This window comes from Pedobacter aquatilis (genome assembly GCF_032678405.1).
In the GTDB taxonomy this organism is placed as follows: domain Bacteria; phylum Bacteroidota; class Bacteroidia; order Sphingobacteriales; family Sphingobacteriaceae; genus Pedobacter; species Pedobacter aquatilis_A.
The window spans coordinates 1-57,671 of sequence record NZ_JAVTSJ010000003.1 but is presented as its reverse complement, the minus strand read 5'-3'; the positions used below and the strand labels follow the sequence as shown (position 1 = coordinate 57,671).

Here is a 57,671-nt window from a genome sequence, read left to right as displayed (position 1 = left end):
TGGCGATCTTTTTCAAAGCAGGGCTAAATTAATTAAGCCTATACAGGATAAAGTTGCTGATGTAATTAAACAAATTGCTAAAGCTAAATATCTTGATTTCATCTTTGATAAAAGCAGCGAAGCTACAATGATGATTTATGCAAGCAGCAGTTACGATGTTAGTAATGATGTGATTGTAAAATTAGGTTATAAACCGGGGACTGTAAATAATTAGTATATTCGCCCGGCATTGAGGAAAAACAATTAAAAAAATAAAAAGTAAAATTAAACATGAGAAAGTTAATTAACGTATTTGTAGTAGCAGCAGGGCTATTGTTTACAGCAAATATGGCAAATGCACAGCAAAAGATTGGTCACGTAAATTCAGAAGATGTATTTGCAAATTTACCAGAATCAAAAACAGCGCAAACTACTTTAGAGAACCTAAGTAAATCTAAACAAGGTGAAATTGATGTGATGATTAAAGAATATCAAACAAAAATGACCGCTGCGCAGAATAAAGCTAAAACCCGTAGTGAGGCTAATAAAGATGCGATTGATAAAGAATTACAAGCTGCTGAAACTGAATTACAGGATTTAGAAAAACGTATTGGTGACGCAAGAACTAAAGCTCAACAAGATTTAGGTACTAAACAAGGTGAGTTATTTCAGCCAATCCAGACTAAAGTTGCTACTGCTATTTCTTCTATTGCAAAAGAAAAAGGTTTAGCTTATGTATTCGATGTAGCTAACGGGCAAGGTGGAAACAATTTAGTGTTCTGGGATGGTGGTGAAGATATCACTGCTGCGGTTAAAACTAAATTAGGTATTTCTGCAACTGCAGCAAAACCAACTACAGCACCTAAAAAATAATTAAATACCAGGTTTAAATACCGGTTATTGGCGGAATTAAGTCTAACTTAATTCCGCTTTTTTGTTTTCAGGGAGTTACCTGGCCCGTTAACGTGGTGGAGAAATGTTGTAAAGTTGAAAAAAACATTGTAACGTTGCAAGGTTTAACAGCGCCCATGCAACATTCATCACCCATAGGTATTTTCGACTCTGGCTACGGAGGCTTAACTGTATTTCGCGCTATAGCAGAGAAGCTTCCGCAGTACGATTATATTTACCTGGGCGATAATGCCCGTTCGCCCTATGGCGACCATTCTTTTGAAACGATTTACCAGTACACCTTAGAATGCGTAGAATGGCTTTTTAGTAAGGGTTGTAACCTTGTTATCCTGGCCTGCAATACGGCTTCGGCAAAAGCTTTAAGAACGATACAGCAAAGAGATTTACCATCGAAATATCCTGACCGAAGGGTACTTGGTGTAATCAGGCCTACGGCAGAAGTGATAGGCAGTTACACCGGCACGCGTAATGTTGGGGTAATGGGTACCCGGGGCACGGTGAATTCTAAATCGTACCTGCTTGAAATCAACAAATTTTTCCCTGATGTTAAGGTTCATCAGCAAGCCTGCCCGATGTGGGTGCCACTGATTGAGAATAATGAACATTTGCAATCGGGCGCCGATTTCTTTGTGGAGGAATATTGTAACCAGCTGATGGCACAATCTGATGCTATTGACTGTGTGCTTTTGGCCTGTACGCATTATCCTTTACTGTTACCAAAACTTAAAAAGATATTTCCCGATTATATCAGCCTTTTAACACAGGGTGAAATTGTGGCCGATAGTTTGGCTGAATACCTGAAAAGGCATCCTGAAATTGAATCGCAACTCGGGAAAAACATGCAGAAATCTTTTTATACCAGCGGTGATCCGCTTGTATTCGATGAGCGAGCTTCAATATTTTTTAATGAAGCCTTAACTTCACAAAGGATGTAATTGCTATGCATGCAGTATATATGCCTTAAAATGCAACTATCATGCCTTAGGACATGGCTTATCTATGGATATGCATGCCTTATCAGTGCCTGCTGTTTGTCATGTTAAATAACCAATTGCTACTATTTACCAGACATAACGATAATTACTATTGAGGCAGTTTTTCTACCCTTATGAGTACCGTTGGCGAGGTTAAGGCATCAAGAAAAGAAACAACTGCGTCTTTTTCTGCATTACTTAGTTTTAAGCCACGTAACAGCTTATCGTTTTTAGGTAGTAAAGGATCATTAATCTGCTCTGGCCGAACACGCTGGTTGGGCATGCCTACATTATACATATTCATGACCCCATTCATGTCGGGAAATAAACCATTATGAAACCATGGCGCTGTTTTCATTACATTTCGCAAGCCTGGTGTTTTGAATTTACCTACGTCTTCAGGTTTCTTTGTCACATTGTAAAGCCCTAAATCTTCATACTTACGGCCATAATAGGTTAAACCATCGTTGTGGAATTCGTTATCGGTAAAGAGTGGTCCGTTATGGCAATTTATACAACGGGCCTTTGTGCGGAATAAGTGTAAGCCTACAATTTGCTGATCGGTAAGGGCTTTTTTATCCTGTGCCAAAAACCTGTCGAAAGGTGTTCTACGGCTCACAATGCTTCGCTGAAATGTGGCAAGGCTTTCGAATATTTTTTTGTTGGTGATCTGGGGAGAGCCAAAGGCATCGGTAAAGTAAGGTTTGTAGCCTTTAATTTTACTTAACTTTTTAGCCAGTGCTTTCATGTCCTGGTGCATTTCGTTATGTGCAGCCACCGGACTTTCTCCCTGTTCTTCGAGGCTGTTTGCTCTTCCATCCCAAAATAGTTTTTTATAAAACCAAACGTTTTCTAAGGAAGGTGCATTGCGGATATTGGCCAAATGATCGTGGCCGATGGAAACCTGCCGGCCATCTGTCCAATGTAAATCGGGTGCATGACAGCTTGAGCATGAAATCTGGTTTGAACCTGAAAGACGGGGATCGAAAAAAAGAATTTTACCCAGTTCGACTACTTTTTTAACAGAATCATTTTTTAAATTGATGGGTGAGGGTGGAAGTTCTCCTAATTCTTCGAATACCGCTTCTTTATCAACCGTAGGTTTGGGCCACTCGCTTGTTGGTTTTGAATAAACTTTACGTAAGCTATCAATACTTAACTCATCATCGTTGTTAAAATCGGTTGATTGAAAAGAAAAAAGAACTAATCCGGAAAGGATTAGGGCAAGCGTAATGAAAACTTTATTCATGGGTTAAAAATACAGGTTTAGCGATAGATTGATATCAAGGTAACTTTTGCCGGGAATAAATGTAGCATCCAAATTGGATGCAGGTGTACCTAGATTTCTAAAGTAGGATGATTTAAATGTTATGCCAGTACGGAATTTATTTAATAGTTTATTTGTGGTATAGTTAGCCAAAAACTGTAGTTCACCCATAGTACTGCTCCAATATAAATAATCAGGATAAGCTACTCCTCGTGTAAAGATATTTACCTGAGTCCCAGGAACCACTAAATCAGAATTTAAGGGTAACCGTGATCCCGCAGTGATTTCAGTAGTTAACAAATCTTTGTTTAATACTTTCCAATATATGGTACTTCCAATATTTGTTTTTATATAACTGTACTTTAAGGTATGATTGGCTGCAGCATCACGCTGATAAAAATCTTTCAGGTTGGCATTAATAAACCATTCAATGTTTTTCGTGCCTGCATTTGATTTTAAATGCGCATAGTTTAAATTAATTTCAGAAGAATTTAATGTGTAGTTCCTGGCTTTTAAACTAACCAGATTATCATCACCTGTATTTTTTGAAGCTTGTATTGAAAGCTGATGGTTGATCTGACCTACTTTTTTATTTAAGATGATATCAGCTTTGTATGTTTCTAACTGAAATGTACCGAAAGTTTCGTCGTTTAATGCCATTTCCTTAACAATCTGGTTCACTTCTTTTGATACAAGATAATTTAATCTCCCACGAATTTCCCAATTATTAAATTTTCCTGCATAATTTAACTTTAAACCGGTGTAGGTGTTTCTTCTAATGAAGTTAGTGGTGTTGATTTGAATATACCCATAGCCATAGTTTAGGTAAGATATCCGATCTGGGTAAAGAAGTGATCCTCCAAAATTTGAATTTACATATCCAACTTCAACTTTTTCATCACCATAACCTGCAATTATACCCAAACCAACGGTATTCTGTTTAAATCTAAAAGCCAGTTCAGGACTAAAAACTATCTTATAGGTGGTTACTAAAGATCTTGGATCGACAGAGCGAGCGGAAGAATTATAAAGATAATCGACACCTGTTCCGAGATAGAGCTTTTCTTTTAATAATTCGTAAGACACTAATCCACCGCCTAAATACTTTTGCCGTTCAAATGTACCCGCTTTGCCAGCTATAAAGTAATAGGGTGTATAAGCATCTTCAATACCTTTTTGACTCAATTTGAGGCTATCTTGCCATGTTTTTGAAAAAGAGAAATAGCCATATAGCTTAAACCGGTCAATTGTACTTATTCCTTCACTTGTTAATGATGCATTTGTTGTTTTTTCCGCTTGTTGCGCCTGCCTGAAACTACCTGATTGATAATTATAGTTCAAACCAAAAGATGAAGCTTTATTAAGCTCAGTATTGTGCAGCTGGGTAATACCCCATTTTAAAGACTGAAAGTTGAGGTTTGCCTGCTGATACAGGAAAGTACTATCAGCAGTTGTTTGTGCCTTTGCACAAACAGCTGCTGATAAAATTACTGAAAAACTGATCTTTAGTAAAAATTTCACGATTTTTATTTAAATACTGTTTTTGTAGGGTCAGCAATAGTTAGATAGTCGAAATCTGCTGTTGAATTATTGGTGTCTTTTAATATTCTTCTGCCTCCTAAGGTGGTTGAGGTTTTTCTTATTACTGATTGCGAAGAGTATGAGCCTCCAGGAGTAAATGTAAATCCGGCGTCAGCTGCATCAGGAATTCTTTTTGCAGCTCTGCTAGAGGCTGTAGTATGCGCAATGTCAACTGCATCTATAATACTCGTAACTGGAAGTTGCTTATAGAGTGTTGTAGCACTTGTAATTGTTTTAACATCTGGCGAAGCATATCCTGTTAAGCTCAGTGGACTCTCTTTCATTTTAAAAATCACGATGGCTTCGTATCCATTTGCGTTCAAAATCATATCCCTGTCGCCGTCGGTTATTAATGAAACTGTGTTTGGTACAAGAGGGTTGTCTACATCAGAAGCCAGTGGATTAATCCCAGCTACATTACCGTGATAGGTTTCGAAATCAGCTGTGCTTAAATCTATGGTTAATGCCGGGTTTTTAACAGAATATGCTGTTCCCGTTGGACCAACGTAGGATGCTTTATGATTTAATGCATTTTGGGCGATAATTATACTTGCGCCTGGTTGTACCGGATATGTTTTTCCTGTTCCTGGAATCATTTCCAAAGTCCGAAGGTATACATAATCGGTATTTGGATTGGTTGATTTCATGTCTATCGCATTTGCCCAGTTAAACTGACCGTTCGATTGAAAAGCAGCTTGTGTGATATCGACACCCGATACTTTAGTGTTTTTACCATAAATCTGTGATATATACAAACTATCAGCATATAGTACTTCATTCGAGTTGTTAAAAATCTCGATAAACTGATCTCTGAAAACTGCTCCATCTGTAGTGCTTGAACCACCATAATAAACTTGCTTAATAACCCAATTACCTAATGTTCCCGATTTTAAAGTGATCGCTAGTGCGCCATTTGTCGCTGAAACATTGGTTTCTAAGCTTCCGTTGAAAATAATATCCTGAGCAATGTATGTTCCTGTTAATGTTGTGTAATCGGCAGCTTTAACAGTTAAGCTAGCTACAGCACTGTAATTACCGGGAGCAATGCTGGCAAAAACAACTTTACCATTAATATCTGCTTTAGCCTTATTAATGGTTCCATCCATTTTATTTGTCAAAGTAATTTCTGTATTTGTAAGCGCTAAGCCGAGGTCTTTTGTAGCGGCATCAAAGCTTAACTGGAATGTTGCCTGTACAGGTTGCACCTCATCAAGCGAATTTTTTTTACATGCAGCGAGAAAGACAATCAGGCAAGCGAATAAAGGAAGTAGTGATTTTTTCATGTTTTTTAAAATTTAATTGATAGCTCTGCACCAACACTTGTTGGGTAAGAATAAGTAGTTACTACATTCGTTTCCGGATTGTAGTACCTATATCTGATATTTAGAAAATTATATGCATTAACTGATAACCTAAGATTTTGCTTTATTTCTTTAGATATGCGAATAGACATATTGGCGTAGGCGAAAGGAAGCTTTGTTTTACTGTTTGCCTCTGAGGATAAATTCAGATAACCGTACTCAGTATTGTTTCGGTCAAAATCAGGAATCTCGTGCCTTATCATATTTATATCATAATAGGCGATTGGTAGGTAGCTATTGGCCAGGGTTTTAGTTACGGTTTGCCATGATATATCGGCAAGTAAATTAACTACAAAACCTAATCGTGGTATGTGTGTAGTGGCGCTGAGCTTGCTCATCAGATTCCAGTTGTAATATTCATTTACTGGATAAATACCAAACCAAGCAACCTTTCCTGCGTCGATATTGGTCTGACTCGTTGGAATTACTCTTTCAGCCGAGTTGCGATATCTGCTATAACTGAATGATGTATTGACACTAAGAATAGTTTGAATTGATTCAATTTTTTTGAATGATAATCCCCATTCTAAACCGTAGTTTTTTGAATCGAGATCGTTACCAACGGTATTAATTCCCACATATTTTCTTGTGTAGTTCCCATTTTGTGTAACTATTGGTTTAGCACCCTGAACATAGGTGTAATCGTATTGTGGTAACAGATAAGTCTTGTAAACCGTATTATTACTGAAACCATTAAAATCATGTTTGAAGTAACCAAATAATGAAGTGTTGAATAAGGGCTTAGTCATTTTAAATCCAAACTCAAATTGGTTCGATTGGCTTGATTTTAAGTTACTGTTATCTGCAATGATCCGATCTGTGTAAACAAGAAAAATACTTTCGTTTACATATCCGGTATATTTATTAAGAAGTATAAGATCTAAATAAGTCGGTGCGGGATAGCGATGGGCCAATGTGGGACCTTTCGTAGAAATACCATATGAACCGTTAATTTCAATATCTTTTGAAAGCTTGTAGCTTGTGCTTAGCCTTGGTTGAACGTTGCCCTGCCCATTCTGCACATCGTATCTTAATCCCAGATTGAAATTAAGGTATTTATCAAAGAATTTGAATTTAAAGTTATCCTGAACGTAGGCACCATAATTAACGATGTCCGGTAAACTTTCGAAACTATAAGGTCTGTCATTTTGATATGCTGTATTTGCCCATCTAGGTTTTGTTGGGTCGATAATTACACCCATGCCTGCATTTCTGGAGTAATATGCATTTGCTCCAATTGTTAGCTGATGTAATAAATTTCCAGTATATATTTCATTTGATAAACCGATATTTCCGTTAAAATTTAAAGGTTTACCCGCTATGTTTTCAACTGCCAAGTAATTACCTGGGATATAATAGCCCTCGTATATTTCCCCAGAGGTATCTTTATCAGATATTCCTTTAACGGCACCGTTAATATATCTCTGGTTATATGTTTCCTGATATCCTGAACTATAGCCCAAACTAACATTTAACGATTTTATAATAGAATGGTTAATGTTAAGCGAGGTACGGTTGCTAATACTTAAATTTCTTGCTTTTGAGTATGTTCTGATTTCGTAACCATCATCAGGATCTATTTTAACATTATCTATTTTGAAATTATAATCAATAGAAATGGTGTTCTTTAAGCCTTTAAGCAGGTAGCTGGTCCACATTAAATTACCGCTATATCGATCATAGACTTTTGTCTTATCGCTTGGGTCTTCATTTGAATTGAGGTAATTTATTCCAAAATTTAATGCTCCCCATTTTTTATTGAGTTTAAATCCCTTAGAAAGTGAAAAATTTGTTGATGCACCATTGATACGTGTGATGAATTGAAAAGGTGTTTTTCCTGCCTGTCTGTTTATAATAACGGCACCATCGGTTAAATCGCCGTATTTCGCAGGTGCCACGCCTTGAATAACCTCAATACTTTCTATATTGTCTGTTGGAATGTCTCTGATATCCAGACCACTGAACGGCGTGTCAAAACTTCCGTGCGTTGCATTGCTGATCGCTGAACCAACACCCCACTTGCTTACGCTTTTATTTTGCATATTAGCATTGTTCGATTGCTGTATATCGTCGATAATTATAGCTACGCCTAGGGAGTTACTTAATGATTGAATGCCAGTTGCCTCACTTCTTAGGGTAATTGTATTTGGATTTTGTAAATCGGGTGCGACTAATTTTTTCCCCGGTAAATTGTTTAGCACATCGGCTAAGCTAAATGCCTGTAATTGTTCAATAGCTTCTCTGTCGAAAACAATAGATGAATTGGAGTTTTGAGCAATACGTTTTTGATTGATTTCAACATCCTGAAGTGTTAAGCTCAAATCATACATTTTAAAAATCAAAACCTTATTAAATTCTGAAGATGAGATTGTTTTCAGAATCGATTGTTTTCCAACAGTTGTAATCTTTAGCGTTACGCTGTTTAATTTTGTTTTTTGATCTAAACTGAAACTAAAATTTCCATTACCATCTGTATAGGTTGTTCTTTGAAGATCCACCAAAGTAATAATAGCGTAGGGTAATGGTTTATTTTCTTCATCGATAACATTGCCTCTTAGGTAACTATTTTGTGCACTGGCAGTACCAGGAATACCAAAATACGCAAGAAGTATAAATGTTAAGTAAAGTGCTCTCAAATCCGTATTATTAATTAGATTAATTCTAAATATTGCGCAAAGGTGTGATTTTTACACGAAGTAAGCAAGCTATTTAGATTAATTCCAAATAATTTAACATTTCAGGATTTTAAAGGATTGATTAACACCGCAATTCAAATTAACTCCTTTGTGACAAAAGAAAACACTTTTGTTTAGGTTGTGATGGTTTAAAAGGATAACTTTGCGGCTTCAAACCCACACAATGAGTGATCAGATAAAACACGAATGCGGAATCGCTTTCATTCGCCTGTTAAAACCACTTTCTTACTACCAGCAAAAGTACGGTACAGCACTTTACGGCCTTAACAAATTATACCTTTTAATGGAGAAACAGCATAACCGGGGCCAGGATGGCGCAGGTATTGCAACCATTAAACTGGATATGAAGCCAGGAAGCAGGTACATTAGCCGATACCGGAGCATGGCTTCGAACGCGGTAGCAGATATCTTCGAATATGTTCAGAACAAGTTCGTAGATATACAGGAAAACACGCCTGAACTGATGCAGGATACAGAGTGGCTCAAAAACAACGTAAGCTTTATTGGCGAGGTGTTATTGGGCCATTTGCGTTATGGTACGCATGGTAAAAACAGCATCGAGAATTGCCATCCATTTTTAAGGCAAAATAACTGGATGACGCGTAACCTTGTAATTGCCGGTAACTTTAACATGACCAATGTTGATGAATTACTTGAGCAGTTATACGAGTTAGGGCAGCACCCAAAAGAAAAGGCAGATACGGTAACGGTGCTGGAAAAAATCGGTCACTTCCTGGATGATGAAAACCAGGATCTTTTTGATCAGTACAAAAAAGAAGGTCACGATAACGTAGCCATCACACATAAAATTTCTGATAACCTTGATATCGCGAATATCCTTCGCCGCTCGGCTAAAACCTGGGATGGTGGTTATTCTATTTGTGGTATGGTTGGTAATGGCGATTCTTTCATTATGAGAGATCCTGCTGGTATCCGTCCGGCATATTACTATTATGATGATGAAATTGTTGTAGCTGCATCGGAGCGTCCGGCTTTACAAACGGCGTTCAACATTCAGTTTAAAGATGTTAAGGAAATTGATCCGGGACATGCTTTAATCATCAAGAAAAATGGTGAGGTTAGCATGGAGCAGTTCCGCGAACCTACTGAAAGGTTATCCTGCTCTTTTGAGCGAATTTACTTCTCAAAAGGAAGCGATGTAGAAATTTACCGCGAACGTAAACAACTTGGTCGTTTGTTAAGCGATAAAATTCTTCAGGCCGTTAACTACGATTTAAAAAACACCGTATTTTCTTTCATACCAAACACAGCAGAAGTTGCCTTTTTTGGTATGGTAGATGGCGTTCAGCAATATGTTCGCAGGCACCAGAAGGATATTCTTTTGCATAAGAAAGAAGAATTATCAGATGAACAGCTTGAAGAATTATTGTCATTAGCACCAAGGGTTGAAAAGCTTGCAGTTAAAGATGTAAAGCTTCGTACGTTTATTACGCAAGATGCGGATAGAAGCGAAATGGTTGCTCACGTTTATGATACTACTTACGGTATTATTAATAACCATAAGGATACACTTGTTGCCTTAGATGATTCTATTGTTCGGGGTACTACTTTAAAGCAAAGTATTATCAAGATTGTCGATCGTCTGCATCCAAAGAAAATTATTATTGTTTCTTCGGCTCCGCAAATCCGTTACCCTGATTGTTATGGTATCGATATGAGCAGGATGGGGCAGTTTGTGGCCTTCGATGCGGCTATACAATTGTTAACCGAGCGTGGTATGTGGCAGGTTATTGAAGATGTTTATACGAAATGTAAAGCTTCATTATTATTGCCGAAAGAGGAAATCGTAAATCATGTAAAGGATATTTATAAACCTTTTACGCCGGAGGAAATTTCTGCAAAGATTGCACAGATTATTACGCCGAAAGGTACAGTTGCCGAGGTTGAGGTAATTTATCAAAGCCTTGAAAACCTTCATGAGGCTTGTCCGAAGAATAAGGGTGACTGGTATTTCTCAGGAAATTACCCTACGCCAGGTGGAAACAAGGTGGTAAATAAAGCTTTTGTTAACTGGAAAGAAGGTAATAACCAGCGAGCATATTAAGCTTTGGTTTAGGAATAAGGATTATATAGCCCGCCTCGTGCGGGCTTTTTTGTTTCCAGTTATAAGTATTTGCCACGGAAACACGGATGACACGGAAAAAATTAAAGCCTTATTAGACCATAGCGGAGAAATCTTTGGATTTAATTTTGGATCTAAGGGGTGCTGAAGTAAATGCAGCATGGGGTAGGAAGAGGTTGCTTCGTGCCTCGCAATGACGGTTTTTTTATTTCTCCCGCAGAAAACGCAGATCTAAGGGGATTTTTTGGCGTCATTTCGACCGTAGCGGAGAAATCTTTGAATAGGTGTAAATATTTGCCACGGAAACAAGGAAGACACGGAAGAAATTAAAGTCGTTATTTCTTCTGTAGCGGGGAATTATTTGGAATTACTTTTGGATCTAAGGGGTGCTGAAGTAAATGCAGCATGGGTAGGAAGAGGTTGCTTCGTGCCTCGCAATGACGGTTTTTTTTATTTCTCCCGCAGAAAACGCTGATCTAAAGGGATTTTTTTGTCGTCATTTCGACCGTAGCGGAGAAATCTTTGAATAGGTGTAAATATTTGCCACGGAAACACTGAAGGCACGGAAGAAATTAAAGTTTTCATTCCTTCAGTAGCGGAGAAATCTTTGGAATTACTTTTGGATCTAAGGGGTGCTGAAGTAAATGCAGCATGGGTAGGAAGAGATTGCTTCGTGCCTCGCAATGACGGTTTTTTTATTTCTCCCGCGAAAAACGCAGATCTAAAGGGATTTTTTGGCAGGGAAATTTATTGAAATTTGCCACGGAAGCACGGAAAGCACGGAAAAAATTAAAGCTTTATAGACCGTAGCGGAGAAATCTTTGAATAGGTATAAATATTTGCCACGGAAACACGGAAGGCACGGAAAAAAATTAAAGTCGTCATTTCGCGTTTGGCAGGGAAATTTATTGAAAGGTGTAAATATTTGCCACGGAAACACGGAAAGCACGGAAAAAATTAAAGTCTTTTGGTAGGCAGTAAAGGAGAGAACTTTTCAGTTACATTCCGGCGTAAAACTTGAGATAAGTTTTAATAACCAGCCAAAATGCAAAGAAAATGATGATGACACCGGCTATTTTATTGAGTTTTCGCAAGGCATCTTCTTTTATGCGATACCGTAATTTGCTGGAGTAGAAACTTTTGGCGCCGTCTATACTTAACTGGGTGGCCATGGCAATAAAGAAACAGACGAGTTTCTCGTTTAGCATGTTATTTAGCTTAACGGAAATAATTCCGCTAACTATAATCCAGAACATTAGTGTAGAAGGCGTAAGGATACACATCAAAAAACCTTTTAAAACATAACCACGTTTACTCACTTTCTGAAGTGTCGAACTATCGTAGTGTACGGAGATTTTTGAAACGAGGTAGTAGATCCCAACGGCGAGTAAAAAGATTCCGCCAATGAGGCCGACATATTTATCGAAATCGGCTTTGTAATCGAAAAACTGGCTGCCGAAAAGTACAATACTGATTAAAATAACATCACTTATAATAACACCGATTGCCAAAGAAAAACCAGCTTTGAAGCCCTTTTCGATACTGGTTTTTATCATTGCGAAAAATACCGGACCTGTTAAAAACGACGAAATAATCCCTGCCCCTATACCTAATAATATGGCTTCAAACATGCATTGTGTTATTTATGAATATGCGAATATGCGATTTAAAGCTAAACATATCAACTTTATTTTTGTTGTACAGCACCTTAAAAGTTACCGTTTTTTAATTTTTTTTTATTTAAGTTTAGCCCCACTAAAACTAAATTTAAAAAATGAGCAAAGAACAAGAACAAACCAAGTGGGGGCAGTTTATTCCCTTAGTTACCGTTTTCTTTTTCTGGGGCTTTGTAGCTGCCAGTAACGACATCCTGATACCTGTATTTAAAAAAGCATTTGATTTATCGCAGGCTGAAAGTCAGCTGGTATCACTCGCTTTTTATATTGCTTATACTGTAGGGGCTTTAATTTATAATGGTATTTCTGTTGTAATGGGGCAGGATATTGTAAACAAACTCGGCTATAAAAATTCATTAGCCCTTGGTTTGGTTATTTCTGCCTTAGGAACCTTATTGTTTTACCCGGCAGCGAATCTTCATTCGTTTCCTTTAATGCTTTCAGGCTTGTTCATCGTTGCCCTGGGTTTCTCCTTACAGCAAACCGTTGCCAATCCGCTGGCCATTGCTTTGGGGCCAATTAAAACAGGTTCTCAGCGTTTAACTCTAGCAGGCGGTATCAATAACTTTGGTACTACTATTGGTCCACTTATCGTTAGCTTTGCTATTTTCGGGTCAGCTGCAAATGCATCAACAAGTATTAGTATAGAAAGTGTTAAAATTCCTTACCTTGTTCTTGGAGTAGCATTTATCGCAGTTGCGGTTTTCCTTAAATTATCTTCATTGCCTGATCGTCCGGCATTAGCAGAATCTCATCTTGAAGATGATAAAAATGTTAATGGTTCGGCTTTAAAATTTCCTCAGCTGGTATTGGGAATGATTGCGATCTTCGTTTACGTGGGTGTGGAGGTATCAACAGCAAGTAACTTACCTGCTTATATGGAAAAAGATCTTGGTTTTGCCATTCATGATATTGCTCCTTACATTTCACTTTACTGGGCAAGTATGATGATCGGACGCTGGACAGGTGCCGTTGAAGCCTTTACCGATAACGTAAATACACAGAAAATATTAAGATTTGTGGCACCTTACTTAGCCTTTGGAATTTTCCTTGCTGTTAATGCCATTGCTGATCATGATTTAGCTCCATTTTATGTTTATGGATTAATTATCCTAGTATTAATTGTTGCTGATATGGCGAGTAAAGGAAATCCGGCACGGATGTTATTGATTTTCTCCGGAATTGGAATCACTGCCTTATTAATTGGTATGTTTACCACAGGTATGGTAAGTGTTTATGCCATCACAAGTGTTGGTTTATTTTGTAGTACCCTATGGCCATGTATCTTTACTTTAGCGGTTAGTGGTTTAGGTAAACACACCAGTCAGGGTTCTTCATTCTTAATCATGATGATTATGGGTGGTGGTATCATCAGCTGGTTACAAGGTGCAATATCAGAGTTTACCGGCATTCAGTACAGCTATATTGTTGGTATTATCTGCTTTGCATATCTTGCTTTTTATGCGTGGAGAGTTAGTGGTATCTTAAAATCGCAGGGAATTAGTTTTGATAAAAAACTTTCTGGCGGACATTAAGATTTAATAAAGTATTTTTACAGCCACAGAAGCATTTATTGTTTCTGTGGCTTTTTTAATTTTATAATGACTGACAAACCTAGCTTCGATAGTATTTTCATGAACCTGGCAACCGAACTGGCTACGCGTTCGCATTGTGTTCGTGCCCATGTGGGTGCCGTTCTAACCAAAGATACACGCATTATTTCTATAGGCTATAATGGCCCGCCTGCCGGAACACATAATTGCGATGAAGAATGGCCAGAGCATGGTTGTGCAAGAGACAGTAAGGGAAGTTGTTCGTTAGCGCTCCATGCTGAAGAAAATGCAATTCTTTATGCCTCCAAAAATGGTGCAAAAATAGAAGGTTGTACTTTATACACTACCTTATCGCCATGCATTGCCTGTGCAAGGTTAATTTTATCGTCGGGGATTAAGCTGGTTTATTACGCAAAATCATATGCTGCCTATAAAGGTTTACCGAGTGATGAGGGGGTGGATTTCTTAAGGAAATTCGGTGTGGAAGTGAAGCTGATCGAATAGTTAGCTGCATCTTGACAACTTGACAAGTTTTGTTTATATTTGATTATCAAATTTTTAATTATGAAAACAATGTCGGTTGGGGAATTCAAAGCTCATTTTTCGGAAGTATTGGAAGATATTAAGGCTGGCATTGGTATAGCTGTAACTTTTGGGAGAAAAAAAGAAGTTATTGGGTACTTTGTGCCTGACCTTGAAAAAAATGAAAGTGAGCGAAAAATAGGTATGCTAGATGGCAAGGCAGAAATAATCTTTAAAGAAGATTTCGAAATAACTGAAGAGGAATTTTTGGGGTTATGATTTATTTATTAGATACCCATGTGCTGATTTGGTCTTTGATGTATTCTTCAAAACTCTCTGATAACTGTATTAAAATCCTAAAGGACAGAAAGAATACGATTTTTGTTAGCGCAATTAGCTTTTGGGAAATATCGCTAAAGCATTCGTTAAATAAATTAGAAATTTCGAACATCCTACCTGATCGTATACCTGAACTAGCAGTTGAGGCTGGTTATGAACTTTTACCCTTATTGCCTGAAGAAGCTGCCAACTATCATCAATTGAAAGGAACATGGCATCGTGACCCATTTGACAGGATGTTAATAGGGCAGGCTATTCAGAAAAATATTACCTTAATCAGTAAGGATGAAAGTATTAGTAAATATCAAGCTGAAGGTTTAAAAATTGTTTGGTAAAATTCATCTAAATCTTACATCTCACTTCCCAAATCTCACATCTAATTGCTAACTTTGCGGATGCAAGAAAAAATCATTATCGTCGATTTTGGTTCGCAATTTACACAACTCATTGCCCGCAGGGTTCGCGAACTAAATATTTACTGTGAAATTTATCCATATAATAATCTTCCTGAAATTACAGCTGATGTAAAAGGGGTTATCTTTTCTGGAAGTCCTTATTCTGTTCGTCAGGATGATGCGCCTCAGATTGATTTATCGAAGTACCACTTAAAATATCCGTTACTGGCTGTTTGTTATGGTGCCCAGTACATCGCCCAACATTCAGGCGGTGCTGTTCAGCCATCTTCAACACGCGAATACGGTCGTGCCAACTTAAGTTTTGTAAACCAGGATAACAAGTTGTTTAAAGGTATCAATATCGATTCGCAGGTGTGGATGAGTCATGGAGATACGATAACGGATATACCAGAAAACTTTGAATTAATTGCAAGTACCGAAAGTGTTAAGGTAGCCGCCTACCACATTAAGGATTCGGATACTTATGCCATTCAGTTTCACCCTGAGGTAACGCACAGTATTGACGGAAAGATTCTTTTGGAAAACTTCCTTGTTGATATATGCGGTTGTAGCCAGGACTGGACTTCTTCGGCCTTTGTTGAAACAACCATCGCTGAACTAAAACAAACTTTAGGTGATGATAAGGTTGTACTTGCCCTTTCAGGAGGTGTTGACAGTAGCGTAGCTGCGGTTTTATTGCATAAGGCTATTGGTACTAATTTGCACTGTATATTCGTTGATAATGGTTTATTGCGTAAAAATGAGTTTGAAAGTGTACTGGAGCAATACAAAGATTTTGGATTAAATATTAAAGGTGTTGATGCGAAGGATAAATTTTTAGCTCAGCTGGCTGGCGTGGAAGATCCGGAGCAAAAACGCAAAATTATAGGTCGGGTGTTTATCGAGGTATTCGATGAGGAATCGCACCACATCAAGGATGTGAAGTGGTTGGCACAGGGTACCATTTATCCTGATATTATAGAGTCTGTTTCTGTAAAGGGGCCATCAGCTACCATAAAATCGCACCATAACGTTGGTGGTTTGCCGGATTTCATGAAATTAAAAGTTGTAGAGCCGCTTAAAACTTTATTTAAAGATGAAGTAAGAAGGGTAGGATCTACACTTGGATTAGAATCATTTATCTTAGGCCGACATCCTTTCCCTGGCCCAGGTTTGGGAATCAGGATTATTGGAGAGGTTACGCCTGAGAAAGTTGCCATTTTACAGGATGCGGATAAAATTTACATCGATAACCTGAAAGAAGCAGGATTATATGATAAAGTATGGCAAGCTGGTGCTATTTTCTTACCGGTAAGATCTGTTGGTGTAATGGGCGATGAGCGTACATACGAGAATGTAATTGCACTTCGTGCTGTTGAATCGTTAGATGGTATGACAGCTGACTGGTGCCATTTGCCTTATCCGGTGCTGGCGAAGATATCAAATGATATCATCAACAAGGTTAAGGGGATTAACAGGGTTGTTTACGATATCAGCTCTAAACCGCCTGCAACGATTGAGTGGGAATAATAAATCGGTAACACTGATTTAATATTTTATCGCTAATATTAGGTATGCTGGCAGAGGGATATAACTTTTGCCAGCATATTTTGTTAACAACAATACTATGAGTTTAAAAAGGAAACATTATTTCTTGGTTTTTGCAGCACTGATTTTGGCGGCCTGCTCTCCAAAAATTACGACCGTAAAAACTGAAACCGATAAGCCTGCAGAAAAAGAAAAGCCAGCTGAAAAGAAGGCGATTAAAAAGTTTTCACAGGCGAGTATTTCACTGCTCGTTCCTTTTAAACTTAATGAGGTGAACCTGAAATCGATGAGTAAGGCAGATGTAGAAAAATATGCCATGCCCATTGATTTTTACCAGGGATTTAAGCTTGGCCTGGATTCAATAGCAGCTTCCGGTTCAAATTTTAAGCTTAATGTTTATGATACACAGGATAATAATGCTCAAATCGGGTCGCTATATAAAATCGATAACTTCCGGAAAAGTAACCTTGTAGTCGGGCCGGTTTTTCCGGATGGGGTAAAATACATCACCAATTATTCAAAGCTGAATAATATGCCGGTAGTATCGCCGCTGGCCGCTTCAGAGCCTTCCGATTTTAATAATCCTAACTTAATTTCTATTGTAAACAATATTGATTTACACGCTAAAAAAATTGCTGCCTACATCACCAAAACTTTTAATCCGGCGAATACGATAATCGTTATCATTAACACGAAAAAAACTGAAGATGAGCAACTTGCTTCTCCATTCAGGAAGTATTTTCAGGCGCAAACCAATAACAGGTTTATTGTTCAGGAATATGCATCGGCCTTTGCGTTTGAAACGAAAATGATTAAAGGAAAACAGTATGCGGTATTGGTTACTTCATCAGACAGGGCTTTTGTTCTGCCCACCATCGAAAAGCTTTATAAACTTAAAAACCTGCCAGCCGGGGGGTATGCCATTAATCTTTTTGGTCATCCGTTATGGTCAAAACAAAATTATCCTTCAGAGAAACTGCAAGCGCTAAATACAATAATCAGCTCTTCTTACAAGGTAGATTACCGTAATGCCAATGTAATTGCGTTTATAAAAAGTTATCGGAGTAAATATGGATTTGAACCTGGCGAATACGCCTTTAAAGGTTTCGATGAGGGTTATTATTTTGGAAAGTTAATGGCTACCTATGGCGAAGATTACCTGGATTACTTAACCAAAGAGAAATATAAAGGCCTGCATAATAATTTCACATTCGTACACGATGAACAGCTTGGCTACATCAATACAAGTTTAATGCTTTTAAGGTACAGAAATTTTGCTTTAACTGTAATTGAGTAAAAACCGATAAATAACCTATGAGAGTACATCACCAGCTTAAGGCATTTGAACAGTTATTACAGCATTACAACGGGAATTTGCCCTTGCATCGCTTTTTACCTGCTTATTTTAAGCAAAATAAACAGATGGGTTCATCAGACCGTCGCTGGGCAACCAGACATTTGTATAGTTTCTTCAGGCTTGGAAAGGCATTGGCAAATTTAACTGCTGAGGAACGCTTAAGCGTTGCCGATTTTCTTTGTCACGATAGCTTAAGCCTGATTACCGAAAAAAACCTGCCCGAACTGGCAAGTGAGGTTAGTGCTCCGTTTCAGGAGAAGCTTGAGTTAATTTCTGCAAAGTACCCTGATTTTAACCTGGCGGAGGTTTATCCTTTTAATGCGCATTTATCCGAAGCTGTTGATACCATTGAGTTTTACGAGTCTTTTTTTAAACAGCCTGATCTTTTTATAAGGGTTGCCGCTGATGCAGTTTCTTCGATTAAACTAAAGCTTGAAGCAGCGGATATCCCCGTAAAACAAATTACAGAAACGGCCCTTTCTTTACCCAACGGCACAAAACTAGAGGGGGTTTTACAAGAAGGGAGCTTCCAGGTTCAGGATTTGTCTTCGCAGCATACAGGCAGTTATTTTAAGCCCAATAAATGGGATAAGTGGTGGGATTGCTGTGCGGCATCGGGCGGTAAAACTTTACTCCTTCACAGCCTTGAACCTGTTCTGGATTTACTTGTTTCAGATTTGAGGGAAAGTGTTTTGCTCAATCTAGATGAACGTTTCAGGCTTGCAGGCATCAGGAAATACCATAAAAAGGAGCTTGACCTCTTAAAAAATAACGACCAGATTCTCCATCATTATGCTTTCGACGGGATTATTCTTGATGCGCCTTGTACAGGTTCAGGTACCTGGGGAAGAACCCCCGAAATGCTTACTTTTTTTGAGGAGCGGAAAATCGGCCAGTTTGCTACAATGCAGAAGGCGATAGTGCAGCATGTAGTAAAATATTTAAAGCCAGGGAAACCGCTCATCTATATCACCTGTTCGGCCTTTGCTGAGGAGAATGAAGAGGTTGTTAAGTTTATTACCGAAAACCTTCCAATGGAACTGGAATCAATGGAATTAATAAAAGGCTATCGCCAGCATGCCGATACCATGTTCGTAGCAAGGTTAATTAAAAAGGGTGAAGGCCAATGATTGTAGGGTAGCTTATTTGCTTATAGCGCAGAGGAATAAACCTAACCGTGTTCCAGCCACGATTTAATATTCTTTTTAAGGTATTTTACTGCTTCGATTAAAACAGCGATTGCCCCAATGATTACCGTATATTGCTCAAAGCTGTTCATATAGCTTTATTGTTTAGATAAATATACTCAATATTTGTTACAAATACGAGCAAAAACAGTTATATAAACAGTTTTTTTTGCTACGACCGGAATGCTGTTTCTTGCCTGAGCTTGAGGATCGCAACTGTTTCTTAGAGCCCGGTATTATTTCTGAATAACTTAATTGCTATGGCGAGTAATATTACACCAAAAGCCTTACGGAGGATGTTAAGGCCCGATTTTCCAAAAAGCTTTTCAAGCCTGTTTGTGTTTTTTAATACGAAGTAAACAAAAAGGATATTAAGGATAATACCTATCAGGATGTTTTGCGTATGGTATTCGGTTTTTAAAGATAACAGGGTTGTCATTGTTCCTGCGCCGGCAATCAGCGGAAAGGCCAGTGGTACAATTGATACGGTTTCCGGTGCTTCTTCCTTAAAAATAGTTAAGCCTAAAACCATTTCCATCGCAATAAAGAAAATTACGAAAGAGCCGGCGATTGCGAATGATTCGACATCAAGACCGATTACTTTCAATAAGGACTCACCTAAGAAAAGGAAAAGAATCATTAGTCCGGCTGCAACCAGCGAAGCTTTCTCGGATTGAATATGGCCAGCCTTCCTGCGTAGCTCTATAACAACCGGTATGGCGCCTAGAATATCGATAATGGCAAAAAGTACCATCGTTGTAGATAGGATCTCACTAACATTAAACTTCATAAAATCGAGTTTCATAGGCCTGTAATTTTAGCAAAGGTATAGGAATTTGAATTAATTCCTTATTTCTCAATATTATTTATCAGAAATAGAATTGCGTTCTTAAGGTTAACACATTGTCTTTTCTATCAGTTGTATAGCCCGAAATCTGTGTTGATTCATTTCTGATGATGTCGTAATATAAAACGGCTTTAAAATGGGTGTTAAAATGGTGCAAAAAACCAAAACCGAAAGTATCAAACCTAACATCGGCCGCTGATAAGCCTGCATTTGCCGATATATCCATTCCTTTAACCTTGCTATTGGGGTCGTACCAATCGTACTTTAAAATTAACTGATTAGTGGTGCTGTTTAAGGTTTGTACAAAAGTAAGATAGGCACCGTTGAATGTCCGGGTGTAATATGGAAGTGCTTCTGCTTTATTATCAACAGGGTAGGAGCCTGGTGTAGTTGAAGTTGTAGAGGTTCCGGTTTGTAAGCCTGAAATGATTTCAGCTCTTAATTCCGATTTCCAGCTCTCTGTGTTGGTTGAAAGCTGTATATCGGCACCATAGTACCTTCTTGGTGCAACTTTATTGATGGTTGTTGCTGAAGAATCTTTAGCCATGAACCAGGTGTTGTTCAGCTTTTCCATTTTATAACTCACCGGCAGGCGATGATTTAAGCCACCCTGTAAAGTACTTATCCCTCCTGAAATGGTAAAGCGTTTAAACTTATAAGGTTTATGGCTTAAACGCATGATAAAATCCTTACTGTTATCGAATTCACCTGTACCTGCTAAACCCTGTCCGTTATAAATGCCAAAATCAAAGGAAATATTTTTCAGGCTGGCATCTTTCCATCGCGGATTTAAAGTGAAGGTTACACCTAAATCACGTTCTGTTTTCATCAATATCTGCGACATTCTTCCCCGCTCCGGTGCTTCCCTTACTGATGATGATAACTGAAGCTCATTGCCAAATGGCCTTCCCGAAAGCCCCAGTGTAACCGACAGGATTTTCCACTTGTTTTCATAATATCTTCCCCAGAAATCCCTGATGGCAACACCCTGCTCGGTACCATCGAACTGAAGTACGAAATAAGTAGATGGTGCACCATCATCGGTTAGCAGCATGTAATCGGCCCTTAAACGTCCCCTGCGTAGCCTGAAGCGATTATTGGTGTATTCGCCAAAGTTACCGCCCTGGTATTCGGCCTGTGTGCCGTTCGATTGTGCAACCTGAAACTGTGGCTGTAAGTAGCCGCTGAATGATAAGGAACCGTATTTCTTAGAAATGATTAAAAGGTGGTTAACCGTTGTTGAATCCATTACATCGTTGATGGTTCTCTGCCCAAAGGTATGGCCCGAAACAATCAGCAGTAATATAATCGGTATTAGGTACTTAAGTTTGGCAGCATTTAGCAGGAAGTTCATCGGTTACTTTTCTGCAAAGGTAATTTTTTAGCGAATATTTTATATAAAAAAAGCCCCAACTTTTGATTGGGGCTTTATGCATATTTTTTAGATTACAATTCTGGTTTTGGCGGATCAACCGGATCTACGGTTTTACCTGAGTTGCCTAAAACTGAATGCTTACGGCTATAGCCAAAATAGATCACGAAGCCTACTGCTAACCATCCGAATAACCTTAACCAGTTGGTCCAGTGTAAACCTAAGATCATTAAAGTACAAGCGATAATGCCTAAAATAGGTAACAATGGAACGAAAGGTGTTTTGAATTCTCTATGTAAATCAGGATCTGTTTTTCTCAAAACAATTACTGCCGCACACACTAAAATGAAGGCGAACAATGTACCGATTGAAGTCATATCTCCAACAACATCTCCAGGAACAAATCCAGCAAATAAAGCACAGATTACAAAAATGATCATATTTGCTTTATAAGGTGTTTTGAATTTTGGATGTAAATCACTGAAAATTTTAGGTAATAATCCGTCTTTACTCATTGAATAGAAAACACGGCTCTGGCCTAATAACATTACTAAAATTACAGAAGAGAAACCTGCCAGAATAGCCACGGTTACCAATTTTGCTAACCAGCCATATCCAGGCATATACTCGATAATTGCCGCTACAACAGAGGCTTCACCACCTTTAGTTCTGAAGAACTCAATTGGCGCCATACCCGTTAAAACGTGTGCAAATAAAATATATAATACGGTACAAACGGCCAATGAACCCAAAATACCAATTGGCATTGCTGTTTTAGGGTTTTTGGTTTCCTGTGCAGCTGTACTTACAGCATCGAAACCAATAAAGGCAAAGAAAACTGTTCCGGCCGCACCAACAATTCCCCAGAAACCACCAAAGTTATGCGTTAAACCTTCTTTATCAACATATTTTGTTGCTTCAGGAATGTATGGTGTATGGTTTGCTTCTTTAATAAATGACCATCCAAAGGCTATAATTAACAATACAATAGCAACTTTAGTGATTACAATTAATCCATTTACAAAAGCCGATTCCTGCGTACCTTTTATTAATAATAAGCTTAATAAGAAGATAATTACGAGTGCCGGTACATTCATGATCCCATGTACGCCTGCTTCACTCTGGAAAGGAGAGTGGCACCATTCGTAAGGTATGGGGCTGACATGTAAAACTTCGGTGAGTAGTTTGTTAAGATATTCACTCCAGGCGATACCCACAGTTGCGGCACCTACAGCATATTCCAGTACTAAATCCCAACCGATAATCCAGGCCATGAACTCACCCATTGTTGCATAGGTGTAAGTATAGGCACTACCTGAGATTGGAATAGAAGAAGAAAGTTCTGCATAACAAAGGCCCGCAAGTGCACAGCCAATAGCAGCTAAGATGAACCCGAAGGTTACTGATGGTCCTGCACTTTGAGCAGCTGCATTAGCCGTACGAACGAAAAGTCCGGCGCCTATAATTGCTCCAATACCCAGTGCTACCAACGATCCCGCCGAAAGTGTACGCTTTAAGCTTTTTTCAGATTCAGACGAATCAGCCAAAAGTTGAGTAATTGATTTCTTAAGAAATAAACTCATAAAAGTTAGTTATTTGTTTTGATTTATTTGTTGATATGTAAATTTCAGCTCCAAACCTAAATAAAAATTACCATAATGTAAAAGGGATTTAAGTTAAAACTCCCTTTTACCATTATATATATCTATGATTTTACAACTAGCGGCTTAAAGTGTCGGTTGTATTTGTTAAAGTGTCGGTAATTACGTTGCCGGAACTATCGGTTTTTTGCTGAATTCTGATTTCCTTACGAACTTCTTGTTTATGTTCGCTCGAAACAGCCTTAACGGCGATGTAAGGAGCGATAACCAGTGAAACAATCGACATTAATTTGATTAAAATATTCATTGAAGGACCTGAAGTATCTTTAAAAGGATCACCAACGGTATCACCTGTAACAGAAGCCTTGTGAGGCTCTGATTTTTTATAGTGCATTTCTCCGTTGATCATTACCCCTTGTTCGAAAGATTTCTTTGCATTATCCCAGGCACCACCTGCATTACTCTGAAAAATACCCATTAAAACGCCTGTTACCGTTACACCGGCCAATAAACCGCCAAGCACTTCGGGGCCAAAGGTAAAACCGATAATTACAGGTGTAATAATTGCAATGGCACCGGGCATCATCATTTCGCGGATAGATGCTTTGGTAGAAATCGCCACACATTTTTCATATTCAGGTTTTGCTTTATATTCCATAATGCCAGGAATTTCGCGAAACTGGCGGCGTACTTCCTGCACCATATCCATTGCAGCTTTACCTACAGCCTGAATACAGAGGGCAGAGAAAATAAAAGGAATCATTCCGCCAACAAATAATCCGGCTAAAACCGGTGCTTTATAGATATCGATTGCCGTAATGCCTGCGATACCCACAAATGCAGCAAATAGTGCCAGTGAAGTTAATGCTGCAGAAGCAATGGCAAAGCCCTTTCCTGTAGCGGCGGTTGTGTTGCCAACGGCATCTAAATTATCGGTGCGTTCGCGTACTTCAGGCGGTAACTGGCTCATCTCGGCAATACCGCCTGCGTTATCGGCAATCGGGCCGAAAGCATCAATCGCCAGCTGCATGGCCGTAGTGGCCATCATACCTGCTGCCGCAATGGCCACACCATATAAACCAGCGAAATGGTATGAAGCCATAATTCCTCCTGCCAGTACCAGAATCGGTACAACGGTCGATTTCATACCTACTGATAGACCCGCAATAATATTGGTTGCATGCCCTGTTGAAGACTGTTGAATAATTGAATTCACCGGATTTTTACCCATGGCGGTAAAGTATTCCGTTATAATACTCATTATTGTTCCTACCACCAGGCCAACAATAATGGCGTAAAAAACATTAATGCTGGAAAACTCGTAACCACGAAGGCTTAAGGTTTCAGGGAGCATCCATTTAACAATGAAGTAGGAAACTACTGCCGTAATTACAATAGACGACCAGTTACCAAGGTTTAGCGCATTCTGTACGTTAGATTTTTCATCCTTAATGGTCACAAACCAGGTTCCGATAATGGAGAAAATAATACCTAGTCCGCAAATAACCATTGGTAAAAGGATAGGCGACATTCCGCCAAACTTATCCGTAACGGTAATTTCCTGGCCTAATACCATTGTTGCTAAAATTGTTGCTACATAAGAACCAAATAAATCGGCACCCATTCCCGCAACGTCACCCACGTTATCACCCACGTTATCGGCAATGGTTGCAGGGTTACGTACATCATCTTCGGGGATTCCGGCTTCTACCTTACCCACCAAATCAGCGCCAACGTCAGCAGCTTTGGTATAAATACCGCCACCAACGCGGGCAAATAGTGCAATTGATTCAGCACCTAATGAAAAACCAGTTAAAACTTCAATAGCGGTTTTCATATTTAAAACGCTAACTGTACCATCTGTACCGATTACATCGAAGTAAGAAAGAAAAACGATGAATAATCCCCCTAAACCTAAAACTGCTAAACCCGCAACGCCTAATCCCATCACTGTGCCTCCTGTAAACGATACTTTTAATGCCTGTTTAAGACTTGTTCTTGCGGCCTGTGTGGTTCTAACATTTGCCTTAGTAGCGGCTTTCATACCAATGTATCCTGCAGAGGCAGAAAAAACAGCACCTATAATAAAGGATAAAGAAATGATCCAGCTCGAGTGCATGGGAATTCCATTGATTTCGGTAATGGTACCCGAATAGGCCAGTAAGGCGGCCGTAAATACAGCAAAAATACTCAATACTTTCCACTCGGCTTTAAGAAAGGCCATTGCGCCATCGGCAATGTAACCGGCAAGCTCCTGCATATTCTTGTCGCCGGCATCCTGTTTACTCACCCAGGCACTTTTAATCAGCATTACAATAATTCCGACTAAACCGAGCGCCGGAACGGCATAAATTAAATTGTTTTGTAGAAAATCCATAGTTGATATTTGGTTTTTGATTTTGGTTGTTCAATGTACTATATGCTCATATCTTGTTAAGCATGGTTAGTACTTAATTTATAGCACATTGAATTGTTTAATTTTAGTTATTAGTTTAGCAATATAACAAAATAATTTTCTACTGTTTGTTAGTACAGGAAAAATTAACAACGCCTGCGCATATTTATTCCTTTCATTAAAATAATACATTAGCGGAGGCTGTGATTTGTTTTTTTTAAATAAATTAGCCACAAACTAAACTCAACTAAAAATGAAAACTCAGAATGAAGAAGAAGCGCCCAAGAGAAAGCTGAAACTTTTTGATGCTACTATGCTGGTTATGGGCTCGATGATCGGAAGTGGTATCTTTATCGTTAGTGCCGATATCATGCGAAACCTGGGCTCGGGGTATTGGCTAATTGTGGTGTGGGTTATAACCGGGATTATGACAGTAGCCGCTGCAATTTCTTATGGAGAACTTTCGGCATTGTTTCCAAAAGCGGGTGGACAATACACTTATCTTAAAGAAATATTCGGTAAAATGATGGGCTTTCTTTACGGTTGGGGCATGTTTACCGTTATCCAAACGGGTACCATTGCTGCCGTTGCCGTTGCCTTCGGAAAATTTACCGCCTATTTAATACCTGCTTTGAACGATGCCGCCCCGATTTTTCAAAGTGGCAGCTATAAAATTACCTGGATTCAGATTTTAGCCATTGGTGTTATCCTGCTTTTAACTTATATCAACACTAAGGGGGTAGAAAGTGGTAAAGTGCTACAAAATATTTTTACTGCATCAAAAATTATTGCCTTAATCGGTTTAATTGTTTTGGGTTTTCTGTTGGTGAAGAATAATTTCTGGTCGGAAAATTTGAGTTTTGGCTGGAATGCCTTTAATAACCTTAAAACCGATTCAGGTGGAAATTTCTTAAGATCAGGATGGGAATCAATTTCGGGTGTAGCAATACTTGCCGGTATTGCTGCGGCGATGGTAGGTTCGGTGTTTTCGAGCGTGGCCTGGGAAAATGTAACCTTTGTTGCAGGTGAAATTGAAAACCCAAAGCGGAATGTTGTACGTTCAATGGTGTTGGGTACGATTGCGGTAATGACACTTTATTTGTTGGTGAATTTTGTGTACCTCAATGCGTTAAACCGCGAGGGTATTGCCTTCGCACCAAACGACCGGGTTGCCGTGGTGGTTTCCGAGCAGATTTTTGGCAGTGGTATCGGAACGATAGTTATTGCAGTATTGGTGATGATCTCGACATTTGGCTGCGTTAATGGTATTGTGCTCGCCGGAGCAAGGGTTTTTCAAAGCATGGCAAAAGATGGTATGTTTTTTAAGGCAGCGCTTCATAACAATAAGAATGGCGTTCCTGAAAAATCACTTTGGATGCAGGGTATCTGGGCTTCAGTACTGTGCTTAAGCGGTCAGTATGGAAATCTTTTAGATATGATCTCTTTTGTAATTGTACTGTTTTATATGATTACAGTTTTTGGTGTTATTTATCTAAGATGGAAAAAACCAACATTGGAGCGGCCGTATAAAACCTGGTTGTATCCGGTTACACCAATTATTTACCTGATCATTGGGATTGCATTCTGTGTATTACTGCTTATTTATAAGCAACAATATACCTGGCCCGGGCTTGTAATTGTTTTGCTCGGTGTTCCGGTGTATTTCTTTATTAATAAAAAAGATAAGCAGACCAGTTAATGGTTTGTACTGTAATTAATTGCCCTGTAAGTTATTGCTTATGGGGCTTTTTTTTGTAGAACTTTGCTTGAAATAATACATTGGCAACCGATATATTGCCTTTGAATATGGGTTTAAAATATTAGGACATTGTAATCTTGAGTTTTAACCAAATATACTTCAATGTATTTGTGTATTTTTGCAGCAATGGGAACACAGGTAGATTTAGGCATAAAAGGGTATAAAAATTACGGAACATATTTACGTGAGAAATATAATGGACAACGCGTTTTTAAAACGATTGTTGATGGGGGCTTTACCTGTCCGAACCGTGACGGGAGTAAAGGTTATGGTGGCTGTACGTATTGTAATGTAGATTCTTTTACGCCGGAAATTTCCCGAAAGATGCCGACCATCCGCGAACAGCTGGAAAAGGGTATGGAAAGAGGCAAGAATTTTTATAAAGCAGATAAATTTATCGTTTATTTTCAGCCTAATACCAATACCTATGCGCCGGTTCATTATTTGAAGATGATGTATGATGAGGCTTTGTCTATAAATCCTGATGATGTAGTCGGTTTTTCAGTAGGTACGCGTCCTGATTGCATTGATGCTGAAAAGGTAGCCTTGCTTGAAAGTTATGCGGAGCGTTACGATGTTGATTTGGAAATGGGGATGGAATCTATTTATGATGAAACGTTAAATCAAATCAACAGAGGCTGTAGTCATGGTGAATTTGTGGAGGCCGTTAAGCTTTTGGAAAACACCAAAATTGATCTTTGTGTGCATACGATATTTGGTTTCCCCTGGGAGACTAAAGACATGATGTTAGGTTATATTCACGAGATTAACCGTTTCCCTCAGATTAAATTCGTGAAATTTCATCATTTACACATTGTTGAAGGCTCAATTATGGGTGTAAAATATAAAAAAGAGCCTTTTAAGTTGTTTTCGCTTGAAGAATACACAGACTTGTTGTGTGAGTTGATTCCTTTGCTTCGCCCTGATATTATTATTCAAAGACTTTTTGGTATTTCCGACTGGGATTTATTGATTGCGCCTAACTGGGGGTTAAATAAATCATCAATTCAAACCTATATTGATAAAGAAATTGAAAAAAGAGGTGTTATTCAGGGTTCTCGGTATTTTTCGTAAAAATTCATTTATTTATGTTTTTTAATTGATTTTTGAGATTATTTTAATGTTTTTTGTGTTTATTGATGATTTTAAATGCTAATTTTTTATAAATTTTTGATAAAATGATATAATTAGTAAAATTTATAGGATTTTATTTTTCTTAAAAACAGCCATAATTCATGGCTGTTTTTTTTATGATTTTTATTTTTTTGATACTTATTTTATTGTTTTTTATAAAAATTACAATATTATATTAAAATATTTACATATAATGGTGTAAAAATTACAATAAGTTGTATTTTTATCGAAATAAAATTCAATAAATAGAAATATTTAATCAACCAAACAAAATAAACTTAAAAACATGGGTAAAATTTTAGTAAAACAGTACGCTCCCTTTGTGATCCTGATGGTATTCGCAATTTTAGCTCTATTTGTTCCCTTACTTCCTAATTTTGATGAAGGAAAATACAGTGGACCAGACATTGCATTTATTTTAATCGCAGCTGCGCTTGTATTTTTAATGACTCCGGGTTTAGCATTTTTTTATGGTGGTATGGTTCACCGCAAAAACGTGCTATCAACCATGATTAAAAGTGTTGTTGCTGCAGGTGTTATCACGGTGTTATGGACAGTAGTAGGCTTTAGTTTAGCATTTGGAGACACGATCGGTGGTTTTATTGGAAACCCGTCAACATTTTTGTTTTTTAAAGGGGTAAATTCAGGTGCGCCACATCTTCAGGGTGGTGCTGATTTAACTATTCCCTTATCATTATTTGCAGTGTTTCAGTTAATGTTCGCCATTATTACACCAGGATTGGTTGTTGGTGCTGTTGCAGAGCGTATCCGTTTTACTTCTTATATCTTGTTTATTGTTTTATTTGCTGTATTTGTTTACTCGCCACTGGCGCACTGGACATGGCACCCACAAGGCATCTTATTTAAGATGGGTGTGCTTGATTTTGCGGGCGGTACTGTGGTTCACATATCAGCAGGTATGGCTGCTTTAGCAGGTGCACTTGTTTTAAAACGTAGAAAATCTCACTTAGAACACAAAGAAGTTCCGCCAGCGAATATTCCTTATGTATTAATTGGTACTGGGTTGTTATGGTTCGGTTGGTTTGGTTTTAACGCTGGTTCTGCATTAAGTGCTGGTAGTTTAGCGGTGTCTGCTTTCTTAACAACAAATACTGCCGCAGGTGCTGCAGGTTTATCGTGGATGTTTTTTGATGTTGCAAGAGGTAAGAAGCCATCTGTACTGGGTTTCTGTATCGGTGCAGTTGTAGGTCTTGTAGCTATTACACCTGGTGCAGGTTTTGTAAGCATCCCGGCAAGTATATTTATCGGTGCCATTGCAGCAGTAGTTTCAAATCTTGTTGTTTCATGGAAACAGAAAACAAGTTTAGATGATACTTTAGATGTTTTCCCTTGTCACGGTGTTGGCGGTATCGTTGGTATGTTGTTAACAGGTGTGTTTGCAACCAAAACAGTAAACGCTGCTGGTGCTGATGGTTTGTTTTACGGTAATGCCGAATTTTTTCTTACACAGTTAAAAGGCGCTGTAATTGTAATCATTTTCAGCTTTGTAGTTTCTTTCGTGATTTTCAAACTGGTTAACCTAATTAATCCAATCAGGGTTTCTGATGAGGAAGAGGAAATCGGTCTTGATGCTTCACAACATGATGAGAAGTATTCTCAAGGTACCTTACTTGTTGAAGAGAAAGAAGTTTACATTGCCACAAATGGTCCGTTAACTGAATCACTTTCTTAAATAAATTTATATCTAAACCCCCTCATAAGCTCAAACATGAAGAAGTTTTTAACTGCTATATTTAGTATGGCCTGCACTACGTGTGCCCTGGCGCAAGAGACGCCAACATCACCACTCGAATTTTCGGGGTCGGTTGATACCTATTACAAATATGATTTTGCAAAAAGATCAAATATTCCGACATCTTTTGTTTCCGATCACAACTCGGTTTCATTGGGGATGATAGACCTGGCATTGAAAAAGAAAACCGGCAAAGCATCATTTGTAGGTGAAATATCATTTGGTCCCCGCGGGCAATCGCAATCAATTCCCGATGCTGCGGCAAACGGTTCATCATTTCATATCCAGAATTTATACATTAACTACGATTTCTCTGATCAGTTTTCGATGACAGCGGGTTATATGGGTACGTTTATCGGATACGAAGTGATTTCGCCGGTTGGTAATTTTAACTATTCAACTTCTTACCTGTTTACCAATGGCCCTTTCCAGAACGCCGGTATCAAAGCAACTTATAAATTCTCTGATAAGGTGAGTTTAATGGCTGGATTATTTAACGACTGGAACCTTTACAGTGCAACAAGAGGTGTTTCTAGTATTGGTGGTCAGTTAATGGTTTCGCCTGTTGAGGGCTGGACAGCTTATTTAAATGTATTATCAGGTGCTGATCCTTATGGTTATGGAACAATTGAAGATTTAACAACTTCATACCAGATTACAAAATCATTTAAATTAGGTTTAAATGCTGCTAACTACGATATGGCAGATGATGCTGGCGGTTATGCAGGTGTTGCGCTTTACCCTCAGGTTGCTGTTGCGGATGCCGTAACTTTAGGCTTAAGAGGCGAATATTTTAAAACTAAAGATGTTGGCGCGCTAAAAGGAACATCTTATACCGGTTTAACATTTACGGCAAACATTAAATCAGGTGGTTTAACTTTTATTCCTGAGGTTAGATTAGACCACAACGGCGATAAGCCATTTTTAAATAAAACAGGTGGCGCTGCGCCAAACGCAGGCCAGTTTTCTCTCGCGGCTGTTTACGCTTTTTAGTACTTAGTTAATTTTTTAATTAGCCTCCGGTTTATTAGCCGGAGGCTTTTTATTACCTTTAATTTTATTCAAAACGATATGAGATTCTATCTGGTACTTCTTTTAGCGCTTCCATTAATTAAGGTTTCTGCCCAACAGAAACAGTTTACTACAGATGATAATGGCAAGTTTATTTACTATGAAGTTGTAACGCCTGCTACAGGAAAGGATAGTTTAATGCTCAGGGCAAATGCTTTTATCGATTTTTATAAAAAAAGCATTAAAAAACAGGCTGCCACCGATACTTCCATTACAGCAAAAGGCATTACCGTAATTGATAAAACAATTCTGGTGGCCAGCCATCCAAGTGGTGAGGTGAGTTATCATTTTGTTTTTGAAGCCCGCAATAAAAAATACAGATTCTGGCTTACCGATTTTGAATACATCCCTTATGGTCGCGACCGTTATGGGAATTATGTGGCGACAACGAATATCGCTACGCCATTAGAAAGAACACCCGGAAAGTTAAGCGCTGGCGAGTGGAAGGATATCTTGGAAAGTGCTTATGCTAAAACGGCTAAGTTTGCCGAAAATTTTAAAAAGGCCCTGGCCGTAAATCCGACGGAAAAACCGAAAAAGAAAACAGAAACCATCTCGACTAAAAAATGGTAAGGAGCGGTGTTTTATAGTTTTCCGAAAAGTGACTCAACTTTTTTATAGCGGTAATCAAAAATCCCTTTAATTTTATTGTGAATGATAATTTCATTTGCCAATAAGCCTATTGGTCCCCAGCCGATGGCGTAATGTAAAATATCGTGCATTAAAACACCGCCTGCTATAGCTTCGAAATGGTGGTTGTGGTGCCAGAATGCAAAGGGACCAAAACGTTGCTCATCAATAAAATATTCCTGTTCCTTTACGTGGGTGATTTCAGTCATCCAGTTTAATTTTATCCCTAACAAAGGCGATACTTTATAGGTGATGATCATACCCGGATACATTTTTGCATCTTTACCAATGGGCGAAGTGACATCGAAAGTCATGTCTTCGGGCGTAATTTCTGTTAAATTTAGCGGCGATGAAAAGAAATCCCAGGCCGCATCTAAACCGATCGGGATTTTTTGAGTGAATTCTAATCTGTATGTTTTCAAACCTTTGTTTTAAAGATAACAGCAAAGATGCGGTTTTGTTAGGTTTTGCCACAAGGTAAGTGAAGAAAACATGCAATTAGCTTTCTTCGCTACTGCGGAGGCACGACGCAAGGTTACCTCAAGCCTCCGCAAGAACGGTTATTTAGGTTTGCCTTATTAATGAACCATTTTATCGGCGCAGGTAGAACTGGCAAATGCCTCCGGTTTTGCTTTAAAAATAAAACCCATGCTTAAAATATAACCCATCGCATCATTTAAGGCTTTATTCGACTTAAATGAAGGATTGGTATTAATATCGGCATGAACTTCCAGTGCCACATCATAAATATCAAGTAAATCGCAGATAGAATATGCAGTTTCAATGGATTTCTGGACTTCCATTAACATACGCTCTTTAATACTTACCTGTTGCGAGGATTTTTCCTGGTGAATGTACATAAAACCACCATGATGCTCACGAAGCAGCACAATAACTGTCGCAAAATCAGTTATGGCGCCTTTCACCTGCGAATCGGTGCCGATACATACCTTAAGTTTAAAGCCGTTTTCTGTTTCTCTGATAATTGCCTGTTCGATTTCTTCAAGGATTGAAGATTGGATTACTTCGCCACTAAATTTTTTCCATGTCATACATTATGTTTTTTTGAGGTTAACAAATGGTAATCAGGTTTTTATAAAAATAAGGGCTAAAAATTAAATCCGTGTTAAGGTTCGGTTGTTTATTTGCTAACAAAAGTTTAGTTATCAACAGGTTATCTGCATCGTGTTGGTTGTTTTTGATATTTTTTGCAACAAATGCCGATGATTAAACGTTACATTTACCTAACCGTTAACCAAATTGTTTTAGGCTATGAAAGCAGAATTAATACAGGAACTTCAGTTATTACAGCAAAGTCGTGCCAACAAATTTGCCGATGATCTTGCGGAGCGGATTATTTCATCTGTTGATGCAGTAAATGAAAAAGTGTTGAGTTCAATGTCGCAGCGTGGTAAAATGCTGATGATATTAGAAAAGCGGCTAAACTTCTCCATTCTTAAAAGATTAAAAAACAGATTTCTGAGATTTTGATATTTTAATCATAGGCTGGCAAGACCAATAAATGTTTACCTTTGGCCTGATGATAGAAAATGCGCTTAAAAGGTTAAATATTACTAAGCTTAACGATATGCAGCATGCTGCTGTTGATGCGGCCGGCAAGGGGGATGACATGATACTCGTTGCGCCAACAGGCTCGGGTAAAACGCTTGCATTTCTATTGCCTTTGCTATCAGCCTTAAAACCAGGTATAAATGGTGTTCAGGCATTGATTCTGGTGCCATCAAGAGAACTGGCTTTGCAGATCGAGCAGATTTTTAAACAAATGGGCACACCATTTAAGGTAAATTGTTGCTATGGCGGCCATGCCGTTCGTATCGAAAAGAATAACCTCGCACATCCTCCGGCAGTTTTAATCGGCACACCGGGAAGAATTGCCTATCACCTGGAGCATTATAATTTTGATGAATCTTTTATCGAAACCCTGGTGCTGGATGAGTTTGATAAATCACTTGAATTTGGGTTCGAGCAGGATATGTCTTATATCATCGGTACCCTTTTATCCTTAAAACAACGAATACTTACATCAGCGACGCGTATGGATGAAATACCCGCTTTTGTTAAAATACAGAAGGCGGTTGAAATTGATTTCTCAAAAGATGTACAGGTTAAGCCCGATTTAAAACTTAAAAAAGTAACGGCACCTGCAGCCGATAAATTAGCCGTACTATTTAAGTTGCTTCGTAAAATCGGCAATGCCAATACCCTGGTTTTCTGCAACCACCGAGAAACCGTTGACCGCATAAGTGATTTGCTCTTTGAACATGGCCTCGGGCATGATGTATTTCACGGGGGAATGGAGCAATTGGAAAGAGAAAAAGCATTGTTAAAGTTCAGGAATGGAAGCCATAAAATTTTAATCACTACAGATTTGGCCGCCCGTGGCCTGGATATCCCGGAAGTGGAAAATATTGTTCATTACCAGCTTCCATATACCGAAGATGTTTACATTCACCGGAATGGCCGGACTGCAAGAATGCACGCTAAGGGAACGGCTTACGCTGTACTAACTGATGAGGAAAACTATAAATACTTGCCCGAAGATATAGAAGAGGAGGCATTAACCGATGATTATGATTTGCCTGAAGCTAGCGATTGGGTAACGCTTTATATCGCTAACGGAAAAAAAGATAAAATAAACAAGGTAGATATTGTTGGCCTGTTTCTTCAAAAAGGTGGTTTACAAAAATCAGACCTTGGCTTAATTGAAGTGAAAGATACCAGTAGCTATGTTGCCGTTAAAAGAACGGTTGCCGAGAAGCTTTTGAAAACACTTAGCGGCGAGAAAATAAAAGGTAAAAAATTAAAACTCGAAATAGCCAGTTAGTGTATTGGAAGAAAAAAGCAAAGCTGAAACAGCTAATCTTACACGCTATTCATCACTCAAAAATTAATTATTAACAAAAGCATGAGCAACAACGATATATTAAAAAAATTAAGGGTAGCATTATCTTTAAAAACTGAAGACATTATTACCATTTGCGATTTAGTGGGCTTTAAAGTTACCAAAGCAGAGCTGGGCGATATTTTCAGAAATGAAGACCATGAGAACTTTAAGCCTTGCGGCGACCAGATTTTGCGTAACTTTTTAAATGGATTGGTTATTTACAAAAGAGGGCCAAGAGAAGAAAAGAAATAATGATTAGCTTTATCGGATAAGTAAATCATCACTAACCAAATGAAGTTAAAATTTATCCTTTTTGCCTGTCTGATTAATGCAGGTAATTTATTTGCGCAAACAGATACGGCAGAAAACAAGCCAAAAAAAGAAGATTTTTCTGATGACTGGGCCAATATTTCGAAATATCAAAAAGAAAATGAGGCTGCCGGATTGCCCAAAAAAGGGGAGAAGCGGGTTGTTTTTTTAGGGAGTTCCATCATCGAATTCTGGAAACAGAAAGATCCTGACTATTTTAATAACAATAGTTATTTCGATAGGGGAATAAGCGGGCAGATATCGCCTCAGTTATTGATCCGTTTTCGCCAGGATGTGATTAACCTGAAACCCAAGGCCGTTATTATTTTAGCGGGTAGTAACGATCTGGCGGGCAATAAAGGCCATGTATCGAACGAAACGATTTTAAACAATGTGAAATCGATGGTTGAGCTGGCAAAGAAAAACCATATCAAGGTTATTTTATGTAAATACCTTCCAGTTTATGAATATCCATGGAACAAGAGTTTAAGGGGTGTTGCCGAGCAGATTATTTCCCTCAATACGGCAATTGTTGCTTATGCCGAAGCAAACAATTTTACGGTCATCGATTTCTTTACGCCACTGGCTGATGAACGTAACGGACAAAAGGCCGATCTAACTACAGATGGTGTGCATCCCAACCTGGCCGGGTATAAGGTTATGGAAATTGCAGCCGAAGAAGCAATTAAAAAGACAATAGGAAGTAAATAAAAAACGCCCGATTTTCATCGGGCGTTTTTTATTTAATCTAATTTTTTATACCTGATTCGTTTTGGTGCAACATCACCTAAACGTTTCTTTCTGTTTTCCTCGTAATCTGAATAGTTACCCTCAAAGAAATACACTTCAGAGTTACCTTCAAACGCGAGGATGTGCGTACAAATCCTATCTAAAAACCACCTGTCATGGCTAATTACTACGGCACAACCCCCAAAATTTTCCAGGGCTTCCTCAAGCGCACGTAAGGTATTTACGTCGATATCGTTCGTAGGCTCATCCAGTAACAGCACGTTTGCGCCTTTTTTCAAAGTAATGGCCAAATGAACCCTGTTGCGCTCTCCACCCGAAAGTATACCTACTTTTTTCTGCTGGTCGCCACCATTGAAATTGAATTTAGATACATAAGCACGGCCATTTACTGCTTTATTTCCCAATTGGATATTGTCTAATCCGTCGGTAATGTTTTCGTAAACAGTTTTATCGGCATCCAAATCATTGTGCATTTGGTCTACATAGCCTAATTCTACTGTTTCGCCAACGCGGAAAGTTCCGTTATCAGGCTCTTCCTGTCCGGTAATTAAGCGGAATAAGGTTGTTTTACCTGCACCGTTCGGACCAATAATTCCGACAATACCGGCTGGAGGCAATGCAAAGTTTAAATTATCAAACAATACTTTATCGCCATAAGCTTTGGTAACATTAGTGGCTTCAATAACCACATTACCCAAACGCGGACCGGCAGGGATGAAAAGCTCCAGTTTGTCTTCTCTTTCGCGGCCATCTTCTGAAGCTAATTTATCATAGTTGGCTAAACGTGCCTTAGATTTTGCATGACGGGCTTTTGGTGCCATACGTACCCATTCAAGCTCGCGTTCGAGGGTCTTCTGGCGTTTGCTTTCCGTTTTTTCTTCCTGCGCCAAACGCTTTGCTTTCTGATCTAACCAGCTGCTGTAATTTCCTTTCCACGGAATACCTTCACCACGGTCGAGCTCTAAAATCCAGCCTGCAACATTATCCAGGAAGTACCTGTCGTGGGTAACGGCAATAACGGTACCTTCGTAATTTTGTAAGAACTGTTCCAACCAGTCGATACTTTCCGCATCAAGGTGGTTGGTTGGCTCATCAAGCAATAAAACATCAGGTTTCTGAAGTAAAAGACGGCACATGGCTACACGGCGGCGCTCACCTCCTGATAATACACCGATTTTAGTTTCAGGATCAGGGCAACGAAGGGCGTCCATCGCCCGCTCAAGCTTAGAATCAATTTCCCAGGCGCCTAAAGCATCGATTTTATCCTGTAATTCACCTTGTCTTGCCATGAGTTTATCCATCGCATCGGGATCAGAATAGTTTTCTTCTAAGCCAAAGGCTTCATTTATTTCTTCGTATTCTTTTAAAATTGCAGTTACTTCTGCAACACCTTCTTCAACAACTTCGCGAACGGTTTTTTCCGGATCCAGGATAGGCTCCTGTGCCAGGTAGCCTACAGAATAGCCTGGTGAGAAAACAACCTCTCCCTGGTAAGATTTATCTAAGCCTGCAATAATTTTAAGGAGCGATGATTTTCCGGAACCGTTTAAACCGATAACGCCGATTTTTGCACCGTAAAAGAAAGAAAGGTATATGTTTTTTAAAACCTGCTTTTGCGGCGGGTAAATCTTATTTACCCCAGCCATTGAAAAAATTATTTTCTCGTCGGACATGAATTTCTATGTTAAATATGTAATGTTTAAAAGGATTAGGTTATAGTAAGCTCATAAACTAAAATTAGATGGGCTAAAAACCGCTACAAAGATAGAAACAACGAGGCCATTACAAAGGAGTTTATTGAGTATCCCCTAAATTTTATGGTCGGGTTAAAATTCGGAACATGAGGGTAGTTATAGACTTGCCACGAATTAACCACTATCTGCTTTTCTTTAGTATCAATCTTTATTGAGCTATTTAAGGCTAAAACATGTAAAAGCATAATCTGATCCTTGAATTTATCCAGAAATCACATCGAAATCCAGACTTCTTATCCTATTAATATGGCTTTTAGTGGAATCGCCGGAGCTGCAGCCGCCGTAATTTTGTATTAAATCTAAAGGTTATGGTAATGAAGAAATATATTATTGTTTCAGGTCATCCCGTTCTTTTTGCAAATGAACTGGTGCACGCTGATGTTGCCGGAGAAAATAAAGATAATGTAGATAGCGCTGGTTTTGTCGTGCTTGAAATAAGCTGTAAAAATATTGAGGTTACCTGTATGGGCGAAAGTACTTCCCTCAATAAATCGAGCAACCCTGAAGTTGATGAACGGCTGATTCTGGATTTCTTAAGCAATTAAAGTAAGGTTTTTAGTTAAATGTTCGCTGGGCGAAACACCGAATTTTTGCTTGTAAACCTCTGCAAAGTACCCGGGTTTGGTATAACCCATTTCGTAGGCCAAAGCCGCCACGCTGTTAAAAGCCCCATTCTTTAAGAGGATATTGGCTAGTAAAAGCTTTTCATTTAGAAAGAACTTGTTAGGTGATGCTTTGAGTATTTTTTTAAAGATGCTTTTATATTTTGAAACCGACATTCCCGCCATGCCTGCCAGCATCGTTAAGCCCGGAAATTCGGCCATCAGATTTGCCAGCATGTAATCGGTGGTTTTGGTAATGCTGGCGATATCAAATTCAGAAAGTTTGCTGTAAGTGTTTTTAAATTCACTTGCCCGTTCAATCAGGTAACCAAACAGAAAAAGTGCTGTACTTTTTAGTTTGAGCTGAAAGAAAGGACTATCCATCGAACGGTTTTTTAAATTGTTAAGGAGTAACCTGCTTCTGCTGTCGATATTGGCATAGAAGAAAAGGGTATTGCAGCTTTCGTCAAAAAGCTTATCCGAGACTTCTTTCCCTTTCATCTTTAACATAAAATCCTGTAAAAGTTTTTTATCCATAATTAAACGGAGGCTGTAGGATCTTTCGCCCACGGGAGGCATGATTACCCCTTTAAGACTCGAACCCATAAAAGCCATCCCCAGTTTGGCCTGGTAACCAACCCTATGGACTTCTCCCCCGAGGATATGTGAGGTGATTTCATCGCCCATATCAAAATAGGCCATGTAGATTGATGTTTTTGAAGGAACCCGCACTAAAGATATAGGTATTTTAAAAGTCATATCCAGCAAAAAAACCGATAAGCCAGGCATTACTTCTAAAAATAAAGAGCTCCCGCTGCCGAGGCGTTTTGGTAGTGTTATTTTTTTATTCCCGATGAGTTTTGTGCCAAAACCTTTTGCCAGCTGATTTTGCCACTCAGGACTTAAGGTATAACAAAACTCATATGCTTTTCGGTCCAGGTTCATGTTATAAATGGCTTAGGTAATCTTTGGGCGTTAAACCATAAACTTGCTTAAACTGCTCTATTAAGTGTGAAGCATCAGAAAAATTATATTCATCAGCAATCTGGCTAATGGTGTAGTTGGCTGTTTCTAACATTTCTTTCGCATAACCAACCTTACTGTTTAAAAAAAATACATGTGCCGTTAAACCTGTTATCTTTTTAAAAAGCTTTTTAAACTTTGTTTCAGACATGTTGGCCATTGCTGAAATCTGCGGGATTCCCGGAAAAGGGGCTTTAATATGTTCAATCAGGTATTCCTGGACAGCAATTACATTAACGATGTCTTCCTGGTTAACCTTTTCGAGGATAATTTCTTCATTAACTACCTGGTCCATAAAGTTTGATAGCAGTCCATAAACCGTGGCTTTAAAATAGGTGTCGAACAATGGGTTTTTAAAATCTATTTTCCTGAAATCATTAAGTAAATACCATGCCTGGTTCGTCATGCGGTCGAACCTGACGATGGTGTTCTTGTCCGGGTTAAAAATCGAATCGGCATAATCTTTCAAAGCCGGGATGGCCAGGATATATTCTTTTAAGGTTTTCTTTTTCAGGAAAATTGAAATCATGTAAGTTTTGCTGCCGGCCTAGATTAAATAGTCGCCGGGAAGCTTCGCATCTACAATGGCCAGGTTAATGGCCCAACGGCCAACAGGTCTCGAAATGTTATCCATAACGTGAATGGCATCTCCTTCGGTGAGGTTAAAATAAATGCCTACAAAATCATCCCGCTGGTTTCGCATTTTAAACAGGATATCTTCATGGTAAGTAACATCAAGCAGGAAGGCTGTTAAGTTTTCATCTATCGGACAGGCGTATCGCAGGCCTGTTAAAATGGTTTCAGGAACTTTTATCTGCCTGTTTTCTACGTAGCCGTCGAGGCGTTTTGCCATGTCCTCCATCCAATCTAATTCAACGGCGTATTCATGGATAACTTCTCTCATGCGAACAGAAAATAGGTAATGTGAAAACAGGATAATTTTAAATGGATAGCATAAAAATACAGTTTTATTTACTTTTGCCGAAAATATCATTATCAAATGGAACGTAAAAACGGAGTTTCAATCCCGCCAGTACCGGCAGTATTGTTATCAATTATTAGTGTGCAGGGCGGTGCGGCGATAGCAAAGACCATTTTTCCGGTGTTAGGTGCTGCGGCAACTTCGTCGTTACGAATCGTGTTATCGGCAGTTATCCTGGTTATTTACAACCGGCCGAACCTTAAAAACCTGAATGCGGCACAATGGAAGCTCGTAGCCTTGTATGGCATCACCTTAGGTTTCATGAACATGATTTTTTATATGGCGATTGAGCGCATTCCGCTTGGCCTGGGTGTTACGCTCGAGTTTATCGGTCCGCTTGTACTGGCCTTATTTGGTTCAAAGAAAGCGCTTGATGTAATCTGGGTGGTTTTGGCAGCTGCCGGAATAGCACTTATTGCACCATGGAGCAGCAAAGGTATCGACCTGATCGGCGTTTTACTGGCTTTGCTGGCAGGTGTATTCTGGGCAACCTATATTGTAATAGGCGGTCGTATTTCGAAAATTATGGATGGTGGGAAAGCCGTAACCATTGGTATGTTGTTTGCCTCGGCAGTTATTATACCTTTTGCGCTTGCGAGCGGTATCCTGGACAATATGAAACCCGGTTTTTTACTTTCAGGGCTTGGCTTGGCCTTGCTTTCCAGCGCCATTCCGTTTACTTTGGAAATGAACGCATTGCGGAAAATGCCTGCAAAAACATTTAGTATTTTAATGAGCCTTGAGCCTGCTGCTGCTGCTTTATCAGGATTAATCTTTCTTCACGAATACCTTACCGTATATGAATGGATGGCTGTCGCACTAGTTATCATTGCCAGCGCAGGGGCGACCATTACCCGAAAGAAACAGGAAACGGCAGTGCCAGAATGCTAGCCCTGCTTTGCCACAATCTCTTTGCAAAACAAAAGCAGCCTTTTAAAGGTTAAACCCGTATTAGTTTAATAAATGCATTAAGCTGTTTATTTTTATCGCTGATTAATGTTAAATGCTGTCAGGTTGCTTTTATTTTTCTGTCAAAACATGTAAATTGCATGAACGGAAAGAAACAAATTGTCAGTTAAAATGTCGGCTTAAATCCTTACAATAAGCAGACAAAAATTTGGTTTGCGTAAAAAACACCCATTATTTTTTATTAAAACCTTTATAAACCGTTATTACGTAGATATAATTTAGGCAGTTGCCTGTTTGATAAATGATGCTAGCCTGGCAATAATTAGGTTGCAGGCCACTCAATAAGCTTGTTTATCCACTGATATGGCGCAATTGTTGATAAAATAAAGAAAACAGCAGCCTCGCTTTTTATAATTAATTTTATAGTTTAGAGGCGAGCTGTTAAGAAAGGTATTATGGAAGCAAAATTTTCACCACAGGTTAAAGATGTAATCTCTTTTAGTAGGGAGGAAGCGCTCCGCTTAGGACATGATTACATTGGAACCGAGCATTTATTATTAGGCCTCATCCGCGAAGGCGATGGAATGGCCATCAAGATTTTACGTTCGTTAGGCGTTGATACCGGTAAGTTGCGTCGCTCAATTGAAGATGCCGTTCGTGGTACTTCGAGCGTTACTGTTAACTTAGGTAATATACCATTAACTAAACAGGCAGAAAAAGTTTTAAAGATTACTTACTTAGAAGCTAAGATATTTAAAAGCGATTTAATCGGTACAGAGCATTTATTGCTTTCAGTTTTAAGGGATGATGATAATATCGCTTCTCAAATACTGTTGCAGTATGGCGTTACTTACGATGTTTTTAAACAGGAAGTTGAAGTAAATAAAAACGGTTTCAGAGACGATGTTTCTAACAGCGCTTCTACAGGAGGCGATGACGATTACCGTGAAGAAGAAAGCTTTAGCGCTCCTAAAAAAGTTTCTGATATCAAATCGAAAACACCTGTTTTAGATAACTTCGGACGCGATTTGACCAAAGCAGCAGAAGAAGGCCGTTTAGATCCGATTGTAGGTCGCGAGAAAGAAATCGAACGTGTATCGCAGATTTTATCACGCAGGAAGAAAAACAATCCGATTTTGATCGGAGAGCCTGGTGTTGGTAAATCGGCAATTGCAGAAGGCCTTGCCTTACGCATTGTTCAGCGTAAAGTATCGCGTGTGCTTTTTGGCAAACGTGTAGTTACGTTAGATTTAGCTTCGTTGGTTGCCGGTACTAAATACCGTGGCCAGTTTGAAGAGCGTATGAAAGCCGTGATGAACGAGCTTGAAAAATCGACTGATGTAATTTTATTCATTGATGAGATTCATACCATTGTGGGTGCCGGTGGCGCATCAGGATCACTTGATGCATCGAATATGTTTAAGCCAGCATTAGCAAGGGGCGAAATTCAATGTATAGGTGCAACAACTTTAGATGAGTATCGTCAGTATATCGAGAAAGATGGTGCTTTAGACCGTCGTTTCCAGAAAGTAATGGTCGAGCCTGCTACACCTGATGAAACCATCGAAATTTTAAGTCGTATTAAAGATAAGTACGAAGAACACCACGGTGTAACTTATACGCAGGAAGCGATTGAGGCGTGTGTTACTTTAACATCGCGTTATATTTCTGACCGTTTCTTACCGGATAAAGCAATTGATGCTTTAGATGAGGCGGGTTCAAGAGTTCACTTAACGAACATTCACGTTCCGCAAAACATCATTGATATCGAAGCTAAAATCGAGGATATCAAGTTAGAGAAAAACAAGGTTGTTCGCAGTCAGAAATATGAAGAGGCCGCAAAACTTCGCGATACGGAGAAAAATTTAATTGAAGAATTAGATAAAGCCAAAGCAGAGTGGGAGGCTGAAACTAAAACCAAACGTTACGAAGTATCGGAAGATAACGTAGCAGAGGTAGTTGCAATGATGACTGGTATTCCGGTACAACGTGTCGGACAAACTGATAGCCAAAAGCTATTAAATATGTACGATAAAGTGGCTGAGAAAATTATCGGCCAGGATGATGCGATTAAGAAATTAACCAAAGCTATCCAGCGTACAAGAGCCGGACTAAAAGACCCTAAAAAACCTATTGGTTCATTTATCTTCTTAGGTCCGACAGGTGTAGGTAAAACCGAGCTTGCAAAAGAGTTAGCCCGTTTCATGTTTGACAGTGATGATGCATTGATTCAAATCGACATGAGCGAATACATGGAGAAATTTGCGGTATCACGTTTAGTTGGTGCGCCTCCGGGATATGTTGGCTATGAAGAAGGTGGACAATTAACCGAAAAAGTTAGAAGAAAACCTTATGCGGTAATTTTATTAGATGAGATTGAAAAGGCGCATCCTGATGTATTTAATATCTTATTACAGGTTTTAGATGAAGGTCAGTTAACAGATAGTTTAGGCCGTAAGGTTGATTTTAGAAATACAATCATCATTATGACTTCGAATATCGGTGCCCGCCAGCTAAAAGATTTTGGCCAGGGTGTTGGTTTCTCTACCGCTGCAAAAACAAATCAGGCAGAACAACATAGCCGCGGTGTAATAGAAAGTGCTTTAAAACGTGCTTTTGCACCAGAGTTTTTAAACCGTGTTGATGATGTGGTTGTATTTAACAGCCTTGGTAAAAATGAAATCTTCAGAATTATCGATATCGAATTAAAAGCATTATTCGGACGTGTTCATACTTTAGGTTATGATATCGTTTTAACTGAAAATGCTAAAGAATATATTGCAGAGAAAGGTTTTGATAGTAATTTCGGTGCCCGTCCATTAAAAAGAGCTATTCAAAAATACCTTGAAGATCCTATTGCAGAGGAAATTTTAAAAGGCGAATTAACGGATGGCGATGTTTTAGAAATAGACTACGACAAGAAATCCGAGCAAATTGCCATCGTCCATAAAAAAGGCGAAAAAAAGAAAGAAGAACCGAAAGAAGAAGATTCTTCTAACTAATTAGCATACTAAAGCCCTTCAATATATTTGAAGGGCTTTTTTGTATTATAAAGTGATGTTACATCTTTGTGTAATAAACTTGTTGCAATTCCGTTATTAATCGGTTAAACAAGCTAATGATTAACTGATAAAATACAATTATCCTTAATGAAGAGATTTTTATTGCCATGCCTTTGCATGTTTTTGCTTTTTACATCCTGCGAAAAAAATACGGAAATCGTACCGGAAACCAATGTTGTAACTTCAGCACCCGGAACTCCGGTAGCGACAGGCTTAAATGCCGATTTACTATTAAAGCTGGTTAATGAAAAACGGACCTCCGGTTGTAATTGTGGTACAACGGTTATGCCACCTGTTGCCACTTTAACCTGGAATAACTTACTGGCTGCGGCTGCCCTGGCACATAGTAAAGATATGAATGCCAATAATTATTTTAGCCATACTTCACTTGATGGAAGAACACCTGGCGACAGGATAACAGCGGCAGGCTACAAATGGATGGCTTATGGTGAAAATATTGCTGCAGGCCAGCAAAATGAGCAAGCCGTTTTTGATGCGTGGATTAACAGTGAGGGCCATTGTAAAAATATCATGAGCGCTAGCTTTAAAGAGATGGGGGCAGCAAAGGATGGTAAATACTGGACCCAGGAGTTTGGTAGACAATAAAGTTTTCATGACATTGGCTATACAATTGCCATGAAAACTTTTGATTAACTAAATCATTGCTTTTAAAGCATTATAATAATTCTCATAATTCTGAGCAGAAGTATTTAAGAATAAAAATGGTTCGATAAGTTCTAGCTCCATTAATAAAAATTGATTATTTACAAATGTGCCATCAACTCTGGCGTAAAGACAATTCTTAGCGAAAAGCTCGACATATTTTGCTGCAATATCTATTAAAACTTTATCTGGATTTTGGATATGTACAGAGCCACCATGCGCTGGTTGCACTCTAAAATCACCCTGTTTTGCTTTTTTAACTAAAGTATGGCTGTAAACACCATTAAAGAAAATAAACGACCATTCTCCATTTTCTAAAATTTCCGGTAGAAATGGTTGGATAATAAAATCTTCTTTTATAATAAGTAACCTCAGCTTTTGATTAATCTCTTCAACATTATCTAATGTAACCTTAAATGTATTTTTAGCCCCACCACTAATACAAGGTTTTACAATAAGTTTATCAGTATTAAATTTTTCAAAAAAAGCATTAAGATTTATTTCCTCACCATTAGTAATGAAAATACTTGGTGTAATATTTAATCCAGCCGACTCAATATCTTTTAAATAATGTTTATCGGCATTCCATCTAACAACATCAATTGGATTTAGAAGTCTGATGTTTTTTTCATCCAAAAGATTTAACCAGGTTTTAAAATCTTCATATAAATCAAAATAATCCCAGGGTGATTTTAATATTGCAAGCTGATAATTTTCCCAATTAATTTTTTCATCATTCCAAATTACCATTTCAATATTTAAGCCTTTTTCTTTTAAGAATAGTAGAAGTTTGTCATCTTCACTTTCAACCGTCGGACTATCATAAGCACCTTTATCTTCGTAAGTTATTAAAGCAATATTCATTTTTAAAACTAAGTTTTAATCAATTAATTGACAAGTAAAAACTAGAATAATGAAATTTGCGAGCCGGGAACTTTAAATAAACTATGGTCTAGCATAATTTCTTTTAAGTTGAGGCCGTTAAGGCGGCAATGTAACTTAAAGTTATCCCTTATCATTTTAGAAATATTCCCATCGCCACGCATCCGGTCGCCAAACCTGCTGTCGTTTACATTGCCGCCATGGCAACTCTGGATCATGTGCCATACCTTATCAAAGCGATCGGGAAAATTTTTTCGTAGCCAGTCTTCAAAAATCTGTCCGATGGCACCATTTAGTCTTACCACCGTGTAGCCTGCCCTAATTGCACCTGCATTGGCAACCGCTTTTAAAACGGCTGGGATTTCATGGTCGCTTAATCCAGGTACTAAAGGGGCAACCATAACGCCCATAGGTATGCCCGCATTGCTCAGGGTTTCCACAACTTTTAGCCGCTGCGTTGCTGTAGCTGTTCTTGGTTCCATGGCGAGGCGGAGCTTGTTGTTGAGGCTATTAATTGATGAATAAACCATTATCAGGTTAAGCTTTGCCATTTCCTGCAGAATATCGATATCTCTTAGAATAAGCGAATTTTTGGTAATCATCCCGATAGGCTGTTTGTAAGCAAGGGCAATTTCAAGGAGTTGCCGGGTTAGCTTAAACTTTCTTTCGGCGGGTTGGTAGCAATCAGTATTTCCTGAAAGGGAAATGGTTGTGGCATCCCAGCCTTTTTTCTCCAGAAATTTCTTGAAAAGGGCAGGTGCATCTTTTTTTACGATGATTTTCCGTTCAAAGTCCAATCCGGCACTGTATCCCCAGTACTGGTGAACATTGCGGGCATAACAATAAGTACAGCCATGTTCGCAGCCCTGATATGGATTGAGGGAGTACGCCATGCCAACATCAGGGCTATCCACTTTATTGACTACCGTTTTGGAGTTTTCGAAAAGAAATGTCGTTTTATGATCGCTTTCTTCCCAGTCGTCAATTCCTTCCTCATGTGCTTTAACGTAAGTGTTTTTAAGAAATTTATTATGTGGATTAAACTGTGCGCCCCTTCCCTTGAAATATTGATTTTCTTCCTCGTTCATCATACCATAAAATTACTAATATTTTTAGTAATTCTTAGCTGATGTGAAGAAGTTGTTAATATATTTACCGGCGTTCTAAGGGGATATAGTCCATTGGAACCATGTCGCCAATTTTTTCGTAAGCCCAATAACCTTCATACAACATGGAGCGTGAATCGTAAATGCCTCCATTGGCGTAAAAACGAACCGGCGCTTGCGTTAACCTGACTACAGAGATTTCATTTTCAGGAACATCGAGCGGGCGGAATACCCAGAATCCTGTATTTGAATAGGCAAGGGATTCTTTTTCTTTCGTATACTGAACACAAAGTGCCTCAGTGTAATTCATCCACTTTAAGTTTTCATTGTAATCATGAACAAGTGTATCGGGATTTACATCAGCTCTGCTGAATTTATCAATGAACTTTGGCATTTCCTTTTGCTTCGTCCAGAATTCCAGCAGGCCGGCATCAATTTTTCCGGCAACTTTCCTGATACCGGTTTTTTCGGCAACAGTTTTTATCTGCGCAATATTTTCATTGATAACATTTTCCGGGTATCTGTTCGGGTTGGGTATTTTTATAATTTTATTAATCAGGAAACCTTCTTCCAGGCTTTTGTGCTCATAAAGCGATCTAAAAAAATGTTGTGATGAACCGTAATAGGCTGTTTCCCTTGCCTCAATATATTTTTTCTTTTTGGCCGCTGATGCTTTTAGTTCCTCGAAAAAAGGATGGCCCGAAAAATAAATTATACGAGTGCGGCTGTTGTATTCAAAATAATCGAGCATGTATTTCAGGCGATAGCCTAAGGCCTTATTTTCGACGATTAAAAATTCTGTGGTTTTAACAGTTAATAAGCTTTTGGTTACATCGAAATCTACATTTAAAACCTGCGGATTCAGTATTTTACATTGTTTGGAGTTAGGGGTAATACCGATGAAATATTCGGTAAACTGTTTGATGTACTTGGCCCTGTTAGGGTCGGCCCGGATGGTAACTTCATTAAGCTGAACGGTATTTTCTTTCAGAAGTAAATCTACCTGTACTGATTTGTCGGAAATGATGACACTTTTTGAAAAGGGTAGATAGCCCACCATTTGCACCAGCAAATCGTAACTACCAGGTTTAAGGTTGGATAGGTGAAAATTTCCGTCATTATCGGCCACTGTGGCAATTTTGTAACCACTTAAATAAACACCTGCACCCGGTAATCCTCCTTTGTTGTCCCTGATTTTTCCACTTATGGAAAAAGTAACCTGACTAAAAACATTGAAACCCAGAAGAAGGAACAATACAAACAGGATAGCGCTTTTAATCATAAGAGCGAATGTAACCAAATGGAATAATAAATATTAAACTGCTTTGTTGATTTTAACAAATTTAACATTTAAGCATTTGAGTAGTTAGGGTTTGGCGGGCAATGGCACATAATCGAGGGGTACGCTATCTGCAATTTTCTCCCAGCTCCAGTAACCCTGGAAAAGCATTGACCTTGGATTGTACGTTCCGCCGTTTTCGTAGAAATACACCGGAGCAACCTGAAGGTTGATCAGTGAAACCTGATAGTCGGGCATATCCAGCGGCCGCGAAACAGACATTCCAATACGGTTCGCATAAAGAGGATCTTCTCTTTCTTTGGTATAAACTACGTAAAGTATATCGGTGAAATTAATTCCCTTTATGCTCTCATTATATTTTTTTACCAGCGTATCGGGTAAAACTTCAGCTCTGCTTAGTATAGACATTTCCTTAGGCTTGTTCTTTTGTTTTGCCCAATAATTTAAAGAATCGTTTCCTCCGACTGATAAAGTAATTTTACCCGAACTTTGCGCAAGGCTACGGAATTGCTTTAATTTTAAGTTGATCAGACTGTCTGGTGGCCGCGTCTTATCTACCTGCTTTATCAGTTTATTGATGATGAATCCTTCGTTTTTCGAAGTACCATTGTAAAGACTGTTAAAAAAATGTTGAGTTGAACCGCGATAGGCAATTTCACGTTTAGCCGCCCAACGCTTCAACTGCCCTTTACCACCTTTTAAATCTTCGTAGTAAGGATAACCTTCGTAATAAATAATCTTGCTTTTGTTATCGAACTCGAAATTATTGAGCTGATATTTTATCCGGTAGCCCAAAGCTTTGTTTTCGATAATGAGGAACTGGTTGGTTTTTACCGTTAATTTAGAATCGTCGTTGCTGTAATCGATAATGAGTACATTTGGGTTTATAATTTTACATTGGGCAGCGTTTGGTGTAGTTCCAATGAAAAAATCGGTAAACATCCTGATATAACCTTCACGATTGGGGTCGGGTTTAATGGTTACCTCACTTAACTGAACGGCATCCTGCTCGAGCACAAAGTTTGCCGTTAATGCTTTATCGCTGATAATAATATTCTGGGTTAATGCCTTAAAGCCAATCGATTGAACAAGAATGTCATAATTACCAGGTTTCAGATTAAAGCTGTATTTGCCATTGTCGTCGGTAACGGTAGCAATCTTATAACCACTAACATAAACACCAACGCCGGGGAGGGTTTCACCTCGCTTATCTTTAACAATACCCGAAAGCGTAAAGCTTTGCTGTGCAAAAGCGCTTACAGACAAAAAGATAAGTGAACAAAAAAGAATAAGCTGTTTCATTGAAACAAATATAAACTAATTTGTTAGTTTAAAAAATGAAATTGATCAGAGCAGTAATTCTTTTGCGTTTTCAATGGCTGATGCGCCAGGGTTTTTACCACTTAACATCTCAGCAATAACAGCAATACGTTCTTCCTGCTTTAACTTGCGGATGCCTGTAGTTGTTTTACCACCTTCATCATTTTTATAAACAAAATAATGTGATTTACCCTTAGCGGCAATTTGCGGTAAATGTGTAATTGAAATGACTTGCATATTGTTTCCTAACGCAGTAATCACTTCACCAACTTTAAGTGCTGTTTCACCCGATATACCAGTATCAATTTCATCGAAAATAATGGTTGGGAGGGAAGTATGTTGTGCTAATAATGCTTTTATGGCTAACATTAACCGAGATAATTCACCGCCCGATGCTACCTTGTTTACGGGCGCTGGTGCCTGACCGGCATTTGCAGAGAACAGCAGGTTAATTTCGTCTAAACCATCTTTTCCGAGCTCGGGCAATGCATGCTGGCTTAATACCAGTTTTGCATTTGGCATACCCACTTTTTTTAAGGTCAGTGCTGTTTGTTCCTCAACTAAACTTATTGCTTTTTTTCTGTTACCGCTAAGCTGATTTGCCTTTGTTGTCAACGCATTTCTGAGTTGTTCAACTTCCAGTTGTAGTTTTTCAATATTTTCATCAGATGATAATAACTGGTTTAAGTTATTTTCCAGTTGATCCCTTACAGCGATGAGTTCGGTATTATCCGAAACCCGGTGTTTTTGTTGTAAGGAGTAAAATAAATCAAGACGCTGGTTTATAGCTTCCAGGCGCTCAGCGCTGTGCAGGGTATTTTCTTCAATTGCTGCCGTTTCGGCTGCAATGTCTTTAATTTCAATTACTGATGAGCGAAGCCTTTCGAACAGGCTACTGATATTGGTGTCGAACTTTTCGATGCTTTGCAGCTGTAACTGTGCCTCTTTTAGCAATTGCATTGCCGAAGGTTCGCTTTCTGTTAATAAGCCTGATGCCGTGAGCAAAGCTCTTTTTATGGTTTCGGCATGTGTTAAGCGTTCGAGTTCTGCCTCTAACTCTTGCTGCTCATTATCCTTTAAACTGGCCTGCTCCAGTTCGTTAAACAGGAACTGTTCATAGTCTTGTTTACTTCTTGCTTCATCAGCCTCAGTGATCAACTTTTTTAAACGAAGAGTGTCTGATTTTAATTTCTTAAAGCCGGCGCGGTAATCGGCCAGTAAAGTATTATGATTTGAAAGTGAATCGACAATTAATAGTTGAAACTCAGGGTCGTTAATTTCCTGTGTGGCGTGTTGAGAGTGGATATCGATTAATTTTTCACCGATTTGTTTTAACAGTGAGAGGTTAACTGGGGTATCATTTATAAAAGCCCTTGATTTTCCGTCGATCGAGATTTCCCTTCTTAATGTGCTTTCCTGATAAAAATCGAGGTCGTTTTCTTCAAAAAGGACCTGTAGGTTTTCATCATTCAATAAAAAGGTTCCTTCAATAACACATTTTTTATCCTGGTTGAAGAAATATTTACTCTCGGCCCTTTGACCCAGAATTAAAGACAATGCGCCCAGAATAATGGATTTACCGGCACCGGTTTCACCAGTGATAATGTTTAAGCCTTTATCGAATTCGATATCAAGGCTATCGATTAATGCGTAATTACGTATTGAAAGTTTTTGTAGCATACCTCTGCGAAAATACTAAAAAGTTATTTTAAGATTTGCCACAAAAGCAAAACGGCGAAGATTTATCTTCGCCGCCTGCAATATAATCTGGTTGGTTTTATTGTTCTGGATTTTCAGGACGTTCTGCTTTTTCCTTTTGCTCTTTCTTCTCCATTTTCTCCCTTAATTCTTTCACTTCTTTATCGAATTTCTGTTTCAGCTTCTGGTATTCTTCTGAGTTTTTAACTTTATCATTTCTATCGATTAATATCCTTACCGATTCTGAATTACGTGTATTTGGTTCGCCATATTTTTCTCTGAACTTTTTCTGGAAGTTTGAACTAAGTTCCCTTTGGCTTTTACTATAATCTTTGGTGTTCCTTTGTTTACGTAATTCATCCAGTTCAGTTCTCCATTCCGGAGCACTTAGTTCTTTCAATGCCATTCCCATGTATTCAGTCATTGATAACCTTGCGTTTGAATCCAGTTTTATTTTAAAGTCTTCCGTGCGAATGCTGGCAAGGACATCATCTGCGATTTTTTTGTATTTTGCCTGTGCTTCTGGTGAACCATATTCCTTAGCAATGTCTTCGCCAAATTTTTTCCACTTCGCCTGTGCTTCCGGTGAATTGTATTCTTTCGCTAAATCTTCACTCATTTTTTTCCACTTTGCCTGTGCTTTAGGAGAATTATATTCTTTGGCCATGTCTTCACTCATTTTTTTCCATTTTGCACGGTTTTCAGGAGAATTATATTCTTTGGCAACATCTTCACCAAACTTTTTCCATTTGGCACGAGCTTCAGGTGAGCTAAAATCACGGAAGATTTTGCTTCTGAATGCTGTATCCCTGAATTTAAATGCCGAATCATATTGATAAACAAAGGCATTACGATCGCCAAAAAGTTCGTCTCTGTAAAAGTCTTTTCTTAAGCTATCAGGTAACTCTTTTAATGAATTGTATTCCGTTTTTTTACCGCTGGCATCAATGGTTACAATCTTAATTTTACGTTTTTTCGTCGTATCCAGGAAAATAACCGGCTTTTGATCTGCAATCGCTTTTAATTGTAAAATATGCTGATTTAAAGTTTTCTTTTCTTCTTTTTTTCTTTCTGCCGGATTAATCCAGGCAATAGAGAATATACAGGCAACGCCCAATGTTAAGGCTGCCATTTGTTGCTTGGCGTTTAAATAATTCGTTTTCATGTTGGTTATTCTTTTAATGCGTTGATACAGGTTCTGGGTTTTTCCGGTAGCTGCTAAGGCGTAGGCCGGACTGGTTTTATCTTTTATTAACTCTAGTTTTAGTAGTGCATGGGCATAGTTTAATGGTTTCCCTGTAACTTTTAAAACTAAATCATCACAAGCGTGTTCACGCTCAATATGAACAAATCTGCCTGCCATCCAAACAAATGGATTGTAGAAAAGAAAAGTTTCAATAGCGGTTTTAATCAGGTTTAAAAGAAAATCGTTTCTTCTGATGTGCGATAGTTCGTGGATCAAAATAGCTTCAACCTGTTCGTTATCCAGCTGATTTACCAAAGCCAATGGAAATAATACTACTGGTTTCAGGTAACCAATTACCAGGGGAACATTAACAATTTCTGACAAATGGAATTTTATGGTTTTATTAATTTTAAGATTGGCAGTAACGCTTTCAAAAATCAATTTCCAGCTATCGGGTATACTGCTGAGGTTATTTTTCTTAAGTTTAGAAAGCTGGTTGTAACCTTTGCCAATAACAAACAATTGTAATGCAATACCAATCAGGTAGAAAGCTACTACGAGGGGAAAGTACTGTTCAATTTTACTGCTGAGGCTTTGGGGTACATTGTTAAAATACTGATAGGCTTCTAAAGTGGCAATATTTGTAACGTTGGTTTTGCCTGGTACATTTTTTAATAAATGGCTGATAAAGTTGTAAGCAAAACAACCGAACATTAACACGATTGAACCAAAAGCAAGGTTGTGTTTATATTTGGCGGCCAGTTTGGGTAAACTGAGTAGTACGATAAATAAAACGCCGTAGATTAAAGCACTCTGCCATAAAGAATTCACAATGCTCCAGCCAAATGCTTTGATAAATTGTTGTACTAAAGTTTCCATATTAGTTGTCTTTTTCTAATTTTTCCAAATACTTTTTTATTTCCTCTATCTCATCTGCGCTTGCCGTGTGGTTACCTAAAGCCTGCATTACCAGTCTTGCTGCCGAACCGTTAAAAACATTATCGATCATTTTATTAACCAGTTGCTTCTCCGTTTTATCCTGGCTTACAATGGCCTTATATATGTGTGTTTTTTGGTTCGTATCTCTTTCAACCATGCCTTTCTCATGCATAATCTGCATCAGCTTAAGGGTGGTGGTATAACCCGAGTCTTTTTTATCCAAAGCTTCATGAACTTCGCGTACCGTACACAGGCCTTTTTGCCAGAGTACCTGTAAGATTTCCATTTCGCCTTCGGTTGGTTTGATGTTGTTATTGCTCATATGTTACAGTTGTACGAATTATTTCGTAATCAAATGTACGAAGATATTCGTATTATCAAAATATTTTAACAAATTTTTAACTATTGTGCCGTAATCGGTATTTGAAGTGGTTAATTTCGATAATAGCTAACTGCTTGCTGATTATAAGACACGGGATAGGAGAAAAAGTTGCACCTGTTTGAAATGGAGAATGTTTGAACCGGTTAACTGCAGGGCAATGGTAAAAGCATATTTGTTTACTGTACTACTGAAAAGCTAAACGATTAAACAACTGCTTAGTTAATCAATAAACTAATTTTGTTTCAGTCCTTCGTACTTTCCAATATTTGCAGGGTCTATTTCCGATAACATATTGTAAGCTTTAGCGCGCTCCTGAGCATTTAATTTCGAAAGTACATTTGTTATTTCTTCGGCTTTTGATGCGAAATAAACATTAGGAAAAATGGAGCCCAGTTTTTGTTTATCCATTTGTTGCAAATCAGATAATGCATTAACTATTGGCATTAAACCTTTATCGTTGTCTGTAAGCTGGTCTAAACCACTTGAGTGATAGCTGTAGATGAAATTTCTGAGTGGGGCGAATATCGGGTTTAATGTATTTTCATTAAACCAGAAACGGTTACGAAGTCCATCTGCAGCTTTCCAACCAGTGCTGCCCGATGCCTGTGCCAGGTTAATAATGCTTTGTGCTTTTTTAAAATAAGGTGTGCCACCCATTTTACTGAAGCTGTCTTTATCCAAACCGATTATGGTATAAGCGTAATAGGTGAGGAGCGCACTGATGTTTGAGATGTAATTCTGGTCGGAGAAATCGATTACAGCGCCATCATTAAAAGCGAAGTCGAAATTCTTATCGCTCATATTCAATAAAGTGCTGTTGTAGGTGGTATTGAAAACTGGTCTGCTGCTCTGAATCTGTGCTTCAGCCGTATAACCTGATCCACCATCCCAGGAGTTAATGGTGATTACGAAATTGCAATCGATCCGTTCCTGTGGTTTATAGGTTTCGTTAGTAAACTTATTGTTGTTTAAGAAATCGCGGATTGTTTTCTGCAAAGCCTCAAGGCCCGGCTTGCTGATGTTTGAAACCTGCGGAGCCAATAGCTGTACCCTGGCATTAAGTTCCTGTGCCTGAAGTTTACCAAAGCCGATCAGCAACAAGAAACAAACAATCCTTTTTATCATTTTAATAATGCTAAAATAGCTTTACAAATATCTTTAGCCACTTCGTTTTTCGATTTCATTTCAAAAACCGTTTTCTCGAGTGCCTTGTTAAAAATAGTTATTTTATTTGTATCCGATTTAAAACCTGCTCCTTTATCGTTCAAAGAATTTAAAACAACCAAATCAAGGTTCTTTTTTTTCAGCTTAGCCTTGGCATAGTTTTCTTCGTCGTTTGTTTCTAAAGCAAAGCCTACTAAAAGCTGACCACTCCTTTTATTTTTTCCTAAGGAAGCTAAGATATCAGTAGTCTTTTCCAGTTCTAAAACCAGCTCAGTTTCTTGTTTTTTTATCTTTTGGCTTGCAATAACTTTTGGTTTATAATCGGCAACAGCTGCACACATTACGGTAATGTCTGTTGTATCAAAATGTTTTGTACAGGCAGCATACATGTCTTGCGCACTAACCACATCAATTCTGTTTAAACTCTGGTTACTCTTCTGGGCCGTTGGTCCTGCAACCAGGGTAACCTCGGCGCCCAGTTTTGCCAGCTCATCTGCAATGGCAAATCCCATTTTACCAGAGGAGTGGTTTCCTATGAAACGGACAGGGTCGATCGCTTCATAAGTTGGTCCGGCGGTAACGAGCACTTTTTTGCCAAATAAGGGCATCGATTTCTTAATGGAATGCTCCAGGAATAAGACAATTTCTTCAGGTTCAGCCATTCGGCCTTCACCATACAAGCCGCTTGCCAGTTCACCGCTTTCCGGGGCAATAACAATATTTCCGAAACGCTTTATGCTGTTAATATTATGCTGTGTACTTTCATGTTTCCACATGTCTAAATCCATAGCCGGTGCAACATATACCGGGCATTTAGCTGATAGATAAACCGCTGTTAAAAGATTATCGCAGATGCCTGTAGCCAGTTTAGCAAGGGTGTTTGCGCTTATTGGTGCAATAATTATCAAATCGGCCCATAGGCCTAACTCGACATGGTTGCTCCATACACCAGTTTCTTCTTCGAAGTACTGTGTATAAACAGGGTTTTTAGAAAGTGTAGCGAGGGTTAGCGGTGTAATGAAATTAGCACCATCAGGGGTAAGGATAACCTTAACGTTTGCACCAGCTTTAACCAAAAGCCTGACTAAAAATGCCGACTTATATGCTGCGATGCTGCCGCAAACGCCAAGGATTATATTTTTGTTTTTGAGCATGTTTGTGCCCTATACTGATTATTTTTGCTCTTTAGCAGGATTTCTGTGATAAACTTTTTCATTCAAAAATTCATCAATTGCAACCAAAACAGGCTTAGGCATACGCTCATAGTGCTTGCTGATTTCAATTTGCTCACGATTTTCGAAAATCTCTTCCAGGTTATCGTTGCTTGATGCAAATTCTGCTAATTTACCATGCAACTCTTCTTTCATATTGTTGGAAATCTGATTTGCTCTTTTAGCAATAACCACTAATGATTCGTATAAATTATCAGTTGATTTATCTAAGTCGTGTACATTTCTGGTAACCGTAGTATTTGGTACAGCAGGTTTGTTAGTATTCATGTGTTACTTATTTTTAGTATCTGTGGTGTTAACTTTCGTTGTATCTTTAATTTTGCCAGTTCTTTTAAGCATTTCCATATACTTAGCCTGGTCGGCTGCAAAAGTAGCCATTTCTTGTTTATTAAATGCTATCCCAGCGTCAATATCCGATTTAAGTCTTTTAGCATCATCGGTAAATTTACTTTTTGGATAATTTTCGGTAAACTCATTATACAAATCAGTAGCCTCATTGTATCTGTCTTCCTGACGAACAGGAATACTGTTTTTAGCATACATGTATTGAGATTTAATCATCAAAAAGTCCATCTCCTCTGCATATTTAATATCCGGATAATCACGCTGTGCATTTTTCAATGCAATAACGGCCGCACGATAGTTATCTGCATTACTTGGTCCGGTTGTTAAATACATTTTTGCATTTTCAAAAACCTTATCTTCAAGTTTACCTCTTAATACACCAATATATTTAGCTGCAGCGGCTGCACGCTCACTGGTAGGGTATAAGTTTATAAACAATTGTAAAGCATCAATGGCCTTATAAGTATTCTCCTGGTCTAAAGAAAATACAGGTGATTCTAAATAATAACAGTATGCTGCCATATAACGAGCTTCTTCAGCATCTTTACTGGCAGGGTAAGTATCTGCAAAACTCTTAAACTGGTATCTCGCAGTCGTATAATCCTGCAACCTGTATAATGTATTTGCGTAATAAAAGTTTAAACCTTCAGCCTCCTCACGCCCGCGATATTTTTGAGATAAATCTTCAAAAAGCACCAAAGCTTTGCTGTAATTCCTGCTATTGTATAATCTAATCCCTTCCTGGTATTTCTTTTTTACGTCGTTACTGGCCCTTAGTTTTTCAAAACGGCTTTTACAGCCAGCCATACCAATAGCGGCAACAAATACTAAAATAATTAAGTGTTTAACTTTAAACATTCTGCAAAGATAATTAATAATACGATAACATCAATAAAAACAATTGGCCGCTAAGCTATGTAAAGCAAATCAGTAGTAAATAGCAGTTAACAAATTTTAACATATATATAAGGATGCTGGGTTGGGTTCGGGTATTAGTGTTAAGCATCTATTAGTAGTATTAAAATATTTAGCAAAGGCCGGTTTGTTCTACTACATAGTTGTTACTCCCTATCTTCCTTCTAAATCCTCACTTTGCTGCGGGTTATCCATTATGCCCGGGTTTATATTGTTTCGATCTGTTTTCCAGATCCAGGATTGTATTTGCC

The 57,671-nt window shown here is 38.5% G+C and carries 50 protein-coding genes (1 of these 50 running past the window's edge); 24 read left to right on the top strand and 26 right to left on the bottom strand.

Going from position 1 to position 57,671, the window contains the following annotated elements:
• From R2R71_RS09555 to murI, 3 genes are all read left to right on the top strand, one after another.
• Positions 1–214 carry the 3' end of an OmpH family outer membrane protein gene (locus R2R71_RS09555; protein WP_316831049.1) on the top strand. It extends 317 nt beyond the left edge of the window, so the window shows 214 of its 531 coding nt (coding positions 318–531); its start codon lies beyond the left edge, outside the window; its stop codon occupies positions 212–214.
• 56 nt (positions 215–270) lie between these two features.
• A complete protein-coding gene (locus tag R2R71_RS09550; RefSeq protein ID WP_316831048.1) occupies positions 271–852 on the top strand; it encodes an OmpH family outer membrane protein in 582 nt (193 codons plus the stop codon).
• A 155-nt stretch (positions 853–1,007) separates the two neighbouring features.
• On the top strand, positions 1,008–1,826 hold the full coding sequence (gene murI / locus R2R71_RS09545) for a glutamate racemase (protein WP_316831047.1): 819 nt from the start codon (positions 1,008–1,010) through the stop codon (positions 1,824–1,826).
• Between the two features lie 148 nt (positions 1,827–1,974).
• Here murI and R2R71_RS09540 read toward each other — a convergent pair whose 3' ends face one another.
• From R2R71_RS09540 to R2R71_RS09525, 4 genes are read right to left on the bottom strand one after another with little or no spacing between them, the layout of a single operon-like run.
• Positions 1,975–3,114 carry a cytochrome-c peroxidase gene (locus tag R2R71_RS09540; RefSeq protein WP_316831046.1) on the bottom strand — a complete coding sequence of 380 codons (1,140 nt, stop codon included), beginning with the start codon at positions 3,112–3,114 and terminating at the stop codon, positions 1,975–1,977.
• Between the two features lie 3 nt (positions 3,115–3,117).
• Positions 3,118–4,653 carry a DUF6850 family outer membrane beta-barrel protein gene (locus R2R71_RS09535; RefSeq protein ID WP_316831045.1) on the bottom strand — a complete coding sequence of 512 codons (1,536 nt, stop codon included), beginning with the start codon at positions 4,651–4,653 and terminating at the stop codon, positions 3,118–3,120.
• Positions 4,654–4,658: 5 nt separating this feature from the next.
• Positions 4,659–5,996 carry a DUF4876 domain-containing protein gene (locus R2R71_RS09530; protein ID WP_316831044.1) on the bottom strand — a complete coding sequence of 446 codons (1,338 nt, stop codon included), beginning with the start codon at positions 5,994–5,996 and terminating at the stop codon, positions 4,659–4,661.
• 5 nt (positions 5,997–6,001) lie between these two features.
• Entirely contained in the window at positions 6,002–8,710 is a 2,709-nt protein-coding gene (locus tag R2R71_RS09525) for a TonB-dependent receptor domain-containing protein (protein WP_316831043.1), read from the bottom strand.
• 223 nt (positions 8,711–8,933) lie between these two features.
• Between R2R71_RS09525 and R2R71_RS09520 the strand changes: the two genes are divergently transcribed.
• Positions 8,934–10,835 (top strand): amidophosphoribosyltransferase, encoded by a 1,902-nt coding sequence (locus R2R71_RS09520; RefSeq protein ID WP_316831042.1) that lies wholly within the window; start codon positions 8,934–8,936, stop codon positions 10,833–10,835.
• 1,016 nt (positions 10,836–11,851) lie between these two features.
• On the opposite strand, the gene R2R71_RS09515 is transcribed toward R2R71_RS09520, so the two are convergent.
• Positions 11,852–12,484, bottom strand: a complete 633-nt coding sequence (locus R2R71_RS09515; protein WP_316831041.1) for a LysE family translocator — start codon at positions 12,482–12,484, stop codon at positions 11,852–11,854.
• 143 nt (positions 12,485–12,627) lie between these two features.
• Between R2R71_RS09515 and R2R71_RS09510 the strand changes: the two genes are divergently transcribed.
• From R2R71_RS09510 to R2R71_RS09480, 7 genes are all read left to right on the top strand, one after another.
• Positions 12,628–14,064 carry an MFS transporter gene (locus tag R2R71_RS09510; protein ID WP_316831040.1) on the top strand — a complete coding sequence of 479 codons (1,437 nt, stop codon included), beginning with the start codon at positions 12,628–12,630 and terminating at the stop codon, positions 14,062–14,064.
• A 66-nt stretch (positions 14,065–14,130) separates the two neighbouring features.
• Complete coding sequence (locus tag R2R71_RS09505; protein ID WP_316831039.1) at positions 14,131–14,586, top strand: dCMP deaminase family protein; 456 nt, start codon at positions 14,131–14,133, stop codon at positions 14,584–14,586.
• Positions 14,587–14,646: 60 nt separating this feature from the next.
• Positions 14,647–14,883 (top strand): prevent-host-death protein, encoded by a 237-nt coding sequence (locus R2R71_RS09500; protein ID WP_316831038.1) that lies wholly within the window; start codon positions 14,647–14,649, stop codon positions 14,881–14,883.
• Positions 14,880–15,278: a type II toxin-antitoxin system VapC family toxin gene (locus R2R71_RS09495; protein WP_316831037.1), complete on the top strand. Its 399-nt coding sequence runs from the start codon at positions 14,880–14,882 to the stop codon at positions 15,276–15,278. The genes R2R71_RS09500 and R2R71_RS09495 overlap by 4 nt, the downstream gene beginning before the upstream one ends.
• A gap of 60 nt (positions 15,279–15,338) precedes the next feature.
• Positions 15,339–16,868, top strand: a complete 1,530-nt coding sequence (gene guaA / locus R2R71_RS09490; protein WP_316831036.1) for a glutamine-hydrolyzing GMP synthase — start codon at positions 15,339–15,341, stop codon at positions 16,866–16,868.
• 97 nt (positions 16,869–16,965) lie between these two features.
• Positions 16,966–18,183, top strand: a complete 1,218-nt coding sequence (locus R2R71_RS09485) for an ABC transporter substrate-binding protein (protein ID WP_316831035.1) — start codon at positions 16,966–16,968, stop codon at positions 18,181–18,183.
• A gap of 17 nt (positions 18,184–18,200) precedes the next feature.
• The gene (locus R2R71_RS09480; protein ID WP_316831034.1) at positions 18,201–19,373 is read left to right on the top strand and encodes an RsmB/NOP family class I SAM-dependent RNA methyltransferase; all 1,173 of its coding nucleotides are present in this window, start codon (positions 18,201–18,203) and stop codon (positions 19,371–19,373) included.
• A 280-nt stretch (positions 19,374–19,653) separates the two neighbouring features.
• Here the strand turns inward: R2R71_RS09480 and R2R71_RS09475 are convergent, their stop codons facing one another.
• The 4 genes from R2R71_RS09475 to R2R71_RS09460 all read right to left on the bottom strand — a co-directional run bounded on the left by R2R71_RS09475 (position 19,654) and on the right by R2R71_RS09460 (position 25,627).
• A complete protein-coding gene (locus R2R71_RS09475) occupies positions 19,654–20,220 on the bottom strand; it encodes a MarC family protein (protein ID WP_316831438.1) in 567 nt (188 codons plus the stop codon).
• 79 nt (positions 20,221–20,299) lie between these two features.
• Positions 20,300–21,631, bottom strand: coding sequence for a porin (locus R2R71_RS09470; RefSeq protein WP_316831033.1), 1,332 nt, complete (start codon positions 21,629–21,631; stop codon positions 20,300–20,302).
• Between the two features lie 92 nt (positions 21,632–21,723).
• Entirely contained in the window at positions 21,724–23,232 is a 1,509-nt protein-coding gene (locus tag R2R71_RS09465) for an amino acid permease (RefSeq protein ID WP_316831032.1), read from the bottom strand.
• Positions 23,233–23,368: 136 nt separating this feature from the next.
• Positions 23,369–25,627 carry a sodium-translocating pyrophosphatase gene (locus R2R71_RS09460; protein ID WP_316831031.1) on the bottom strand — a complete coding sequence of 753 codons (2,259 nt, stop codon included), beginning with the start codon at positions 25,625–25,627 and terminating at the stop codon, positions 23,369–23,371.
• 271 nt (positions 25,628–25,898) lie between these two features.
• Here R2R71_RS09460 and R2R71_RS09455 point away from each other — a divergent pair, with 271 nt between their 5' ends.
• From R2R71_RS09455 to R2R71_RS09435, 5 genes are all read left to right on the top strand, one after another.
• The gene (locus tag R2R71_RS09455) at positions 25,899–27,344 is read left to right on the top strand and encodes an APC family permease (protein WP_316831030.1); all 1,446 of its coding nucleotides are present in this window, start codon (positions 25,899–25,901) and stop codon (positions 27,342–27,344) included.
• A gap of 186 nt (positions 27,345–27,530) precedes the next feature.
• The gene (locus R2R71_RS09450; protein WP_316831029.1) at positions 27,531–28,478 is read left to right on the top strand and encodes a TIGR01212 family radical SAM protein; all 948 of its coding nucleotides are present in this window, start codon (positions 27,531–27,533) and stop codon (positions 28,476–28,478) included.
• Between the two features lie 346 nt (positions 28,479–28,824).
• Positions 28,825–30,231, top strand: coding sequence for an ammonium transporter (locus tag R2R71_RS09445; protein ID WP_316831028.1), 1,407 nt, complete (start codon positions 28,825–28,827; stop codon positions 30,229–30,231).
• Positions 30,232–30,267: 36 nt separating this feature from the next.
• Positions 30,268–31,284 carry a porin gene (locus tag R2R71_RS09440; protein ID WP_316831027.1) on the top strand — a complete coding sequence of 339 codons (1,017 nt, stop codon included), beginning with the start codon at positions 30,268–30,270 and terminating at the stop codon, positions 31,282–31,284.
• A gap of 78 nt (positions 31,285–31,362) precedes the next feature.
• Positions 31,363–31,935, top strand: a complete 573-nt coding sequence (locus R2R71_RS09435) for a hypothetical protein (RefSeq protein WP_316831026.1) — start codon at positions 31,363–31,365, stop codon at positions 31,933–31,935.
• An 11-nt stretch (positions 31,936–31,946) separates the two neighbouring features.
• On the opposite strand, the gene R2R71_RS09430 is transcribed toward R2R71_RS09435, so the two are convergent.
• Entirely contained in the window at positions 31,947–32,414 is a 468-nt protein-coding gene (locus tag R2R71_RS09430) for an SRPBCC family protein (protein ID WP_316831025.1), read from the bottom strand.
• 156 nt (positions 32,415–32,570) lie between these two features.
• Positions 32,571–33,044, bottom strand: coding sequence for a ribonuclease H-like YkuK family protein (locus R2R71_RS09425; RefSeq protein ID WP_316831024.1), 474 nt, complete (start codon positions 33,042–33,044; stop codon positions 32,571–32,573).
• 220 nt (positions 33,045–33,264) lie between these two features.
• Between R2R71_RS09425 and R2R71_RS09420 the strand changes: the two genes are divergently transcribed.
• The 4 genes from R2R71_RS09420 to R2R71_RS09405 all read left to right on the top strand — a co-directional run bounded on the left by R2R71_RS09420 (position 33,265) and on the right by R2R71_RS09405 (position 35,917).
• On the top strand, positions 33,265–33,483 hold the full coding sequence (locus R2R71_RS09420; RefSeq protein ID WP_316831023.1) for a hypothetical protein: 219 nt from the start codon (positions 33,265–33,267) through the stop codon (positions 33,481–33,483).
• 49 nt (positions 33,484–33,532) lie between these two features.
• The gene (locus R2R71_RS09415) at positions 33,533–34,837 is read left to right on the top strand and encodes a DEAD/DEAH box helicase (RefSeq protein ID WP_316831022.1); all 1,305 of its coding nucleotides are present in this window, start codon (positions 33,533–33,535) and stop codon (positions 34,835–34,837) included.
• An 81-nt stretch (positions 34,838–34,918) separates the two neighbouring features.
• Positions 34,919–35,149 (top strand): DUF1456 family protein, encoded by a 231-nt coding sequence (locus R2R71_RS09410; protein WP_047798500.1) that lies wholly within the window; start codon positions 34,919–34,921, stop codon positions 35,147–35,149.
• Positions 35,150–35,188: 39 nt separating this feature from the next.
• Entirely contained in the window at positions 35,189–35,917 is a 729-nt protein-coding gene (locus R2R71_RS09405; RefSeq protein ID WP_316831021.1) for an SGNH/GDSL hydrolase family protein, read from the top strand.
• A gap of 32 nt (positions 35,918–35,949) precedes the next feature.
• Here R2R71_RS09405 and ettA read toward each other — a convergent pair whose 3' ends face one another.
• Positions 35,950–37,629 carry an energy-dependent translational throttle protein EttA gene (ettA, locus tag R2R71_RS09400; RefSeq protein WP_316831020.1) on the bottom strand — a complete coding sequence of 560 codons (1,680 nt, stop codon included), beginning with the start codon at positions 37,627–37,629 and terminating at the stop codon, positions 35,950–35,952.
• A gap of 395 nt (positions 37,630–38,024) precedes the next feature.
• Here ettA and R2R71_RS09395 point away from each other — a divergent pair, with 395 nt between their 5' ends.
• Positions 38,025–38,255 carry a hypothetical protein gene (locus R2R71_RS09395; protein ID WP_316831019.1) on the top strand — a complete coding sequence of 77 codons (231 nt, stop codon included), beginning with the start codon at positions 38,025–38,027 and terminating at the stop codon, positions 38,253–38,255.
• On the opposite strand, the gene R2R71_RS09390 is transcribed toward R2R71_RS09395, so the two are convergent.
• The 3 genes from R2R71_RS09390 to R2R71_RS09380 are packed head-to-tail and all read right to left on the bottom strand — an operon-like array spanning position 38,244 to position 40,239.
• The gene (locus tag R2R71_RS09390; protein WP_316831018.1) at positions 38,244–39,257 is read right to left on the bottom strand and encodes a helix-turn-helix transcriptional regulator; all 1,014 of its coding nucleotides are present in this window, start codon (positions 39,255–39,257) and stop codon (positions 38,244–38,246) included. The two genes, R2R71_RS09395 and R2R71_RS09390, sit on opposite strands and share 12 nt — an antisense overlap.
• A 1-nt stretch (position 39,258) precedes the next feature.
• Positions 39,259–39,864: an AraC family transcriptional regulator gene (locus R2R71_RS09385; protein WP_316831017.1), complete on the bottom strand. Its 606-nt coding sequence runs from the start codon at positions 39,862–39,864 to the stop codon at positions 39,259–39,261.
• 18 nt (positions 39,865–39,882) lie between these two features.
• Positions 39,883–40,239 carry a hypothetical protein gene (locus tag R2R71_RS09380; protein WP_316831016.1) on the bottom strand — a complete coding sequence of 119 codons (357 nt, stop codon included), beginning with the start codon at positions 40,237–40,239 and terminating at the stop codon, positions 39,883–39,885.
• A 96-nt stretch (positions 40,240–40,335) separates the two neighbouring features.
• On the opposite strand from R2R71_RS09380, the gene R2R71_RS09375 reads away from it, so the two are divergent.
• The 3 genes from R2R71_RS09375 (at position 40,336) to R2R71_RS09365 (ending at position 44,894) form a co-directional block, all read left to right on the top strand.
• A complete protein-coding gene (locus R2R71_RS09375) occupies positions 40,336–41,208 on the top strand; it encodes a DMT family transporter (protein ID WP_316831015.1) in 873 nt (290 codons plus the stop codon).
• Positions 41,209–41,681: 473 nt separating this feature from the next.
• The gene (locus tag R2R71_RS09370) at positions 41,682–44,228 is read left to right on the top strand and encodes an ATP-dependent Clp protease ATP-binding subunit (protein WP_316831014.1); all 2,547 of its coding nucleotides are present in this window, start codon (positions 41,682–41,684) and stop codon (positions 44,226–44,228) included.
• Positions 44,229–44,375: 147 nt separating this feature from the next.
• A complete protein-coding gene (locus R2R71_RS09365; RefSeq protein WP_316831013.1) occupies positions 44,376–44,894 on the top strand; it encodes a CAP domain-containing protein in 519 nt (172 codons plus the stop codon).
• Between the two features lie 48 nt (positions 44,895–44,942).
• Here R2R71_RS09365 and R2R71_RS09360 read toward each other — a convergent pair whose 3' ends face one another.
• From R2R71_RS09360 to R2R71_RS09310, 11 genes are all read right to left on the bottom strand, one after another.
• The gene (locus R2R71_RS09360) at positions 44,943–45,815 is read right to left on the bottom strand and encodes a hypothetical protein (RefSeq protein WP_316831012.1); all 873 of its coding nucleotides are present in this window, start codon (positions 45,813–45,815) and stop codon (positions 44,943–44,945) included.
• Between the two features lie 41 nt (positions 45,816–45,856).
• Entirely contained in the window at positions 45,857–46,924 is a 1,068-nt protein-coding gene (locus R2R71_RS09355) for a PA0069 family radical SAM protein (RefSeq protein ID WP_316831011.1), read from the bottom strand.
• 61 nt (positions 46,925–46,985) lie between these two features.
• A complete protein-coding gene (locus tag R2R71_RS09350) occupies positions 46,986–48,221 on the bottom strand; it encodes a carboxypeptidase-like regulatory domain-containing protein (RefSeq protein ID WP_316831010.1) in 1,236 nt (411 codons plus the stop codon).
• Between the two features lie 84 nt (positions 48,222–48,305).
• Positions 48,306–49,541 (bottom strand): carboxypeptidase-like regulatory domain-containing protein, encoded by a 1,236-nt coding sequence (locus R2R71_RS09345; protein WP_316831009.1) that lies wholly within the window; start codon positions 49,539–49,541, stop codon positions 48,306–48,308.
• 45 nt (positions 49,542–49,586) lie between these two features.
• Positions 49,587–51,239: a DNA repair protein RecN gene (gene recN / locus R2R71_RS09340; RefSeq protein WP_316831008.1), complete on the bottom strand. Its 1,653-nt coding sequence runs from the start codon at positions 51,237–51,239 to the stop codon at positions 49,587–49,589.
• 97 nt (positions 51,240–51,336) lie between these two features.
• Positions 51,337–53,322, bottom strand: coding sequence for a M56 family metallopeptidase (locus R2R71_RS09335; RefSeq protein WP_316831007.1), 1,986 nt, complete (start codon positions 53,320–53,322; stop codon positions 51,337–51,339).
• A 1-nt stretch (position 53,323) separates the two neighbouring features.
• On the bottom strand, positions 53,324–53,704 hold the full coding sequence (locus R2R71_RS09330) for a BlaI/MecI/CopY family transcriptional regulator (protein WP_316831006.1): 381 nt from the start codon (positions 53,702–53,704) through the stop codon (positions 53,324–53,326).
• A 291-nt stretch (positions 53,705–53,995) separates the two neighbouring features.
• Positions 53,996–54,889 (bottom strand): DUF4835 family protein, encoded by an 894-nt coding sequence (locus R2R71_RS09325; protein WP_316831005.1) that lies wholly within the window; start codon positions 54,887–54,889, stop codon positions 53,996–53,998.
• Positions 54,886–56,082: a bifunctional phosphopantothenoylcysteine decarboxylase/phosphopantothenate--cysteine ligase CoaBC gene (coaBC, locus tag R2R71_RS09320; RefSeq protein ID WP_316831004.1), complete on the bottom strand. Its 1,197-nt coding sequence runs from the start codon at positions 56,080–56,082 to the stop codon at positions 54,886–54,888. The genes R2R71_RS09325 and coaBC overlap by 4 nt, the downstream gene beginning before the upstream one ends.
• Before the next feature lie 18 nt (positions 56,083–56,100).
• Positions 56,101–56,427, bottom strand: coding sequence for a DNA-directed RNA polymerase subunit omega (locus R2R71_RS09315; RefSeq protein WP_316831003.1), 327 nt, complete (start codon positions 56,425–56,427; stop codon positions 56,101–56,103).
• Positions 56,428–56,430: 3 nt separating this feature from the next.
• Complete coding sequence (locus R2R71_RS09310) at positions 56,431–57,363, bottom strand: outer membrane protein assembly factor BamD (protein WP_316831002.1); 933 nt, start codon at positions 57,361–57,363, stop codon at positions 56,431–56,433.
• Positions 57,364–57,671: the final 308 nt, after the last annotated feature.

Excerpts from the sequence above, each read along its gene's own strand:
- R2R71_RS09370 (WP_316831014.1), top strand. The coding sequence starts at position 41,682 with ATGGAAGCAAAATTTTCACCACAGGTTAAAGATGTAATCTCTTTTAGT.
- R2R71_RS09345 (WP_316831009.1), bottom strand. The coding sequence starts at position 49,541 with ATGAAACAGCTTATTCTTTTTTGTTCACTTATCTTTTTGTCTGTAAGC.
- R2R71_RS09520 (WP_316831042.1), top strand. The coding sequence starts at position 8,934 with ATGAGTGATCAGATAAAACACGAATGCGGAATCGCTTTCATTCGCCTG.
- R2R71_RS09480 (WP_316831034.1), top strand. The coding sequence starts at position 18,201 with ATGAGAGTACATCACCAGCTTAAGGCATTTGAACAGTTATTACAGCAT.
- R2R71_RS09315 (WP_316831003.1), bottom strand. The coding sequence starts at position 56,427 with ATGAATACTAACAAACCTGCTGTACCAAATACTACGGTTACCAGAAAT.
- R2R71_RS09420 (WP_316831023.1), top strand. The coding sequence starts at position 33,265 with ATGAAAGCAGAATTAATACAGGAACTTCAGTTATTACAGCAAAGTCGT.
- R2R71_RS09485 (WP_316831035.1), top strand. The coding sequence starts at position 16,966 with ATGAGTTTAAAAAGGAAACATTATTTCTTGGTTTTTGCAGCACTGATT.
- R2R71_RS09325 (WP_316831005.1), bottom strand. The coding sequence starts at position 54,889 with ATGATAAAAAGGATTGTTTGTTTCTTGTTGCTGATCGGCTTTGGTAAA.
- R2R71_RS09550 (WP_316831048.1), top strand. The coding sequence starts at position 271 with ATGAGAAAGTTAATTAACGTATTTGTAGTAGCAGCAGGGCTATTGTTT.
- R2R71_RS09515 (WP_316831041.1), bottom strand. The coding sequence starts at position 12,484 with ATGTTTGAAGCCATATTATTAGGTATAGGGGCAGGGATTATTTCGTCG.
- R2R71_RS09460 (WP_316831031.1), bottom strand. The coding sequence starts at position 25,627 with ATGGATTTTCTACAAAACAATTTAATTTATGCCGTTCCGGCGCTCGGT.
- R2R71_RS09410 (WP_047798500.1), top strand. The coding sequence starts at position 34,919 with ATGAGCAACAACGATATATTAAAAAAATTAAGGGTAGCATTATCTTTA.
- R2R71_RS09365 (WP_316831013.1), top strand. The coding sequence starts at position 44,376 with ATGAAGAGATTTTTATTGCCATGCCTTTGCATGTTTTTGCTTTTTACA.
- R2R71_RS09475 (WP_316831438.1), bottom strand. The coding sequence starts at position 20,220 with ATGAAGTTTAATGTTAGTGAGATCCTATCTACAACGATGGTACTTTTT.
- R2R71_RS09435 (WP_316831026.1), top strand. The coding sequence starts at position 31,363 with ATGAGATTCTATCTGGTACTTCTTTTAGCGCTTCCATTAATTAAGGTT.
- R2R71_RS09395 (WP_316831019.1), top strand. The coding sequence starts at position 38,025 with ATGAAGAAATATATTATTGTTTCAGGTCATCCCGTTCTTTTTGCAAAT.
- R2R71_RS09425 (WP_316831024.1), bottom strand. The coding sequence starts at position 33,044 with ATGACATGGAAAAAATTTAGTGGCGAAGTAATCCAATCTTCAATCCTT.
- R2R71_RS09540 (WP_316831046.1), bottom strand. The coding sequence starts at position 3,114 with ATGAATAAAGTTTTCATTACGCTTGCCCTAATCCTTTCCGGATTAGTT.
- recN (WP_316831008.1), bottom strand. The coding sequence starts at position 51,239 with ATGCTACAAAAACTTTCAATACGTAATTACGCATTAATCGATAGCCTT.
- guaA (WP_316831036.1), top strand. The coding sequence starts at position 15,339 with ATGCAAGAAAAAATCATTATCGTCGATTTTGGTTCGCAATTTACACAA.
- R2R71_RS09470 (WP_316831033.1), bottom strand. The coding sequence starts at position 21,631 with ATGAACTTCCTGCTAAATGCTGCCAAACTTAAGTACCTAATACCGATT.
- R2R71_RS09465 (WP_316831032.1), bottom strand. The coding sequence starts at position 23,232 with ATGAGTTTATTTCTTAAGAAATCAATTACTCAACTTTTGGCTGATTCG.
- R2R71_RS09495 (WP_316831037.1), top strand. The coding sequence starts at position 14,880 with ATGATTTATTTATTAGATACCCATGTGCTGATTTGGTCTTTGATGTAT.
- R2R71_RS09405 (WP_316831021.1), top strand. The coding sequence starts at position 35,189 with ATGAAGTTAAAATTTATCCTTTTTGCCTGTCTGATTAATGCAGGTAAT.
- R2R71_RS09440 (WP_316831027.1), top strand. The coding sequence starts at position 30,268 with ATGAAGAAGTTTTTAACTGCTATATTTAGTATGGCCTGCACTACGTGT.
- R2R71_RS09350 (WP_316831010.1), bottom strand. The coding sequence starts at position 48,221 with ATGATTAAAAGCGCTATCCTGTTTGTATTGTTCCTTCTTCTGGGTTTC.
- R2R71_RS09355 (WP_316831011.1), bottom strand. The coding sequence starts at position 46,924 with ATGATGAACGAGGAAGAAAATCAATATTTCAAGGGAAGGGGCGCACAG.
- R2R71_RS09335 (WP_316831007.1), bottom strand. The coding sequence starts at position 53,322 with ATGGAAACTTTAGTACAACAATTTATCAAAGCATTTGGCTGGAGCATT.
- R2R71_RS09450 (WP_316831029.1), top strand. The coding sequence starts at position 27,531 with ATGGGAACACAGGTAGATTTAGGCATAAAAGGGTATAAAAATTACGGA.
- R2R71_RS09505 (WP_316831039.1), top strand. The coding sequence starts at position 14,131 with ATGACTGACAAACCTAGCTTCGATAGTATTTTCATGAACCTGGCAACC.
- R2R71_RS09330 (WP_316831006.1), bottom strand. The coding sequence starts at position 53,704 with ATGAGCAATAACAACATCAAACCAACCGAAGGCGAAATGGAAATCTTA.
- ettA (WP_316831020.1), bottom strand. The coding sequence starts at position 37,629 with ATGTCCGACGAGAAAATAATTTTTTCAATGGCTGGGGTAAATAAGATT.
- R2R71_RS09415 (WP_316831022.1), top strand. The coding sequence starts at position 33,533 with ATGATAGAAAATGCGCTTAAAAGGTTAAATATTACTAAGCTTAACGAT.
- R2R71_RS09500 (WP_316831038.1), top strand. The coding sequence starts at position 14,647 with ATGAAAACAATGTCGGTTGGGGAATTCAAAGCTCATTTTTCGGAAGTA.
- R2R71_RS09385 (WP_316831017.1), bottom strand. The coding sequence starts at position 39,864 with ATGATTTCAATTTTCCTGAAAAAGAAAACCTTAAAAGAATATATCCTG.
- R2R71_RS09310 (WP_316831002.1), bottom strand. The coding sequence starts at position 57,363 with ATGTTTAAAGTTAAACACTTAATTATTTTAGTATTTGTTGCCGCTATT.
- R2R71_RS09360 (WP_316831012.1), bottom strand. The coding sequence starts at position 45,815 with ATGAATATTGCTTTAATAACTTACGAAGATAAAGGTGCTTATGATAGT.
- R2R71_RS09390 (WP_316831018.1), bottom strand. The coding sequence starts at position 39,257 with ATGAACCTGGACCGAAAAGCATATGAGTTTTGTTATACCTTAAGTCCT.
- R2R71_RS09445 (WP_316831028.1), top strand. The coding sequence starts at position 28,825 with ATGGGTAAAATTTTAGTAAAACAGTACGCTCCCTTTGTGATCCTGATG.
- coaBC (WP_316831004.1), bottom strand. The coding sequence starts at position 56,082 with ATGCTCAAAAACAAAAATATAATCCTTGGCGTTTGCGGCAGCATCGCA.
- R2R71_RS09375 (WP_316831015.1), top strand. The coding sequence starts at position 40,336 with ATGGAACGTAAAAACGGAGTTTCAATCCCGCCAGTACCGGCAGTATTG.
- R2R71_RS09530 (WP_316831044.1), bottom strand. The coding sequence starts at position 5,996 with ATGAAAAAATCACTACTTCCTTTATTCGCTTGCCTGATTGTCTTTCTC.
- murI (WP_316831047.1), top strand. The coding sequence starts at position 1,008 with ATGCAACATTCATCACCCATAGGTATTTTCGACTCTGGCTACGGAGGC.
- R2R71_RS09380 (WP_316831016.1), bottom strand. The coding sequence starts at position 40,239 with ATGAGAGAAGTTATCCATGAATACGCCGTTGAATTAGATTGGATGGAG.
- R2R71_RS09455 (WP_316831030.1), top strand. The coding sequence starts at position 25,899 with ATGAAAACTCAGAATGAAGAAGAAGCGCCCAAGAGAAAGCTGAAACTT.
- R2R71_RS09510 (WP_316831040.1), top strand. The coding sequence starts at position 12,628 with ATGAGCAAAGAACAAGAACAAACCAAGTGGGGGCAGTTTATTCCCTTA.